Source organism: Mycobacterium sp. NGS11, assembly GCF_059813315.1.
Window position 1 is genome coordinate 57398 of sequence record NZ_JCALEJ010000016.1, and the last position, 46296, is coordinate 103693.

Genomic DNA, 46296 nt, shown 5'->3' on the forward strand with positions numbered 1-46296 from the left:
TGAGGTAGACCTGCGCGCCGGTGATCGCCGACAACCGGTCGCTGAACTGCAACGGGGTCGGCGTAACCACCGCGGCGATCCGCTTGGCCGCGCCGTCGATGTCAGCCGCGGATAACGGCGAGACGCTCGGGGGACGGCTCAATTCGGCGGACACTGGTCAATGGTGCCACGACAGCCGACCAACTCTGGAATTCAGCCGACCGGGGTCAGCACGAACACCGGGATCTGGCGGTCGGTCTTGGTCTGGTATTCGGCGTAGTCCGGCCACGCCTCGACGGCACGCTCCCACCACGTGGCCTTCTCGTCGTCGAAGACCTCGCGGGCGTCGTAATCGCGGGTCACCGAGCCGTCCTGCAGCTCGACGCGTGGGTTCTTCTTGATGTTGTGGTACCAGACCGGGTTCTTCGGCGCCCCGCCCAGGGAGGCGACCACCGCGTACTCGCCATCGTGCTCGACGCGCATCAGCGGCGTCTTGCGCAGTTTGCCGGTCTTGGCGCCGACCGTAGTCAGCAAAATGATCGGCTTGCCCTTCATGTCGGCGGCCTCGGTCCCGCCCGACTCGGCGTACCTGTCAGCTTGCTCGCGAGACCAATCCCATGGCGACGGCTCGTACTCTCCTTCTAGCGGCATATCATCAACTCTAGGCGCGGATTTCCCGGCTGTGATCGCCCGCGATCACGGTAACGAGCCGGTGAGGTAGTGGGCGAGCACCGGGCGCAGCCACTCCGTCAGCGTCGTGTCGTCCATCGCGACCAGGGCCGGAACGCCAACAACGTTGCGCGCCATGGCGATTCCCAACACCTGCGACCCCACCATCGCGGTGCGCTCAGCGGCGCGGTCGGGAGTGACGGTGGTCAGGGCCGGCGCCACCTTCTCGACGAACACTTCCAGTAGGGCGTCGGCGGCGGCCCGGTTGGTTGCGGCAGCGCGCAGCAGCGGCAGGAAAGATCCGTCCGGATCCCATACCCGTACCAGGAACGGCACCAGGACGTCGGCGATGCGGTCCGGGGCGAGCCCGGTGAGGTCGGGGAAGTCGATGTCGAGCCGGGAGACCGCGGCGAACAAGTCGGCCTTGTTGCCGAAGTAGTGCATGACGAGCGCGGGATCGACGCCGGCCTCGGCCGCGATCGAACGGATAGTGGTCCGCTCGAAGCCGTGGGCGGAGAACAGGCTGCGCGCCGCACTGAGGATTGTCGCGCGGGTGGCTTTGCCGTCCCGGGTGGGCATGTCGAAAATTGTAGTTCAACAACTGTTGACATCGCTACTACATGCGCTTACGTTGATTTCAACAGTTGTTGAATCGGTTCATCGAGGAGGCCGGACATGACCGTGACCGTCATCCAGATCGGGCTCGATCCCGAGGTGATCGACTACTCGTCACGGGAGTTCGCCCAGTTCGCGGGCCTGTCCAAGGAGGTGCTGCGGGCCGCCAACGACGACAATGTCGCGGGGCTTCGCGCCGCGGGCTACCAGGTCGACAACTGCCTGATCGACTTCGGCGCCCCCGGCGCCGCGAAGGCCGGCGAGTGGCTGCGCGCCAAGCGCTACGACGCGGTGCTGATCGGCGCCGGAATTCGCCTGGTCGCCGGCAACACCCAGCTGTTCGAGTCGATCGTCAACATGGCGCACGCGACCCAGCCCGGCTGCCGATTCGTCTTCAACCGGGCAGCCCAAGCCACCCCCGGCGACATTCGTCGCTGGTACCCCGAACCGGAAGGAGCGATCCGATGAGCACAACCCCTGTTCGCGACGTCGACGTCCTGGTGGTGGGCGCGGGCCCCACGGGCCTGACCGCCGCCGGTGACCTGGCCCGCGCCGGGCGGGCGGTGACCGTGCTGGAGCGCTGGCCCGCCGAGAACACGACCAGCCGCGCGTTCGCCGTCATGCCCCGGACGCTGGAGCTCCTCGACGCGCGTGACGCCGCCGACCAACTGCTGGCGCAAGGCCAGCGCGGACCGGACGTCACGCTGTTCGCCAAGGCCCGCCTCGACCTGACCCGCCTCGACTCCGCCTACCCGTTCGTCTTGGTCACCCCGCAAACCAACGTCGACGCGGCACTGCGCCGCTACGCGGTGTCCGAAGGGGCCGAGATCCGGCGCGGCGTCGAGGTGGTGGCACTCGAGCAGGATGCCGACGGCGTCACCGTCACCGCCCGCCCCAAGGGCGACGACGACCCCGCGCACCGGCAGACGTGGCGGGCGCGCTACGTGATCGGCGCCGACGGCGCGCACAGCACCGTCCGAACGCTGCTGGGCGCCGGCTTTCCCGGCAAGACGGTGCTGACCTCGCTCATGCTGGCCGACGTCAAGCTGGCGCACCGCCCGTCGGCCGGCGGGTTGGTGGTGGGCACCACCGCTGACGTGCTGGGCTTCTTGGCCCCGTACAACCGTCACGACCAGGACGGATCGTGGTACCGGGCTCTGGTATGGGACCGCGACCACCAGCTGCCCGACAGCGCGCCCGTCGACGACGACGAGATCGTCGACGTCCTGGGCCGCGCCATGGGGACCGACTTCGCTGTGATCGAGATCGGCTGGAAGTCGCGATTCCATTGCGACGAAAGGCAAGTCGCGCAGTACCGGCACGGGCGGGTGTTCCTGGCCGGCGACGCCGCGCACGTGCACTCCCCCATGGGCGGCCAGGGCATGAACACCGGTATCCAGGACGCGGCGAACCTGGCCTGGAAGCTCGACGCCGTGCTCGGCGGCGCCGACGATGGGCTGCTGGACACCTACCAGGACGAACGCCACCCGATCGGCAAGCGGGTGCTGTTGCAGTCCGGCATGGTCGCCCGCGGCGCGACGCTGCATCGACGGCCCGCGATCTGGCTGCGTAATCTGCTGGTGCCCAACCTGTTTCGGATTGCGGCGGTGCAGGATTTCGTCGGGGGCAGCTTCGCGGGCACGGCCTTGCGTTACGGCCGGCGCGGCCTGGTCGGCACCCGCGCCGATGCTATCCCCCTCGTCGAGGGGCGGCTGACGCACCTGCAGCGCGGCGGCGGCTTCGTCCTCATCCGCGAATACGGCGCCGCCCCGGTTGAGACACCCGGGACGTTGCAGGCCGAGCGGGCCGACGGCGGGCCGGCCGTGCTGGTGCGCCCCGACGGCTACATCGCGTGGGCCGGCGCGTCGGCGCAGGCGGTCGCCGCGGTCATGAACATCACGAACCGCGGCGGTTACCCTGCCCGCGAAGTGATTCCGTCCTAGCCCCCGTTCGCGGGCCGATGCGTAGCGAAGGACCGCAAGCGACGGCGGGTTTGGTGGTCTTCCGCACCGGGCTCGCCGTCGCTGTGCCTGCCCCGCGTGTAATCGCCCTGCCACGGCGCCTTCTCGTTGTCCGCGTCTTCCTGCTCGCGGCCCAGCGCGCCACGTGAACCGAGGAAGTGCTCGTGCTTTGCGTACAGCTCCTCGTCGGATTCGATGGGCCTGAGCTCGGGTGCGAACTCCTCGAGCTCGGCCCGGCGTTGCGGCACGATCATGCAGATCGGCTCGTCGACCTCGAATCGCACCGGCATGAACTCGCGGGTGAACTTCCAGTTCATGCTGAAACTGGAACTGGACCAATCGGTTTCGACGATGCCCTCCAACGGCGAGATGGCATCCTTCGGATGGTTGGCCGGCCCACGGACCAGCAGGTTGTAGCCGGGCGGGGTACGAAACAACATCGGCAGGTGCCAGGTCAGGATGCCGTAGCCGAAGTGGCTGGAGGGCAGGAACTGACCGCTCTCGCGGGTGTCGGGCGCGATCATCAGGTTCGCGCGGTCGTTGCCGCCCATCCACGTCGCGGTGAACGCGCTGCGGTTGCGCACCTCCCAGCCGCTCTGGTTGGCGATCAGCATCGGCAGGCACCGGTGCGGCCAGCCCTGCCGAATCTCGGACATCCACGTCCGGCCTATCGGCGCGGGGCCGATCGGGGGCGCGATCTCGTGGGTGACATAGCCGATCAGCGGGCGGGACTGCCCACCGGATTTCTCGCTCATCACATCCTCGCTCCACCGGCCTATGCCGACCATCCCTCGCCAACGCACTATCGCGACCAAACGTTAACGGTCCGTGAACCCCGCCGCTCGTCGGCAAACAGCGTCTCAGCGCGATCCGGCCAGCTCCGCAATGGTGTTGACCCGCCGGACAGCCGCCGCGATCTCGTCGGCGAACTCGCGACGCCGCCGGGCGATATCCAGGTCCTCGACGCCGCCCACCAACTCGCGATGCCGTGCCAGGCGCAGCGCCGTCTTGAACAACTCCATCGACCTCGATTCGGCGCTGGCGATCCTGCGTTGCAGCTCCCACTGCTTGCCCACCTCGAGGCACTCGGCCAGAAAAGCGTTCTCGTCGAATGATTCGTCGTCGTAGGCGGCGAGGCGGTCGGCGACGATGTGGTAGGCGTCCAGGAACGGGCGCAGCACGAGGTGCGCCAGCAAGACGTCGGCCTTCTCCAGCAGCCCGCGCACGTCGGCCGCGCCGGCCGCCTTGCTGGTGTCATCGACCCGCCCGAGCAGGCGCACCTCGTCGGCGAGTTCCTTCTCGAACTGCGCGCGCGCCGAGAACAAGAACTCGAATTTGAGCAACTCGCGCAGGCTTAGCGCCTCGTCGCGCACAGCCGTCGGTTGCACCAATCCGTCCACCGAACCCTCGGCGTCCTCTATGGCTGCCAGCAGTGCAGTCTCGGCGATCGCCCGGTCGACCACGATATGAATGGCGGCGTTGCGGTAGAACGCGGCGACCAGGTGCTGCTCCGCCCCGATGCCCCAGACCGGTTCGGTGCCGGCGTCGTACACGCTGACGACGCCGGAGGCGACCAGCTGGTGCAAGGTCCAGCGGATGGTCGAGCGATTCGTCAGGTCGGCTGCGCCGGCCACCGCCCAGTTGCGCGCCGCGATGTAGCTGGCCAACGGCCGCACGGTGGCCAGCACCTCGCTGATGGACAGTGAGCGATCGGCGCCCAGCAGCGCCAGGCTCACCACCGCCGTCGGGGTGACCGGCGTGGCTCGGTTGATGCGGTGCTCGACGTCCAGGGCGATCCGTTCGATCTCAGTGCCCGTGCCGGCCTCCTCGGCGCGCAGCTCCTCGAGCCGCTTGCGCAACGGCAGCGGTTCACCGAAATCGAGGTAGGCGCGGCCGAGCCGCTCGCCTTGCTGTCGCGCCAAGCGGACCAGGAAGCGAAAGTCTTCGGGCCGCTTGGTCGCACCGTAGGCCTCGGTGGTCATGGCCTCCACCTCGTGCAGTTGGTCGTACACGATCGAGGTCGGCACCAAATACACCTCGGGGCCCTCGATTTCGTCGACGGCATCGCTGATGTAGCGCAGGATTCCGAACACCGGCGGCCGCAGCTTGCCCGTCCTGGTCCGGCCGCCTTCGATCGACCAGGTCAGGTTGGCGTGGTTTTGCACCAGCTGCGCCGCATAGGCCCGCAGCACGAAACGGTAGACGGGAAGGTCCTTGGTCTGCCGCCGGATGAAAATGGTTCCGGTGCGTTTGGCCCAGGCGCCCATCGGAAAGAAGTTCAGGTTGGCGCCACCGAAGGTGAGCGCGGGCGACAGCCGGTTGGCCTGGATCACCTCGGGCAGCAACAGCCCATCGAGATAGGAGCGATGCGAAAAGGCAAACGCCAGCGTGGCTTTGCGGTCCAGCTTGCGCAGGTGCGCGATCTGGTCCTCATCGGTCAGTACATCGTAGGCACGCATCAGCCAGCAACTGAAGCTGCGCCACGCCTTCACGGCCCGCTCGTCGAGCGAGGGCGCCATTTCGCGCAGGTAGCAGGCGGCCTCGGCGCGCACGCTATCCGGCTCACGCCCGAGCTGGCGGGCCAACTCGACCAGCCGGTCGTCATACCATGGGGCGCTCAACAATTCGACGACCTCGGCCGGATCCGTCGACAGCGGTGACGCCGATTCCTCGAACATACCGGTGCGCTGCAACAGCTTTCGCACCCCCAGCCGGCCTATTTCCCGGGCGGTCGCCGCCGGTCCCCCGCTCATACCGGCTGCACCTTGGCGGCTTCGGCGGGCTCGTGCACCTCCGGATGCGGTTCGGGTGCATAAAGCTGCTCGATCTCGTCGGCGTATTTCGCCATGATCGGCTTGCGTTTGAGCTTCATCGTCAGCGTGATCTCGTCACCGCCGGGCTCCCACACGGTGGGCAGGATGCGGAACCGCTTGATCTGTTCAACCCGGGAGAGTTTGTCGTTGCCCGCCGCCACCCCGGCCGCGATCTCCGCGACCACCTCCGGGTCAGCCGCCAGGGCCGCGGGCGAGGCGTCGGTCAACCCGCGCTGGGCCGCATACGGGCCGACGGAGTCGGCGTCGAAGACCATCAGCGCGGTGTTGTACGGCCGTCCCTCACCGATGGTGATCATCACCCCGACCATGGGGCAGGAAGCCAGGATGGCGTTCTCGATATTGGCCGGCGACATGTTCTTTCCGGCCGCATTGATGATCAGCTCCTTCTTGCGGTCGACGATGCGCAGGTAACCCTCGGCGTCGACCTCGATGATGTCGCCGGTGTGCAGCCAGCCGTCGGCGTCGATCGCCTCGGCGGTCTTCGCGGGTTCCTTGCGGTAGCCCTTCATCACCAGCGGACCGCGGATCAGATATTCGCCGTCCTCGGCGACTTTGCCCTCGAGGCCGGGAAGCAGCTTGCCGACCGTGCCCAGCCGCGTGTCGTCCGGATGTGCCACGCTGGCAGCGCAACTCAGCTCCGACATGCCCCAAACCTCGCTGATCGGGATCCCGATCCCGGCGAAGAACGCCAGCGTCTCCTTGGGGATCGGCGCCGCGCCGGACACCGCCCAGCGCAATTCGCCGAACCCGAGCCGCTCGCGCAGCTTCGACAACACCAGCTCGTCGGCTTGGGCCCATTCGGCGGCCAGCTCCTCCGAGATCTCACGGCCGGCCACCAGAGCGTCGGCGCGCTTGCCGGCCACCGACAGCGCCCAGCGCAACGCCTGGCGCTTTGTCTCGTCGGCTTCGTTGGCGACAACGAATTCGATTGCGGCCTTGAGCTTCTCCCACACTCGCGGCACGGCCCCCCAGACAGTGGGCCGCACGTCGGGCAGGGCCGCGGCAACGGCACCCGCGTCAGCCACGGGAGTCACCTGGGTGCCGAACACCTCGAGGGGATACAGGGCCATCATCCGGTCGGCAATGTGGGCCGACGGCAGGTACGACGTGGTTCGATCGCCGAACCGGCTGCCCAACACGGCGTCGAGTCCGTACGCCTCGAACAGCAGACTGGAGTGCGTCATCTCCACCCCCTTGGGATTGCCGGTCGTCCCGGAGGTGTAGATGAGGGTGATGACGTCCTCGGGCCGCACCGCCCGCCAGGTCGCCTCGAAGTCGAAATCCGTTTGCGCGGCGCCATACAGGTCGTCCACGGAGAGGGTGCCGGGCGGCGTACCGTCGATGCAGACGATGTGCTCGATTGGCGCACCGCTGGCGCGAATGCGGTCGACGTACTGCTCCTCGCAGATCGCGACCTTGGTGCCGGCGTTGTCGAACAGGTACGTCAGCTGCTCGGCCGGCAGCGTGTTGTACACCGAAAACGATGTGGCCCCGAGGTGTTGGGCGCCGATCTCGAACGGGTAGAACTCGATCCGGTTGGCCATCATCAGCGACACCGTGTCGCCCCGCCGGACCCCCAGGCCGGCCAGGCCGGCGGCGACCTTGCGCACCTGCGTCGCGAGCTCTCGCCACGTCAACACCTGGGCGTCGCCGGGCGTCCGGAGCGCGACGGCCTCCGGATCGACCGACGCGGTGCGCTGGAAAGCCTCGCAGAAGGTGACCGGATCCTGCGCTGTCGTCATTTCCGTCCTCCTCGGCGGCGCGACATCAGCCCTGCCTTCGTGAGCCTACGTCCAGTTCGCACGTTCACGACCCGGGACGCCAGAGTTGCACCGTGCTCGTCGCGCCGCCGGGCAGTTCCACCAGCTCGATCGGCGTCCCGTCGGGGTCATAGACGAAGAACATCCGCACGCCGCCGATGTCGACGGGCGGCTCGGCGCGGACGCCGGCATGCTCGCGCGTCACCGTCTCGTAGGCGGCGTCGAGATCGTCGACGCGAAACGACATGTTGGTGTAGCCCAGGTGCGGACCGCTCGGGCACTCGGGCACCACGCCCAACGACAACAGCTCCACCATCGCCGCCCCGATCAGCCCGCCGATCATGCGGCCCCGCTGGGCGGCACCGCCGGTGACCGAATCCAGTCCCGCGCCTTCGAGTTCGACGTCGAACACCACGTCCATGCCCAGCACCGCGGTGTAGAACGCCAGGGAGGCCTCGATGTCCGAGACGCCGATGCAGACGTGGGAGAAGTTCTGCACCGCGATGGGATGGGTCATGCGGACTCCTTGTCGACGTGGGGTGGATGAATGCCGCAGGTACAGGCGTCAATCGAGGGGCACGTGCAGCGCATCCCCCACTCGATGACGGCCCGGGCGCGCGCCAGCGACTCCATGTGCGCGTCGATCTCGGCTAGTTTGGCCTCGGCCAGGGCGCGGCTGACCGGCCGTCCGGGAGCGTCGTCGGCGAACAGCAGCTGGATCTCCTCCAGCGAGAACCCGGCGGACTTGCACAGCGCGATCACCTCGAGGCGGGCCAGGATCGAGTCGTCGTAGCGGCGCTGGCCGCCCAGCCGCGCCGGCTCGGGCACCAGGCCGATCTGCTCGTAGTAACGCAACGCTGTCGCGGCCACCCCGGCCCGGCGCGCCACCTCCCCGATCGTCAGGCTTGGCGCCATCGCAATCTCCCGAGAATTGGATGCTTGACTTAGAGCCAACTCTAAGTCATTGACTGGCGTCATGACCATCCCCCGATACGCGGAACTCAACCGTTCTCGCTATGCCCTGCTGCGATCATTCCGCCGCGACGGCACGCCCGTCGGCACCCCGATCTGGTTCGCGTTCGACGACGACGGCGGCGTGTTGTTCCGGACCAAGGTCGGCCCGAAGACCAGGCGGCTGGCCGCGCGCCGTGGCGTCGAACTCGTCCCGTGCGACTACCGGGGCCAGGTGCACCCCGGCGCGACGACGGTGGCCGGCCGCGCCACGGTGCTGTCCGGTGCCGAGGCCGCCCGCGCCAACCGCGTGCTGCACCGGCGCTACGGCTGGCAGTGGAACATTCTCCCGCTGATCAAGCTTCCCGGCGTGACCAACGTGCACCGAGACCTGTGCGCGCGAGAGAAGCTGCGGCGCGCCCGCGATCGCGGCGTGTGGCCGGACAGCGTCATCGTGCGGGTGGAGCTGCCATGACGCGCGCCACGACGTCGGACCCCGTCCGCTCCCCCGGCTTGCGCCAATGCTGCGGTGCGGCAGCGGGATTGGTGCTGGGCATGGTGCGCCCTAGGCGGCCCGACGAGCGGTTCCTGCGCAGCGTCGTCGACGCGGGTCTGCCGGATCCCGGCGGCACCGTGACGGTGACGGCGCTGCCCCAACTGCCGCGCCCGGTGCCGACCGCCGCCATCGTGGAGGGCGCCTTCACCCCGGCGCGCATCGAGAACTCGCTCACGTCGTTCGTCGTCACCCACCCGGCGGCGACGTTCATCGTAGACCCCGCGGTCTGCGGCGACGTCGAGCGACGAGCGATCGCCCAGCTGCCCGCCGTGCTGCGGGTGGCGGTCCGCCCGCCGGCCGGCACGATCCCCACCCGCACCGCACTGAACGGCCTGCCCGACGCTCGCCTGGATTTCGCGCTTCCCACCCACGCGCACTGGGACCATGTGTCGGGTCTGCTGGATCTACCGGGTCTCCCCGTGTACCTGCACCGCCGCGAGCACAGCTGGATCGGCTCGGGTGGCGTCGCGCCCGTCGGCGGCGTGCGCGATTCGCTGCGCGACCGGCCCGTCAACGAATACGACCTGGACGGTCCGCCGGTGCTGACCTTCACCGCCAGCCATGACCTCTTCGGCGACCACTCGGTGCTGCTGGTCGACCTTGCCGGGCACACCCCGGGCAGCGTCGGGGTGCTCGCCCACACCGCACGAGGATGGATCCTGATCGCGGGCGACGCCGGCTGGCACTACTTGCAGATCGACAAGATCCGGCAGAAGTCAAGCTATCCAGGCAATTTGGTGGACGAGGATCGTGACGAGACCTTCAAGACCCTGCAGCGCCTACACCTGGCGCGGCATGCGGTCACAATCATCCCGACCCACGATCACCAGGCCGCGTTGCGATTGGCCGGTTAGCCGTCGGCGCTCGAGTGTGAGGTTAGCTTCACATTCGAACGCGAGTGTGAAACTAACTTCACACTCGCGGAGGAGCGGCGGTGGGCGCGCCGGCGTCTACCCGCCCAGGCAGCCCGGGCCGAGCAACGCCTTGAGGTCCCCCATCAGCGCCGGCGACGGCGTAACCCGAAGGGAGGCATCCAGTTCCAGGGTGGTGATCCGGTCCCCGCTGATCAGCCGCAGATGCACCTGCGCCGTGCCGGGGTGACGAGCCAGCACCTGCTTGAGCGCGGTGACCTTGTCGATGGTGCACTGCCGTGTCGGCAGGCTGACCGCCAGCGGCCGGTTCGGCTGCGCATTGGAAAAGTCCGGCACCACAAGTTCGTTGGCGATCAGCGCGACGCGGTCGTCGCGCAGCGATACCTTGGCCTTGATCAGCACCACGGCGTCGTCGGCGATCTCGGACCCGTACACGGAGTACGCCTGCGGGAAGAACATCACCTCGATGCCACCGGTGAGGTCCTCCAATTGAGCGGACGCCCAAGGCATCCCGTTCTTGTTGACCCGCCGGTTGACCGACGCGAGGATGCCCCCGACCCGCACCTGGGCGTCGTTGGGGACATCACCGTCGAGGATGGCCGGGATCTGGGTGTCGACCTGCGCGGTCAACAGGTGCGCCACCTGGTTGAGCGGATGCCCGGACACGTACAGGCCCAGCATCTCTCGCTCCAGGGCGAGCTTGTGCTTGTCCTCCCACTCGTCGTCGGGCACTTTGATGTTGAACACGGAGTCGCAGCCGACCCCGTCTTCCCCGCCGCCGAACAGGTCGAACTGGCCCATCGCCTCGGCTTTCTTGGTGCCCAGCACCGAGTCGACCGCGTCGGTATGCACCAGGAACAGGCCCTTACGGGCGTGACCCAGCGAGTCGAATGCCCCCGCCTTGATCAGCGACTCGGTGACCTTCTTGTTGCAGGCCGCGACGTCGATCTTGTTCAGGTAGTCCGAAAAGTCGGTGAATTTGCCTTTGCCGTTGCGGGTGCCGATCAGCGAGCCGACCACGTTGGCGCCGACGTTGCGCACCGCGCCGAGCCCGAACCGGATGTCCCGCCCCACCGAGGCGAAGTTCACCAGCGACTCGTTGACGTCCGGCGGCAGCACGGTGATGCCGAGCTTTCTGCAGTCGGCCAGGTAGACGGCCGCCTTGTCCTTGTCGTCGCCCACCGACGTCAGCAGGCCGGCCATGTACTCGGCCGGATAGTTGGCCTTGAGGTAGGCGGTCCAGTAGGAGACCAGGCCGTAGCCGGCCGCGTGCGACTTGTTGAACGCGTAACCGGCGAACGGAAGAATGGTGTCCCACAACGCTTTCACCGCCTTTTCGGAGAAGCCGTTGGCGGTCATGCCCTCATAGAAGCCCTTGTACTCGGCCTCGAGCACCTCGAGCTTCTTCTTACCCATCGCCTTACGCAGCGCGTCGGCCTTGCCCATGGTGTAGGAGGCGACCTTCTGGGCGATGAACATGATCTGCTCTTGGTAGACGATCAGGCCGTGGGTCTCGGCCAGGATCTCGCGCAGCGGCTCCTCGAGCTCGGGGTGGATCGGCTTGACCGCCTGACGACCGTTCTTGCGGTCCGCGTAGTCGTTGTGGGCGTTCATGCCCATCGGGCCGGGGCGGTACAGCGCCAGCACCGCGACGATGTCGTTGAACTCGGTGGGCTGCATGCGGCGCAACAGATCTCGCATCGGCCCACCGTCGAGCTGGAACACGCCCAGGGTGTCGCCGCGGCCGAGCAGCTCATAGGTGGGCTTGTCGTCCAGCGGCACCGATTCCAGGTCGAGGTCGATTCCCCTGTTGCTCTTGATGTTCTCCAGGGCGTCGCCGATGATCGTCAGGTTTCGCAGGCCCAGGAAGTCCATCTTCAGCAGGCCGATGGCCTCACACGACGGGTAGTCCCAGCCGGTGATGATCGCGCCGTCCTGGGGCCGCTTCCACAGCGGAATGGCCTCGGTCAGCGGCTCGCTGCTCATGATCACCGCGCACGCGTGCACACCGGCGTTGCGGATCAGGCCCTCCAGGCCGCGCGCGGTCTGGTAGATGGTGCGCACGTCCGGGTCCGTTTCGATCAGGCCGCGGACCGCGGCGGCCTCCTTGAACCGCTCATGGCCCGGGTCGGTGATGCCCGACAGCGGAATGTCCTTGGCCATGATCGGCGGCGGTAGCGCCTTGGTGATCCGGTCGGCGATCGCGAAGCCGGGCTGGCCATAGTGGATGCGGGCCGAATCCTTCAGCGCCGCTTTGGTTTTGATGGTGCCGAAGGTGATGACCTGGGCGACGCGGTCGGAGCCCCACTTCTCGGCGGCGTAGCGCACCATCTCGCCGCGACGACGGTCGTCGAAGTCGATGTCGATGTCGGGCGCCGACGGGCGTTCCGGGTTGAGGAAGCGCTCGAACAGCAGACCGTGCGGGATCGGGTCGATGTTGGTGATGCCCAGCGCGTAGGCCACCAGCGAGCCCGCCGCCGAGCCACGCCCCGGCCCCACCCGGATGTCGACCGACCGCGCGTAGTTGATCAGGTCGGCGACGATCAGGAAGTAGGACGGGAAGCCCTTGTCGCAGATGACCTTGATCTCGTACTCGGCCCGGTCGATGTAGTCCTGGCCGACACCGGACGGAAAGCGGCGCGCCAACCCGGCCAGCACCTCGTGGTGCAGCCAGCTCGCCTGGTCGTGACCCTCGGGCACCGGGAAGATCGGCATCCGGTCGCGCGGCGCCCACACCTCGTCGTAGGACTGCACCCGCTCGGCGATCAGCAGGGTCGAGTCGCAGGCACCGGGGACCTCGCCGTCCCAGATCTGTCGCATCTCGGCGGCCGACTTCAGGTAGTAGCCGTCGCCGTCGAACTTGAACCGGTTGGGGTCCGAGAGCGTCTTGCCGGTCTGCACGCACAGCAGCGCCTCGTGGTTGTGGGCGGCGTCGCGGGTGACGTAGTGGCAGTCGTTGGTGGCCAGCGGCGGGATGCCCAGCTTGCGGCCGATCTCCAGCAGCCCGTCGCGGACCCGCGTCTCGATGGACAGCCCGTGGTCCATCAGCTCCAGGAAGTAGTTGTCGGCGCCGAAGATCTCGCGCCACTTGGCGGCCGACTCCAGCGCCTCGCGCTCATGGCCCAGCCGCAGCCGGGTCTGCACCTCACCCGACGGGCAGCCGGTGGTGGCGATGATGCCCTCGGCGTGTTCGGCGATGATCTCGGCGTCCATCCGCGACCACTTGCCGAGCTGACCCTCGAACGACGCCAGCGAGGACAGCTTGAACAGGTTGCGCAGGCCGGTGGCGTTCTCGGCCACCATCGTCATGTGCGTGTAGGAGCCGCTGCCCGACACGTCGTCCGACTTCTGGCCCGGGTCGCCCCACAGGATGCGCCGCGTGTCGAAGCGCGAGGCCGGCGCGATGTAGGCCTCGACGCCGATGATCGGCTTGATCCCGGCCTTGGTCGCCGCGTTGTAGAACTCGCTGGCGCCGAACATGTTTCCGTGGTCGGTCATCCCGACCGCGGGCATTTGCAGCCGGTCCACCTCGGCCAGCATCGGCGCGATCTTCGCGGCACCGTCCAACATCGAATACTCGGTGTGGTTGTGCAGGTGCACGAAGGACGAGTGGTTCATAGGGACGCCAGTCTATGACCGCGGACCGACACGAGTTCGGCGTGTCGCGGCGTGTGTCTGTGTTTATTGGTGGCGACCCGCCCGCGCCCAGCTTCGCCGCGCTTGCGATCGCCACGAACCGGTTTATCCGTACAACTCGACGAAGTTCTGCAGTGACTTCGCGACGTCGCCCTTGACGGCGCGCGCCGCCGCCGAGCCCACCGGACCGAACAGCGGCCGTCCGCCCAGTTCGAGGCGCAGACCCAGCGTCGAACCATCCGCCGTGGGCCGCACGCTGAGGGTGACGGCGTATTTGGCCCCGCCCTTGCCGGACCCTGACATCGCCATCTCGTGCGGCGGGTCCCACGTGGTGACCGTCCAAGTCACCCGGTTGCGCAGTCCCTTGGCCCGCGCCACGCCGACGATCTGGGTGCCCTCGGCGATCTCGTCGGGCAGTTCGCCACGCCATCCCTCGTGCATGATCAGCCAGTCGCCCAGGTCCGACAGGTCGGAGACGTGGTCCCACATGTCCTGCGGGGTCATCGGGACGTCGGCGGTCAGGTCCACAGCAGCCACGCGAATCCTCCTTGCTCACTCCCCGACCGCCACGCTGGCGTGACGCTAGGTGCTCGATGCCACGCTAGCGTGACGTCCGCAAGCGGGAGGTGCCCCCAGCTCGGCGAAAGATTACTTCTTGGGCCCGCCGCGGAATCGGTTGCCGATCCGGATGCCGGGCAAAAGCAGGCTGCGCGGCGCGAACCGGCCGCCAGTGCTGACCACCTTGGGCACCACGCCGGGCACCACCGTCCGCCGGCCGGACAGCATGCCGCCGATGGCCGCCTCGGCCACGTCGCGCGGCGACACCTGCGCAATGGGGATGCTGAACCGCTCGGCATTGGCGATCTCGGCCCACTCCGTCGGCACCGGCCCCGGGCACAGACAGGTGACCGACACGCCCGTCCCGTGCAACTCCTCGTGCACCGCTTCGGAGAACGTCTGCACGAAAGCCTTGGTGGCCGAGTACACCGCCATGAAGGGCACCGGCTGAAACCCCGCGATGGACGCGATGTTCATCACCGCGCCGGTACCGCGCTTGACCATGCCCGGCAACGTCGCGTGGGTCAGTTCCATCAACGCCAGCGCATTGAGGGTGACCTCTTCGCTCTCGCGCTCCAGCGGCAGCTCGTGAAACACCCCGCTGGTCCCGAAACCGGCGCTGTTGCACAGGCCGGCGATCGGCTCGCTGCGCAACCGGTCCGCCAATTTGCCACGGCCCTTGCTGTCGCCGAGGTCCAGCGGCAGCACCTCGATGGCGACCGAGTACTCCTGGCCGACCTCGTTGGCCAACTCGTCGAGGCGCTCGCGGCGCCGCGCGACCAGCAACAGCGGGAAGCCACGGCGGGCCAGCCCGCGAGCCAGTTCGGCGCCGATGCCGGACGACGCGCCGGTGATGACAACGGTGGTTTGAATGTCAGGTTTTGGAAGGCTCATGGTGTCACCAATGTATCCCTCGGGTCGCCCGCACGAAGTTCTCGCTGCGTCTGTCGAATTCCGTTGTGTCAGTTGATGCTTCACTGCCCTTCGCGGCGCTGGAGTCGCCGAACATGGCGAACGCCCGATTGCGCACCCGATCCATCACCGCCGGGTTGACGGCGTCGGCGACAGCGGCGAACTGCCCGAACGGCGAGCTGGCCCGGCGGGGCCGGTGCACGATCGCGTCCGCGATCACCCCGGCCGCCTGGTCCGGCGTCAGCGCCGGGAACTTGTCGTAGAGCGTGGTCGGGCTGATCATCGGGGTGCGCACCAAAGCCATGTGCACGGTGGTGAACTTGACGCCGTCGTTGACGGTCTCGGCCTGCAGCGAGTCGCACAGGCTGTCCAGCGCGGCCTTGCTGGCGATGTAGGCGCCGAAGCGCGGCGCGCGGGTCTGCACGCCCACCGAGGAGACGTTGACGATGTGCCCGTATCCGCGCTCGCGCATCCCGGGGATGAACTTGAGGATCAGCTGAACCGCGCCCAGGTAGTTCAGCTGCATGGTCCGCTGATAGTCGTGAATGCGGTCGTAGGACAGCTCGAGTGAGCGCCGGATCGACCGCCCGGCGTTGTTGACCAGGATGTCGACGCCGCCGACGTCGCTGAGCACCTGGTCGGCCATGGCCGCGATCGCGTCCATGTCGGACAGGTCGCAGGGATACACCTCGGCGGTGCCGCCGTCGCCGCGGATCTCGTCGGCGACCTTCTCCAGATTCTCCCGGGTGCGGGCGACCAGCGCCACGGTCCCCCCGGCCTCGGCGATCTTCTTCGCGGCAGCCTCACCGATGCCCGACGATCCCCCGGTGATCAGGACGGTCTTGCCCTTGACGGCCTCCTCGAGCGTGCGGCCCTGCACCGCGTCCAGCAGGTTCCGCAGATAGAACGGCCGGTACCGTCCGGCCGAGTTCGGGGTGTTGACGAGGTGAGACACCGTAGCCAGCGGCTTTTCCACCAGGTTTCCGATCGAGTTCTCCACCAAGTTCGTTAAGTCACCAAGATTCATCGGCTTTCGCTCCTGATGATGTGAGCCCCCCGACCGCAACTGGCCTGCCCGTAGACCACGACCGCCTTGCGGGGCTGTGCGAGTGATGTGACGTGCATCATTAAGCCAACCTAGGACATCGGCGGCTCACCCCGATGCGGATTGCGGTCATGTAACACCGCGACCACTCTCACGGCCCGACCAGTACTACCGCCAGCGTTGGGCAATCCGCTTGTTACACAGAGCAATCCGGCCGTGATCGCGCACTTACCGACGAGCAACGCCGAGATGTTCCAATCGTGCTCATGAAAATTCTGGCGCGCTTCCGCAAGCCGGCACCGGCACCCATGTATGACCGCATCGGTGGACACGAGGCGATCGAAGTCGTGGTCGAGGACTTCTACGTTCGGGTGCTCGCCGACGATCAGCTGTCCGGTTTTTTCACCGGCACGAACATGAACCGCCTCAAGGGCAAACAGGTCGAGTTCTTCGCCGCCGCCCTGGGCGGCCCGGAGCCCTACGCCGGCGCCCCGATGCGGCAGGTACACCAAGGCCGCGGGATCACGATGCACCACTTCAGTTTGGTGGCCGGACATTTGGCCGACGCGCTGGCGGCCGCGGGGGTGCCGTCGAAGACCGTGACCGAGATTCTCGGCGCGATCGCACCGCTTGCTCCAGAGATCGCGACGGCCGACGCCGGCAAGGTCAACGTCTGAGTGGTTGCGCCGAGATTGCGCCGAGATTGCCGCGGCGGCTGCGGTCATGGGGGGATCACGACCGTGGCGGCAATCTCGGCGCGTCCCCGGCATCGGCGCGTCCCCGGCAGCGGCGCGTGCCCGGCAGCGGCGCCTAGCATGCGTGACATGCGGCGCACATTTGACGACCTGATCGCCGAGGCGGACGCCGCCCCGGTCGAGGGCTGGGATTTTTCGTGGCTGGACGGCCGGGCCACCGAGGAACGCCCGTCGTGGGGTTACCAGCGCCTGCTCAGGGACCGGTTGGCGACGGTGTCGGCCGCGCTGGACATTCACACCGGCGGCGGGGAGGTGTTGTCCGGCGCGGCGCCGTTCCCGCCCACCATGGCGGCCGTCGAGACCTGGCCGCCGAACGCCGCGCTGGCCACCCAGCGCCTGCATCCGCTCGGCGTGGTGGTCGTCGCGACTTCCGACGAGCCGCCGCTGCCGTTCGGCGATGCCGCCTTCGACCTGGTGACCACGCGTCATCCGATCTCCGTCTGGTGGACCGAGATCCTGCGGGTGCTGCGGCCCGGCGGCACCTACTTCGCCCAGCAGATCGGCCCGGCCACCATGGGCGAGCTGGTCGAGCACTTCATCGGCCCGCAGCCACAGAAATGGGCCGAGTTCCATCCGGACGCCGTGCGCGCCCAGGCCGAGGCGGCCGGCCTGCAGATCGTGGATCTACGGATGGAGCGGATGCGCGCCGAGTTCTTCGACATCGGCGCCGTCGTGTATTTCCTGCGCAAGGTGATCTGGACGGTGCCCGACTTCACCGTGCAGCGCTATCGCGAGCGGCTGTCCGAATTGCACGAGCGGATCGAATCTGAAGGGCCGTTCGTCACTCACTCCGTGCGGCTGCTCGTCGAGGCGCGAAAGCCCGAGTGAGTCAGCCCTCGTCGCGCAGCACGTCGAGCGCGTGCTGCAGATCCGGCGGGTAGGGACTGACGATTTCGATCCGTCTGCCGTCGGCCGGATGGGCGAAGCCCAGCGAACGCGCATGCAACCATTGCCGTTCCAGCCCAAGCCTTTTCGCGAGCTTCGGGTCGGCGCCGTAGACGAGGTCACCGCAGCACGGGTGGTGCAGCGCGGAGAAATGCACCCGGATCTGGTGGGTGCGGCCGGTTTCCAGGTGCACGTCGAGCAGACTCGCGGCGACGAACGCCTCCACGGTGTCGTAGTGGGTGAGGCTGTGCCGGCCGTCCTTGGTGACGGCGAACTTCCACTCGCCGCCGCGATGACGCCCGATCGGCGCGTCGATCGTGCCGCTGGACGGGTCCGGATGTCCTTGCACCAGCGCGTGATAGCGCTTGTCGACGGTGCGCTGTTTGAACGCCCGCTTGAGCACGGTGTAAGCCCGTTCGGACAGCGCCACCACCATCACCCCCGACGTGCCGACGTCGAGGCGATGCACGATCCCCTGCCGCTCGGGCACCCCCGACGTGGTAATCCGATAACCGGCGGCGGCCAGCCCACCGAGCACCGTGGGCCCGGTCCAGCCCACCGACGCGTGCGCGGCCACCGCCGCAGGCTTGTCGACAGCGACGATGTCGTCATCGGAGTACAGGATCGTCATGCCCTCGATGTCGACGGGCGTGTTCTGCAGCGGCGCGGGCGCCTCGGGCAGGCGCACCTGCAGCCATGCGCCGCCGGTCAACCGGTCCGACTTGCCGGCCTGCACACCGTCGAGTTCAACACCGCCGTCTTCGGCAAGAGCGGCCGCCGCGCTGCGCGACAATCCCAGCAGCCGTGCCAGCCCGGCATCCACGCGCATACCCGCCAGTCCCTCGGGGACGGGCATGGAGCGGTCACTCACCCGTACGGTCTCCGCCGTCGCCCTTGCGCCGACCGACGGAGTCGAAGTCGAACCCGAAGATCGACAGCACCACCAGCAGGATGGCGCCGCCGACCACCGACGGATCGGCGACGTTGAACACCGGCCACCAGCCGACCGACAGGAAATCCACGACATGCCCGCGAAGCGGTCCCGGGGCGCGAAAGAAGCGATCGACCAAGTTGCCCATGGCGCCGCCGAGGATCATGCCCAGGCCCACCGCCCACCAGGGCGACACCAGCCGCCGCCCCATCCAGAAGATGCCGACAACCACACCGGTCGCGATCAGGGTCAGCACCCAGGTGTAGCCGGTCGCCATCGAGAAGGCCGCGCCCGAATTGCGCACCAAGGTCCAGGTCACTGTGTCGCCGATGATCGGCACCGGCTGGCCGGGCGGCAGCAGTTTGACGGCGAGGACCTTGGTGACGACGTCGAGGATCAGGACTATCGCCGCGATCGACAGCAGCAGCCGCAGCCGCCGTGGCGCAGGTTCGGGTGCCGCGTCGGTCCCCGGCACCGCGTCCCGCTCGACCGGGGCGGCCGCACCGGCCCCTTCGGCCGAGGTCACCGGCTCGGTCGACTTCGTTGGTTCTTCAGGCACTTCCCCATCATCCCCTACTGTCCCACGCAGGCTAGCCATGTTCGCGCAGCGGCGATGCGCAATGATGCCAGCATGGCCCGGCTCACCGTGATCGCCACCGGAGGCACGATATCGACCGGCACCGGCGCCGACGGGGTGCACCGACCCTCGTACAGCGGGGCGGATCTGACGGCGCCCTTCCGCGAACAGCACGACGTGGACGTCGTGGACCTGCTGGCGCTCGACAGCTCGGAGCTGACGCTGGCCGATTGGGACCGGATCCGCGACGCGGTGACGGCCGCGGTCGACGGCGGCGCCGATGGTGTGGTGGTGCTTCATGGCACCGACACCATGGAGGAAAGCGCGCTGTGGCTCGATCTGACCTATGGGGGCCAGGCGCCCGTCGTGCTGACCGGGGCGATGCGCAGCGCCGACGCCGCCGATGCCGACGGCCCCCGAAACGTGCGCGACGCGCTGGCGGTGGCGGCCAGCCCGGCCGCGCGCGGCCTGGGCGTGGTGCTGTGTTTCGCCGGCCGGGTGCTGCAACCGTTGGGCATGAGCAAGGTGGCCACCGAAGACCTGAGCGGCTTCATCGGTCAGCCGGTCGGCGCCGTGACCGGCCAGGTGACACTCACCGGCCCGAAGACCCGTCCGTACGTCGGCGATCTGCGGGCGGCCGCCGCGCCGCGCGTCGACATCGTTGCGGCATACCTGGGCAGCGACGGGGTGGCCCTCGACGCATGCGTGGCCGCCGGGGCGCGGGGCGTGGTGCTCGAGGCGCTGGGTTCGGGAAACGCCGGGCCGGCGGTGGTCGAGGCGGTGCGCCGGCACTGCGGCGACGGGGTCGTCGTCGCGGTGTCCACCCGCGTCCCGGGCGGGCGGGTCGGCGCCAGCTATGGCCCCGGGCACGAGATGGCGGCCGCCGGGGCCGTGCTGGTGCCGCGGCTGCGACCGCCTCAGGTGCGCGTCCTGCTGATCGCCGCGCTGGCCGCGGAGCTACCGCTCGCCGACGTCGTCGCGCGGTGGGGCTGACAGCGCCTCGGCCTGCAGCCCGCCGGTGTAATCGGGCCAATCCAGCGAGTCCACCGGGTTGGCGCGCACCAGGTCGCCGCCGTCGGCGGGAAACGTCCGGGCCGGACCGGGACCGGAGCTGCGGGTTTCGAATCGCGCGGTGACGACGCCGTGGCCCGCCCCCTGCACCCAGCCGTGCCCGAGCTCCCGGTGGGCCACGTCGTCGCCGATCCGCCACCCCGCGGCCTCCGCTGGGCCCGGGGCGAACATCGCCTCGGTCGCGGTCTCGGCCGACGGTGAATCCGCTTGCGGCTCCGGCAGTTCCAGGTCCGGAAACAGCGACTCCTGGCGCACGTCGCTCAGCCCCGAAAAGCCCACGCCGAGAAGGCGAATGGGGCCGATCTCGCGCGGATCGAGCAGCAGCCGGCGGGCCATGCCGACCAGCGCGGCAACCTCGGTGGTGGCGTAGGGCAGCGTCGCGGACCGGGTCAGCGTGCTCATGTCGGATTTCTTCAGCTTGACGGTCACGGTGCGCGCGCCACGGCCGTCGCGCAGCAGGCGGTGATGGGCGTGCTCGGCGATCGGCTCGATGGCCTCTCGCAACTGCTCCAGGCTGGTCAGGTCGACGGCGAAGGTCGATTCGGAACTGATCTGCTTGGCCTCGGCGCGCTCGGCGACCGGGCGGTCGTCGATGCCACGCGCCAGCCGGTGCAGCGCGGGCCCGATCGTGGCGCCCAGGATGTTGGCCGCCTCGGCCTCGGTCAGCGCGGCCAGCTCGCCGATGGTCTCGATCCCGAGACGATGCAGCCTCTCCTCGGCGACCGGCCCGATACCCCACAGCCGGCGCACCGGCAGCCCGCCGAGCAGCAGTCGTTCCTCCTCGCGGCGCACCACCCGGACCCCATCGGGCTTGGCCAGTCCGGACGCGATCTTGGCGATCTGCTTGCCCGAACCGGCGCCCACGGAGGCGATCAGGCCGGTGTGATCGCGGACCACCCGCCGCAGGTCCTCGCAGAACGCCTCCACGTCCTCGGCGGACGCGCCCGCGAGTTGGGCGGGTTCGCCGAAACCCTCGTCGAAGGACAGCTGCTCGACGACGGGCACCACCGTGCGAATGGTGTCGAAGACGCGCCGGCTGGCCAGTCCGTAGACCACGCCGCGCGGCGGCAGCACCACTGCATTCACACCGACCAGCCGGCGGGCCTGATGCATGGGCATGGCAGAACGCGCTCCGAACACTCGGGCCTCGTAGCTGGCGCCGGCCACGACGCCGCGCCCGCCCACCCCGCCGACGAGCACCGGGCGGCCGCGCAGCGTCGGGCGGGTGAGCTGCTCGACGGAGGCGAAGAACGCATCCATATCCAGGTGCAGCACCCACCGCGACTCCACTCCCTCGATGCTAGGGCCCACCCGCCGGGCCAGTTCGACTAACGTTTTCGCCATGGCCATGAACCTCGCGCACCGCCGGATCTGCAGCTCGAACCGCTGGGCCAAGGCGGTCGAGGAGGATCTGCTGCCGTGGGCGCTCGCCGATGTGGATTTGGGCGACAACACCCTCGAGATCGGGCCGGGTTACGGCGCGATCCTGCGGGTGCTCGTGGACAAGACGCCGCGGCTCACCGCGGTGGAGATCGACCCCCCGATGGCCGAGCGCCTGCAGCGGCTCTACGGCGACCGGGCGCGCATCATCAACGGCGACGCCACGGCCACCGGCTTGCCGTCCGACGAGTTCAGCTCGGTGGTGTCGTTCACCATGCTGCATCACGTCCCGACCGCCGAGCTGCAGGACCGGCTGTTCGCCGAGGCGTTCCGGGTTCTGCGCCCCGGCGGCGTGTTCGCCGGCAGCGACAGCGTGACCTCGCTGTGGTTCCGGATCCTGCATTTTCGTGACACCTGCAACACGGTGTCACCGGATACCCTGCCGGATCGGTTGCGCGCGGCGGGGTTTGGTCGCGTCGAGGTCGGAGTTCGCGGAGGGCGGCTGCGCTGGCGCGCAGTCAAATAATGGACACCGGGCCCGGCGACATGGCCGTTCCGTCCGAGGGTTCGCCGCCCTCGACGCGGTGGGCGCGGCTGCGTCATCAGTGGGACCAGCGGCTGCAGCCAGGGGAACAAACGACGGTGCTGGCCTGGGCGTCGTTCACCCTCACCTTCGCCGGCCTGCGCGGCCTCACCCACTGGATTCGCGCCGGCCATGGCCCCTCGGGTGGCGGTATGTCCCTGGGCGGCAATCACTTCCACCACTACAACATCGGCATCGGCATGCTGGCGACGGTGGCCGGCATCGGCCTGCGCGGCACGGAAGCGCAACGGCGTCATCCCGCGGCAGCGGTGGCGTACGGCGCCGCGAACGCCATGATCGTCGACGAGCTGGCGCTGCTGTTAGACCTCAAGGACGTCTACTGGGCATCGGATGGTCGCAAGAGCGTGGACGTCGCGGTCGGCGTCATCGCCACCGGCGCGACCGTGGTGGCCGGCATGCCGTTCTGGCCGCATGCCCAGCGGGCGCTGCGACCCTAGAATTTTCCGCGAAACTGTAAGTGGCGGCCGGTCATCTCGGAAAACGTGTTGCCAGTTGCAATCTCGCTGTCACACTGGACAGCCGGCGGCCGCCAAAGCACGTCGAACTCGGTCCACGACGACCTCCGGCCGATGTCGTAGTAGGTCGGCGCTGACCCGGACCAAGCGCCATCCCCGTCGCTCCAGTTCGGCGGTGCGATCGATATCGTCGGCGCGAATGCGCGGATCCAGCCAATGCTGCGCGCCGTCGTAATCCACCCCGACAAGCCACTCCTCCCAACCCATGTCGATCCTGGCCAACACCGCGCCCCAGACGTTGCGCACCTCGATTTGGGTCTGCGGCCTGGGCAGACCGCCGCGCATCAGGACGAGCCTGGTCCGCGTCTCCTGCGGCGATTCGGCACCCGCGTCGATCAAGGGCAGCACGCGCCGCAACTGCTTCATGCCGCGGGCGCCACGGCGGGAGTGCACCAGCGGATACACGTCTTTGGCGGTAACTCCGGTGGCCCGTGCAAGAGCATCGATCCGGATCACCGCGACCGTCAATCCTGGCCGCCGCCCAAGGTCAAACGCCGTACGGGCTGGCGAGGTGACCGGCACGCCGTTGACCGCTGTAATCTCCCCGTCGCTCAAGGTTTCGTTGCGGGTGATGATCAACGACGGCGGACGGGTGCGATCACATACCAATTCAGCAGGCGTGTGGGGGTCGATCCACTCAGTGCCGAGCAGCGCTGCTGCAGAGCAGCCTGCCACCACGGCTTCTTTTCCCGACCATAGCCACGCGGCGATCGCGCGATCCCGGGCAGTCAGCTCCCTGCCCGGCCGCTGATACACGTTCCGGTAGATGCGGGTGCAGGAGCGCCGAAGCTCACGTTCCGTGTACGCTCCCGCGCGAACGGCTTCAGTACCGACGAAAAGTTCTGCGCTCACGACAGCAGGGTGCCAGACGCCCCTGCCATCTCACGAAACTGCAACTGCCGACAGCTCCACTCGGGAAATGCGTCGTGGAATACAGTTTCGCGGTCAGGATTTCGAAATGCTCACCCGCACGCCATCACCGATCTCGGCACCGTCGGCCGGATCGCCGAATTCGAAACTGGTGGCCAGGATTTCACCCGCGATGAGGTCGCGGTGGGCGCGCGCCCAGTCGGCGCGCTCGTCCGGCACCGCCATCACCACCGAAATCCGGTCGGAGACATCCAAACCCGACGACTTGCGCAGCTCCTGCAGCTCGCGGATCCGGTCCTTGGCCCAGCCCTCGGCCTCGAGTTCGGGGGTTACCGTACCGTCCAGCACCACCAGGCCCGCCCCGTCGGGCAGGGCCGCGGTGAATTCCGGGTCCGCGGCGACCAGTCGGGAGCTGTATTCCTCGGGTTGCAGCACCGCGGGTCCGGCGGTCAGGGTGCCGTCCACATTGACGACGCCCTCCCCCGCCTTGACCGCCTTGATGGCCGCCTGCACGTCCTTGCCCAGCCGCGGCCCGGCCACCCGCGCGTTCACGGTGAGTTCGAAGCGGCCGTAGGTGTCGATCGCATCGGTCAGCTCCACGCTCTTGACGTTGAGTTCGTCGGCGATGAGGTCCACGAACGGCTCCAGTCGCTGCGGATTGTCCACCGCCACGGTCAGTTTCGGCAGTGGTAGCCGCACCCGCAGCTTCTTGGCCTTGCGCAGCGACGACGCGGCCGAGCAGACCTCGCGGACCTGATCCATCGCGGAGACCAGGTCTGGGTCGGCGGGCACGTCACCGGCTTGCGGCCAATCGGTCAGGTGCACCGACCGCCCCCCGGTCAGGCCGCGCCAGACAATCTCGGTCACCGAGGGAAGCAACGGCGCGGCCAGCCGCGCGGTCACCTCCAGCACGGTGTGCAAAGTGTCGATGGCATCGACATCCTCCGCCCAGAACCGCGAACGCGACCGTCGCACATACCAGTTCGTCAACGCCTCGGTGAACTGGCGCAGTTGCTCGCAGGCCCGCGAGATATCGCAGGTGTCCATCTCGTGGGTCAGGTCGTCGCGCAGCTCGGCGAGCTTGGCCAGGATGTAGCGGTCGAGCACCTGCGTTGAATTCGTCCGCCAGGTACCGACTTTGGGCGCGTATAGGGCCAGGAAGCTGTAGGCGTTCCAGAACGGCAACAACACCTGGCGCACGCCGTCGCGGATGCCCTGCTCGGTGACGATGAGGTTGCCGCCGCGCAGAATCGGCGAGGCCATCAGGAACCAGCGCATGGCGTCGGAGCCGTCGCGGTCGAACACCTCGCTGACATCGGGGTAGTTCCGCAGCGACTTGCTCATCTTCTGGCCGTCGGAGCCCAGCACGATGCCATGTGCCACACAGGTTTTGAAGGCGGGGCGGTCGAACAGCGCGGTCGCCAGGACGTGCAGCGTGTAGAACCAGCCCCGGGTCTGGCCGATGTACTCGACGATGAAGTCACCCGGGTAATGACCGTCGAACCACTCGTCGTTCTCGAACGGGTAGTGCACCTGCGCATACGGCATCGATCCCGAGTCGAACCACACGTCGAGCACGTCGGGGATGCGGCGCATGGTGCTTGCCCCGGTCGGGTCGTCGGGGTTGGGACGGGTCAGCTCGTCGATGAAAGGCCGGTGCAAGTTGGTGGGCCGCACCCCGAAGTCGCGTTCGAGTTCGTCGAGGCCGCCGTACACGTCGATGCGCGGATAGGCCGGGTCGTCGGACTTCCACACCGGAATCGGGGTGCCCCAGTAGCGGTTTCGCGAGATCGACCAGTCGCGGGCGCCCTGCAGCCACTTGCCGAACTGGCCTTCCTTGACGTGTTCGGGGTACCACGTGATCTGTTGGTTGAGTTCGACCATCCGGTCCCGGAATTGGGTGACCGCGACGAACCAGGACGACACCGCCCGATAGATCAGCGGGTTGCGGCAGCGCCAGCAGTGCGGGTAGGGGTGCTCGTAGGTTTCGTGGCGTAGCAGCACCGCGCCGTTGGCCGCGGCCGGACCGCTGCCGTTCTTCAGATCACGGATGATGTGCGGGTTGGCGTCAAACACATGCTGTCCCTGGTAATCCGGGACGGTGCCGTCGAATCGCCCCTTGGAGTCGACCGGCGTGACCGGGGTGATGCCGACCTTGTCGGTGGTCGCCATGTCGTCCTCGCCGTAGGCGGGCGCCATGTGCACGATGCCGGTGCCGTCCTCGGTCGTCACGAAGTCGCCGGGCAGCACCTGAAATGCGTTGGCCGCGTCCATGAAATACGGGAAAGGCGGCAGGTAGCGGGTGCCCAGCAGGTCGGCGCCGAGATAAGTGGCCAGGATCTCGGGTGCATCTCCTTTTTCGAAGCCCAGCTCCTTCGCGTAGGCGGCCAGCCGCGCTTCGGCCAGCACGAAACGCCGCTCCCCAGAGCGCACCTCGACATAGGTCACGTCGGGGTTGACGGCGACCGCGAGGTTGGAGGGCAGGGTCCACGGCGTGGTCGTCCACACCAGCAGGTGGGCCCCGTTCAGCGGTCCGCCGACCACCTTGAATCCGACCGTGAGGGCCGGGTCTTGGCGGCTCTGGTACACGTCGTCGTCCATCCGCAATTCGTGGTTGGACAGCGGGGTTTCGTCGCGCCAGCAGTACGGCAGCACCCGGTAGCCCTCGTAGGCCAGGCCCTTGTCCCACAGCTGTTTGAACGCCCAGATCACCGACTCCATGTAGGGCAGATCGAGCGTCTTGTAGTCGTTGTCGAAGTCGACCCAGCGCGCCTGGCGGGTGACGTAGGCCTGCCACTCGTCGGTGTAGCGCAGCACCGAGGCGCGGCAGGCGTCGTTGAACGCGGCGATGCCCATGTCGTCGATCTGCGATTTGTCGGTGATGCCCAGTTGGCGCTCGACTTCGAGTTCGGCCGGCAGGCCGTGGGTGTCCCAGCCGAAGCGGCGCTCCACCTTGTACCCGCGCATCGTGCGGTAGCGCGGGACGATGTCCTTGACGTAGCCGGTGAGCAGGTGCCCGTAATGCGGCAGGCCGTTCGCGAACGGCGGCCCGTCGTAGAACACGTATTCCGGTGCGCCATCGCGCCGCGCGATGCTGGCCCGGAAGGTGTCGTCGCGGGCCCAGTAGTCCAGCACCTCGAGCTCAAGCGCGGGAAAGTCGGGCGCTCCTGGCTTCGGGTAGGTGTTGACGTCGGCCTTGTCGGTCACGATGCGCGTTGTCTCCTGTGCCACGGTGCAAACCGGGGACGACGACGCGCTGGCTGCGCGAGCGCCGCGGTACCACCCCGCTTGCCGCGCTTTCGCGTGGCCACTCGATGACGGCTGTGACGGGCCTACCCGTTCGGTTCTACTGAGCCGCCGACGGCTGTTCTTCCGAAGGCTCCCCGGTGATGGCCGGATCGACGCCAGTTGATTTTACCGCGAGACTGCAACTGCCCACGCGAACGCCGAGCGAAGTCGTCGGCAGTTGCAGGCTCGCGGCAAGGAAAGTCAGGCCCGGACCTCGAGGACGCCAACCCGCCACAGCGCGGCATACACGTGACGCAGCGGCACGCTCAGCAGCCGAGCGGCGCCGTCCACCAGCAGGTCGCCACTAGCGGCAAACTGCGGGTTGTCCGCCCGGCGGCGCACCTCGGGAGCCGGAGCGGCCGCCGGGAAGGTGTCGGTGTCGCGCACCACGGTCAGCGTGCGGACGGGCGCTACGGTCGTTACTTCGTCGTAGAAAGCTGCGGTCATTTTCGCCTCCTAGAGGGGAGATCCAACGCGGACTGTTTGGACTGACGTGTCCCGCCCCGTGTCGGTTCCGATCTCGAGAACGCTTGGCCGATAACCACTTAGCGTTGCGACGGCTCAGCCGAGAAGGTCGCGCCGGAGACCGGATGGGGACGAAACACAGTTCGGACTTCGATCCGGACTGTCGCTAGAACGCATCTGTCCCTCACCTCCTCGCGGTCACGACGCACACGCGGTTCGCATGCAATCTATGCGCAGCAAACGAGCAGAACCCGACGACCGTCGGAGAACCGCACCCCTCTCGTCAGAGCTTCGGCACCACACGACGTGTCCTGGCCTGGAAAACAATCCGAGCCGGAAGCCACCTGGGCTCAACCCTTAAGCCGGGAGGAGCTGTCCTGACCCGGGGCGTCTTTCGACGTTCGGGGTCAGTGGCCTGTATTCGTGTAGACGCCTCACCTAACGAGGTGCTTACCGGACCGATCATGCACGACGGGTATGTCGCGGTCAAATCCCTGGATGGCGTGTCGGGGATTCTGTACGGATTCCTGCGGCGAGCGCACAGCATCCGGTCAGGTTTGCGACCCTGACCTGGACAAACGACCCGGGATCACTTCTCGACCAGGCCGTCGAGCCGGCCGATGGTGTCGATGAACTCGTCGACCATGTCGAGCACCACAGAGCGCGTCGGGCGGATCCGGTCGAGCGACCCCACCACCTGGCCGACGAAGTAGGTGGCCAGCTCACGCGCCTTGGCGCCCTGGTGCGCGGCGGCCTGGTTGATGCGCATCTGGGGCTCGGTGATCAGCGCGGTCTGTAGGGGCATGCCCAGCGGATCCGGGTTTTCCGGCCGCTCCCACTCGTCGGTCCAGGCCGTGCGCAGCATCCGTGCCGGCTTGCCAGTCATCGAGCGCGATCGCACCGTGTCCGAAGAACTGGCGGCCAGGAATTTCTCCTTGACCACGGGCACCGTCTCGGCTTCTTCGGTGGTCAGCCACACCGAGCCGCACCACACGCCCTCGGCGCCCAGGGCGAGCGCCGCCGCGATCTGGCGACCGCGGGCGATTCCACCGGCGGCGAGGACGGGCACCGGCGCCACGGCATCGACGACCTCGGGCACCAGGACCATCGTCGCCACCTCGCCGGTATGACCGCCCGCCTCGGTGCCTTGGGCGACGATCAGGTCGACACCCGCCGCGGCGTGCCGTTGCGCGTGCCGGGTGGTGCCGGCCAGCGCGGCCACCAGCACGTCGTGGTCATGTGCCCGGCGGACGACGTCCGCCGGGGGCGGCCCGAGTGCGCTGGCGATCAGCCGGATGTTGCTGGAGAACGCCACGTCGAGCAGCGGCTCGTACATCTTGGGCGAGATGCTCAGGCCGCCCCTTGAGCCGGGCGATTCCTCGGCGGACGCCGTGACGCCGTAGCGGGCCAGGAGGTCCTCGACGAACGCGCGATGCTCGTCGGGCAGCAGAGTGCGGGCCTGTGAGGTGTCGATGCCGCCTTGCTCGGCGCCAACGTATTTGGGCGGAAGCAGCAGGTCGACTCCGTAGGGCTTGCCCCCGGTCTGCTCCTCGATCCAGGCCAGCTCGCTCTCCAGGCGCCGGGGACTGTGCGCGGTGGCGCCGAGGACCCCGAAGCCGCCGGCATTGGTCACCGCCGCCACCACGTCACGGCAGTGGCTGAAGGCGCAGATCGGGAATTCGACTCCGAGCAGCTCGGCGACTCTGGTTCTCATTGCCCGACGCTAAGGAGATACGAATTGATATGTCAATCGATTACGGCCTGCGTTGGCCCTCGGCCGTCCGGGGGCCAGCTGGACACGCCCTCTTCAAGCGGGACCTGCAGACTGTGCAGGATCGACGAGACCATCCGCCACGCGCCGATGGCGGTGACGAGCTCGATGAGAACCGTTGTGTCGCCGTTTAATTCACGTTCGCAGGCCGCCCAGCTGTCGGCGCTCACCGCACCGTGGATCACCACGTCGTCGGTCGCGGCCAGCACAGCGCGCTCGGTGGGACCGAAGCCGGCGTGACCTTGCCAGTCGCGCACTCCGAGCAGATCGTCGGCGGCCACGCCCAGCCTCGACGCAACCCGCCAGTGCTGCGTCCATTCGTAGTCGCACGCGGTGAGCCAGCCGATTCGCATGATGACCAACTCGCGCAACCGGGGGTCGAGCGCGCCGTGCCACAGCATGGTGGCGAGCAGATCGTTGATGGCGCGCGCCAGCGGCGGATGGTTGAGAAGCACCTGAAAGATGCTGAGTTCGGCCATGTAGTTGGGCACTGCGGCTTCGTCGGCGGCGGCTTGGGCCTCACCGGGCGGCAGTCCCGGTACACGGGCTGTTGTCATTCTCTGAGCATCCCACGCGCCCGGCGCAAATTCCGCCGACGCCCCAGTGCCTAGGCGTCCAAGCGGGCGAACTGATTCTGCCGGTACTGCTCGACGCAGGCCGCTCGCCTGACCTTGCCGCTGGTGGTGATCGGAATCGAGCCGGGAGCCACCACAACCAGGTCCGCCACGCCCAACCCATGTGAGTTGGATATCGCCGAGGCGACTTTGCGTTTGACGGCGACAAGCTTCTCCGCCGCGACCTCTGCGGAGTCGCCGTTCTTCTTGAATTCGATTATCGCGACCAGCTTTTCGGTCTCCTTGTCGGGAACCGCGATCGCCACGCAGCGGCCCCGCGTGATCTCTTGGATCGTCGCCTCGATGTCGTCGGGAGAGTGGTTGCGCCCGTAGACGATCAAAAGATCTTTGATGCGCCCCATCACGAACAACTCGCCATCAGAAACGAAACCCAAATCGCCGGTCCGAAGCCAAGGTCCCTCGGGTGTGCCCGTCGACGGATCGACGAGTTTCGCGCGGAAGGTTTGTTGCGTCTCCTCGGTTTTGCCCCAATACCCCGACGCGACATTGTGGCCGTGCACCCAGATCTCGCCGGTCGTCCCGTCCGGACACTCGATGGTGGTCTCGGGATCGACGATCCGCACCATCGGCGAGGGCGGCAGCTCGTAGCCGACCAGCGGAGCCCCCCCGCTGGCACAAGGTTCCGCACGCCCGGCGGACAACGCATCGGAATCGAAGCGGACGATCCGTGGGGGTTGACCCGAGGCGCTGGTCGCCACGTACAAAACCGCCTCGGCCAGGCCATACGACGGGCGAAGCACCGTGTGGTCGAGATTGAACTTGGCGAACCGCTCGGTGAAACGCCGCAGGGTCGCCGCATGTATCCGTTCGCTACCACTGATGAACGCCACGACGTCGCCGAGATCGAGCCCGGCCATGTCCTCATCCGTGGTTTTGCGCACCGCCAGCTCGTAGGCAAAGTTCGGTCCCGCCGTGACGGCGCGCCTGTGGGTCGCCATCAGCTGCATCCATCGCGCGGGGCGCTCCAGGAAAGCCACCGGGCTCATGAGAACGGCGTGTACTCCGCCGATCACCGGCTTACAGATTCCCGCCATCAGGCCCATGTCGTGGTAGAAGGGCAGCCACGACACCACAGTCATGTCCATGCCGGAATCGGCGAAGTAGGCCTGTACCCACTGTTGGAAATTGGCCAGCACGTTTTCGTACGAGATCATGACGCCGGCGGGCCGGCGCGTCGATCCGGACGTGTATTGCAGGTATGCGATATCGGACCTGCCGCTGCCGCCGTCGGACGCTGCTCTTGAGTCCAGGTCCAGGGCGTCGATCTCGATGACCGACGCACTGGAACCACCGCCGTTGCGCGCCTCGACGTACTCGGCGACATTGCCGACAACCGCCGACGTCGTGAGGATGACCGAGGGCGAGGTGTCCTGCAGGACCGCGTCCACACGCTCGTCGTGGACGCCGCCGGTGGGCGCCGAAAGCGGCACGGCGATAAGCCCCGCCTGCAATGCGCCGAGAAATGCGACGATGTACTCCAGCCCCTGTGGTGCCAAAATCACCGCGCGGTCACCGCTGGATGCGCTGCGGCCGAGTTCGTGCGCGACGTTTGAAGTCCGGCGATACAGCTGAGACCAGGTCAGGGTTTCGGGGACTCCGGCCCAATCCTGCTCGTAATCCATGAACGTGAACGCTGGGTCATTGGGCTGCAAACTTGCACGTTCACGCAGCACATCCGGGATGGACGTCTCAAACACGTGCCTGAGATTACCGGGGCCGTCGCAGCGGATGTTCGGAAAAGGGCAAATTGGGTGGACAGTGGTTCACCCGGCGCCCGGCCGCGTTCGCAGGGTAAGCGAGGCGCGACGGCGGCTACAGGTCAGCGGCCATTTTGGCTTCCTGCGCCCGCGCCACGTCTTGCGCGCTGTAGCCGATGAACAGCGCCACCGCCGCGAGCAGGACGACCGCCCCGGCGAGCCACAGCAAACCATAGGTATAGCCACGGTCGAGCGCATGGAGCTGGGCGGCGTTCATGGATTTCGCCGGGCCGCTGATGCCGCCCAGGGACAGTGTGTGGGAGGTGATGGCGGCCTGGATGACGGAAAGCACCACCGGCCCGCCCAGACCCTGCAGCACCACCGCGATGGCCGAGGTGGGCCCGATGCGATCGGGGCCGACGCTGGCGATCACCGACAGCGAAAGCGGCACCACGATCAGGGCGACGCCGACACCGGCGACGACGATCGGGAGCGCCAGGTTAGGAAAATATGGGACTCCACGGTGGAGATTCGACGCGTACAGAGCGCCGCCGAACATCAGGATGCTGCCGCCGAGCACGAGCGCCCGCGGTGGGAGCGACACCACCAGCCGCGAGGCCGCGCCGAGCCCGACGGCGGCCGCTACGACGAACGGGATGAAGGCGAGGCCGGATTGGAGCGTGTTGTAGCCCATGATGTCTTGCACGTATACGGTGACGACGAGCATCAGGGCCATGATCAGCCCGCCGGTGAGAAACAACGCCGCGAATGTGGCCAGTCGATTGCGCTCGGCGAACAAGCTGAACGGCAGCACCGGGTTCTCCGCCCTGCGCTCGACAACGGCGAAAGCGGTGAAAGCCGCCAGGGCCACCGCGCCCGCGCCGATGGTGCCGGCCGACAGCACTCCCTTCCCCGACTGCATCGAGAAGCCGAGGACCACCGCCGTCACACCGAGTGTGGCCAGCACGGCCCCCGCGACATCGAGCTTCATCCGCTCCTTCTGCGTTTCCCGAAGCGCGATGTGGGCCAAGTAGAGCGCCAGCAGCCCGATCGGCGCGGTCACGAAAACCGCCAGCCGCCAAGACACTTCGGTGATGATCCCGCCCACCACCAGGCCGAGCACCGAGCCGACGCTGCCCATCGCGGTGAACACCGCCATGGCGCCATTGCGTAAACGGCCCTTAGGAAAGGTCGTCGCGACGAGGGCCAAGCACGTCGGTGCGAGTATCGCGATCGCGACGCCTTTCAACATGCGCGCCACCACGAGGCTGCCTTCGTCCCACGCGATCGCGGACATCACCGATGCGACGGTAGAGAGCACGGTGCCGATGACGAAGGCGCGCTTGCGGCCGATGGTGTCGCCGAGGCGACCGCCGACCAATATCAATCCGTTGCAGGCCAACAGGGTGGCGAACACAACCCAGTTTCGCCCGGCGCTCGACAGGTTCAGCTCATTCTGGATCTTGGGAAGCGCCACTATTCCGATCGTCAGCTCTATCGACGCCATCAACTCCGCGCTGCCGAGAGCGACGATCGCGGCGATGAACCGGCCCCGTGGCAGTTCTTCGCGCGCAGAAGCTGTCTGGGCGACGGCATGGCCATTGCGAGTGACGTCGGGGCCGCTGATCCTGCGAGTGATGTCGTCCAGCGAGATCGTGCCGGCTCTGGGCCGATGGGAACCCCCCGCCATAGCGGGCTACGGTACAGCAAACGTGCAACGCGCAGGCCACGTTCCGTAAATCGCTGGGCTGAACCCATTTTGGCGGGCTCGGCGGCGAGTCGTTTTCTGTCTCGAGGCGTTCACCCCCGCGCGGCAGGGCCGTCAGCAATCCGCATATTGGCGCTGAAGCTCGTCTATCTGCTGCTGGCTGAGTCCGGTAAGCGCGATGTCGGAGGGAGTCAGCCCGCCCCCACCACGGCGCACGTGTGCGCAGATACCGGCGAGGGCGTCGAACCACAATTGGCCGAGCCGGGCTACCTGCGCATGATTGAGGGCCGAGGGCGCCCACGTCCAGTTGGCGTGCAAGCTCGGGCCCGTCTCGGTGTCCATGGTGGCCGCATTGAGCTCTAGGGTGTGCATCAGCGGCATCGGGACCGCTGCGGCCGCCGCTGTCAACGACAAACTCTCTGGGCTGATCTGCCACAGATCACCCGAGGTTTGCGCGCTCGGCTCGCCGAACCGCCCCAGGTAGTTGAATCCGATTGCCGCATCAAACCCATCGAGGTCAACGTCGCTGTTCGAATACCGCAGCAGCCCATAGGTCACACCGTCCGGAAGGTCCCGCAGCTGTTCTTTGGCGCGTTTGATGAGCGCCCCCAGCGCGGCGTCACCCGATCGCACCTGTGCCCAGCTCAGCCGACCAACCGCCAACGACACCGGATATTGGGTGGTAAACCAGCCCACTGTGCGCGACAGGTCGATGTCGAGGCCCAACTCTTCCTGACGCCCGTGGCCCTCGACGTCGATGCCGATCGGCGACCCGCCGGTGCCTAGAAACTCCGCCAACGCCATCCCGAACGCGATCAGCAGAATCTCATTAACCCCGGCATGAAAGGCCGCGGGCGCCTCGCTGAGCAGCATCCGCGTGGTCTCGGGATCCAAATCGGCCGACAGGCGCCCCGCCGTGGCAAACGTGTCTACCGCCGGCTGCACCGCCGGCAACACCGAGGGCGTCGCGGCCACTTCCCGCCATCTCTCGGCCTCCTTGACAACCGCCGCGTCCCCCGCATACTCGGCCAGCAGCGACGACCACCGCGCAAACGACGTCCCACCCGCCGGCAACGCCATCGGCTGGCCGCTCTGGCGTTGTGCCCAGGCGATGTTGATGTCCTCGAGCAATATCCGCCAGGACACCCCGTCGACGGCCAAATGGTGAATGACCAACGCCAACTGCCCCGTGGACGCCACCCATACGGCGCTGAGCATCACGCCGGCACCCAGGTTCAACCGCGACCGCGCCTTGACCAGCGCTTCCTCGGACATCACGTCCACCGATTGCAGGCAGCCGCCGGCATCGACGGCCCCCGCCTCGGGCACCTGCAGCGACCAGCCCCCGGCCCCATCGTCATCCACGCGGAGCCGCAACATCGCATGCCGATCCAGCAACGCCTGCAGAACCGCCACCACATCCGTCTCGCAGACCCGTGCGGGCGCCTGAATCACCATCGTCTGGTTGAACTGCTCGACCCCGCCGCCCACGCCTTGCAGCCAGCGCATGATCGGGGTGGCCGCCACGGGGCCCAGACCGTCATCGGCCACAGCGCCCTCACCGTCGACCACTCGCGCGACCCCCGCCAACCGGGCCACCGTCTGCTCGACGAACACGTCGCGCGGCCGGCACATCACCCCGGCCAGTCGCGCCCGCGCCACCACTTGCATGGACAAAATGCTGTCCCCGCCAAGCTCGAAGAACGACTCGTCAACTCCTACGCGCTCAAGGCCGAGCACCTGCGCGTAAATGGCGGCCAAGGTCTCTTCGACCGCGGAGCCCGGCGCGCGATAACCATCGACGTCCTGATATTCCGGTGCGGGCAGCGCACGAGTGTCCAATTTCCCGTTGACCGTCAACGGCAGCACGTCCAGCACCACCACCGCGGCCGGCACCATATACGCCGGGAGCCGATCCACCAGGCTCGCCCGCGCGGCAACCGGATCCACGACCCCGGTCACATAACCCACCAGACGCTTGTCGCCCGGACGGTCCTCGCGGGCAATCGCTACAGCCTGCTCCACCCCGTCCAGCGCGGCCAGTGCCGCACCCACTTCGCCCGGCTCAATCCGATATCCGCGAATCTTGACCTGCTCATCGGCACGCCCGTGGTAACGCAACTGGCCATCGGCACCCCAAGACACCAAGTCCCCCGTGCGATACATCCGGGCGCCAACCCCGCCGAACGGGCACGCCACGAACCGCGACGCCGTCAACTCGGGCCGGCGCACGTACCCGCATCCGACGCCTCGGCCCGCCACATACAATTCGCCGATCACACCGACGGGCACCGGCCGCAACCATCCATCCAGAACAAACAATGCCGCGCTGGACACCGGATAACCAATGGGCGGACCCGCGGAATCCGAACCGAGAGGGCTGGACATGGTGACGTCAACAGTCGTTTCCGTCGGCCCGTACTCGTTGATCAGGGTGGCGACAGGACCGTACCGGTCCACCAGTTCCTTTGTGCACGCCTCACCCGCCACCACCAGCGTCATCCCGCCCAGTTGATCGGGCGGGAGGGCTGCCAGCGCCGTGGGCGTGAATACGGCGTGGGACACCTGCTGTTGACTCATCAATTCAACCAGCTCCATGCCGGGAAGCGCTTGGTCCTCGACTGGGATCACCGCGGCCGCTCCAGACAGCAGCGCGTACCACAGATTCCCGACGGACGTGTCGAACGACAACGGCGCAAACTGCAGGATCCTGCTGGCGGGCGTAATGCCCAGACGTTCGACGTGAGTAGCGACAAGGTCGGCGATGCCGGTATGGGCAATGGCTACGCCTTTGGGGATGCCGGTGGTGCCCGAGGTGTAGATGATATAGGCGATGTTGTCGGGCGCAGGCGCCGGCAGCCCCGTGCACGCACACGCCTGGATCTCGGCGGCACCGACATCGATGACCGGCAGATCACAGCCATCGAGGCGCTCCACCAAATCCTGGGTCGTGACCGCCACAATCGGCGCGGCATCGGCAAGCATGAACTCCAACCGCGCCGTCGGCAACGCCGGATCCATCGGCAAATACGCCGCCCCAGTCTTCAACACCGCCAAGATCGACACAATCGCCTCAGCCGAACGGGCAAACAACAACGCCACACACTGCCCAGGCCCCACACCCCGACCGGCCAGATGATGCCCCAACCGGTTGGCGGCCTCATCAAGCTCGCGATAGGTCCACCGGCGCTGCCCACACACCAGCGCCACCGCCTCGGGAGCGCGAGCCACCTGAGCGGCGAACAACTCCGGAACCGACGCCGAGGACCCCACCGCCGCGGCCAACACCGACCGATTACCCAGCTCATCGAGCCGCGCCTGCTCGGCCCCATCAAGCAGACCCATCGACGACAACCGCCGCACCGGATCGGCAGCCATCGCCACCAACACCCGTTCTAGCCGCGTGGCCAACTCCCCGAGATCGCAATTGGGCAGCAACTGCCCCGCACCCGGCGTGGACAAAAACAGCTGATCCTCGTCCCGGAAAAAGACCAGCCGGAACTGATCCCCCAACCCGTCATGAGTCAACGTCGCCGTCACCGCAGAGCCATTGAGGTCCGAAAGGTGCGTGGTGGGGATGAAGTTGACGGCCACCCGATTCGACGCCTGCCCGGGACCCCGGAAATGCCCCGCATTCTCCAACGCGTGCACCGGGAACCGCTGATGCTGCAACGCTTCTCGAATCCGCCTGTCGACGTGTTCACAAAAGCCGGCCACCGTCGACCCCGGTGACGCCTTCAACACCAGCGGCACCGCCCCAGAGATCATTCCCGGCACCAGCTTGGACTCCGGCCGCACCCGCCTGCTCACCGGGAAATCGAACACGATCTCCGAATTCTCGATATCGCACCCGCCGACCAGCAGCGCACACGCCGCAGTAATCACCGACGACCGACGCATGCCCAACTTCCCGGCCAACTCGTCAATTCCGGCAACCGCTGAAGGGTCTAATTGCACCGGTGCCGCGGACTCGTTCTCGTTGGGACCTGTTACTGCTTCCACCGACCGATATTGCGACTCGCTTCCCGATTGGAGAATCCGGGTCCAATACTCCTGGTCATCGAGATAATCGCTGGAAGATTCATATTCCAGCTCGCAGTCGATCAGATCAGACAGCGATCCAAAAAAGGTCGGCGGAATCGACGTTCCGGAGGTAATTGCGTTGTAGATGGTCGCGACCCGATGGCAAACAAGAGCGAGACTAATGCCGTCGACCACAATATGGTGGCAGCACGCGAACCAGTAGAATTCATTCGCACCAGTCTGAAACACCGCAAATTTGAATAGCGGCCCGCTGAGCGGCATCACTGTGCGTTGAATAGATGTCGCCAGTCGATAAGCTTCCCGCTCGGGATCCTGCGAGCGTGTGAGGTCATAACGGGCGAGCTCGACGTCGGGATCGTCGATCACCCTTTGGACGATCTGACCATCAACCTCGAAAAAAGCAGCTCGTAGTGGTTCGGCCTCACCAACCGCCTGCTGTACCGCGGTCTCGAACAAATCGACGTCGAGTGAGCCCGCGATTCGCATATACACGCCCAGCTGCCACCTCGCCGCGAAGCTGCCCGTCTCCTCCGCGAGCCATATATCCAGCTGGCCGCGCGTCAGTGGAAGTGGTCGGTCGTCCAGTCTCACATGCTCTCCCAAAGCGCACCCTTTACTCGTCAGCAACCCGGCAATACCGGTCCGCAAATATTTGCCTTTGCGTCAGCGGCTTTCGATTCCTTCGTCTACGTCGCCGGTTGCCAGTGCTCACGCAACAGGTGATTGTCGAACGAAGTTCTGCCGCAAACTGCTAGTTTGGTTATACTTGTGTTCAATACCTGCGGTCGGTATGACTGCTGTCAGCATAATGAAGGTCACCAAGCCGGACGCGGTTTTCAGCTAATGTGTGCGAGACCACAGTCATTCACCGCACGGCAGGTCAGGGGTGCGAAACGCAACCGCTACGCCGGCGGCTATCACTGGCCCGCCAAGCCATGCGGTCCAAGGGGCCAGGTACAGGGATAATTCGGTCGGAACTCGTGGGACCGGTGGATGCATCAGGCAACGCAGCTCGGCGCGCCGATCTATGACGACCTTCGTTATCACGGGAACCGGCAAACTCGCGCACGCGCGAGCGTCGCTCGCCGGACGGTTTCGAGAGCGGCTCCGGCTCGAACCGGTGGCGGCACCCGCTATGGCGCTGAGATGGGCGGCTCGGCGGAATTTATATGCGCAATCGTCAATTGCTGGGCTGGCGGCATGGCCCTAGTGCCGAGTTGGTAAGACGCTTTGCTGGCGTAAGTGGCTATTGTTGCCGGAAAAGTTGCCGACAACCGATCTCGGGCCGCATCGCCAATGACTAGGTGCACGACCTGGTCGATGACCAGCCGGCAGACGCACTCATCACACCGACACCCGCGGGCCTGCGCCCTCGCTGGAGCCCTACAACACTCAAGGCCGCCACAGCGCACTCAACGGCTAGAGCAGGCCGAGCCCCTGCAAGTCGGTGACGTACCTGATGATGATCGGCGCCGAGATGTGCGGAATGTCGTTGTCGGAGCCGATCTTGGCTTCTTGCACCGCAGCACGGAATCGGTCTGCCGGTGCAACGGACGTGCGCTCGGGTTCGAAGGGCCGCACCTCTGCGGCATTGCGCAGAACCGCACGCAACACATCCAGTATTGAGTGCTGGCGCTGTCGATCCGGCAGGGCAACCAAGGCGGCCTCGAACTGCTCGACCCAGTCCGCAAAGTCATCGATGCGCCGGATCGGGTATCCCGCCTCGATCAGCCAGTCGACGTACTGGTCGAATCCGATCCCGTCGTCGTGCGGATTCATCACATGGTAGGTCTGGAACCCGCTGACCGTTTGGGCGCCGAGCGTGGCGACCGCTTCGGCCACAAATCCCACGGGCAGCCCGTCGTAGTGAGCACGCTGGCGGTTCCCGTTACTGTCGAGCTCGTACACGGAATGGGGTGCGATGCCAGTAGCGACGACGCTCAGTACCATCCGGGTGAACAGGTCCGGCACGTTGATCTGACCCTGGTAAGAGGTGTCGACCATGATCCTTCCGCTGCGGAACACCGCGACCGGCAGCCCACACAAATCGTTTGCCTCGCGCAACAGCACCTCGCCCGCCCACTTGCTGTTGCCATAGCCGTTGCCGTAGCTGTCGTCGATCGCGCGGGTGGGGCTGATGACCCTGATGTCGCCGTCCTCAGTGAACGCCGACGCATCGATCTGATCTCCTACGTTGACAGTCGACACGTAGCTGTAGGGCTTCATCTTCGTGGTGAGCGCGATGCGGATCAGCTCGGCGGTGCCCTCCACGTTGGGGCCGAACAGCTCGCTGTACGGCAGCAGACCGTTGACAAGGGCCGCTGAATCAATGATCAAATCGACTGTGGCCGCGAGCCGCTGCCAGGTCTGCTGGTCCAAACCGAGGTCGGCTTCGCCCTTATCACCCGCGATGACCTCTAAATGATCGGCTGCCAACTCACGGAAATAGGCAAGTAGGTCGGGGTCGCCAGAGTCGAAGACGCTCTCAAGACGCCGCCACGCATCCTCATTGGACTTAGCTCGCACCAGGCAAATCAGCGTGCCGTCCACTTGCTCTAACTGCTTCAAACATTCAAGAGCCAGGTAGCGCCCCAGGAAGCCGGTCGCCCCGGTTAACAGGATTGTCCGCACCTCGGCGCTTGGGCCAGGGAGCGTGGGGGCTCCGTTCAGCGTCCCGACATCGAGGAATTTATCCAGCGTGAGGTCACGAGCGTGCACTTCCGCAACATCGCGGCCGTGCACGGACACAAAGCTGTCCGAGAAGGTTTTTCTGGCCAGCTGCTGGCTCAAGCTTCGAACAGACGGCGCGTTGAACAAGGTCGGTACCGCCAGGCGCACGTCTAAAGACTTGTTAATTGCGGCGACCACCCGCATCGCCAACAGCGAATCCCCGCCCAGATCGAAGAATGACTCTTCGACCCCTACGCGGTCGAGGCCTAGCACCTGGGCGTAGATGCCTGCCAGGGTCTCTTCCGTCGCGTTGGCTGGCGCCTGATAATCGCCGGCATCCTGGTATTCGGGTGCTGGCAGGGCACGTTTGTCCAGTTTGCCGTTGACCGTCAAGGGCAGAGCGCCCACCGACACCACGGCCGACGGCACCATATACGCCGGCAGCACATCGACCAGAGCGTTCCGCACCGCCACCGGGTCCGCTGCGCCGGTGATGTAACCAACCAGGCGTTTGTCGCCCGGGCGGTCCTCGCGAGTGATCACCACCGCCTGTTCCACCCCGTCCAGACCGGCAAGGGATGCCTGCACCTCGCCCAGCTCGATGCGGTGCCCACGGATCTTGACCTGCTCATCGACGCGCCCGAGGTACTGCAGCTGTCCGTCGGAGCCCCACCGCACCAGATCCCCAGTGCGATACATGCGCGTCCCGGATGTGCCGAAGGGGCAAGCGACGAAGCGCGACGCGGTCAAACCGCCTCGGCGCCAATACCCGGCGCCGACCTGCGGACCGGCCACATACAGTTCGCCGACCACTCCGGCGGGCACCGGCCGCAACCACCCGTCAAGGACGAACAATGCCGCCGTCGGCAGTGGCGATCCGATCGGCACCGCGCCCGACCCGGGTTTCAGCGAGGCATTGATCGTGACCCACATCGTCGTCTCGGTCGGGCCGTATTCATTGATCATCACCCGTCCGGGCGCCCACCGATCCATCACCTCTGGCGGGCAGGCCTCCCCACCCACCAGCAAAGCCACCGACTCCAGGCCCTCTGGTGACAATGCCCCGACCGCCGAGGGGGTTTGACTGAGGACATTGACGCGCTGGGCGAGCAGTAGGGCGCGGAAGTCGTCCGGTGAGCTGGCGACCGACTCGGGCACAACCACCAGCCGTCCACCTCGAAGGAGAGCGCCGAAGATCTCCCAGCCCGAGATGTCGAAGCTATAGGAGTGCCACTGCGACCACACACGTTCGGGTCCCGACGGCAAACCTGTGCCGTCGAGTGAGTTGGCCAACTGGATGACATTGCGATGGGTGATGGCCACGCCCTTGGGCACACCGGTGGTACCCGAAGTGAAGATGATGTAGGCAAGATCATCAGCCGCCGGCGCGGGCAAAGCGGAGGCGGGTCTGGCGTCCACCGGAGCGTTGACATCGATCACCGTCAGGTCGATCTCGTCCAGCCGGTCAGCCAACTCAGCGGTTGTGACCGCCGCGATCGGCGCGGCATCGGCAAGCATGAACTCCACCCGGGACCGCGGGTGCGCGGGGTCGATCGGCAGATACGCCGCGCCAGTCTTGAGCACAGCCAGTATTGACACGATCGCCTCGGCCGACCGGGAGAACAGCAATGCAACACACTGCCCTGGACCCGCACCCTGCGCAGCCAGCAGGTGCGCCAACTGGTTAGCTGCCTCGTCTAGCTCGCGGTAGGACCACGACCGTTGTCCGCAGACCAATGCCACGGCCTCCGGGGCGCGCGCCACCTGCTCGGCAAACAACGCGGGGATGGACACATCTGGCATAGCCGGCTGGGTCAACACCGCTCGGTTGCCAAGGTGATCCAGCCTGTCACGCTCGGCCGTATCGAGCATATTCATCGACGACAACCGGCGCCCTGGATCAGCTGCCATCTCCAGCATCACGCGCTCTAGCCGCTCCATCAACGCGTCGATGCTTTCCGCATCAAACAGCTCGGTGTCGAATTCGACGCGGAGGTTCAGTTCACTACCCGGAACCGCCTGCACCGCAAGGGGGTAGTGGTTGTATTCGCGCGCAGCGAATTCAGTGATGGCCAGCTCACCGACACCCGACAGTGCGGCCGTATCGACTGGGTAATTCTCGAACACGAGGAGGGTGTCGAATAACTGGTCATGGCCAGCCGCGCGATGGATCTCGCTCAACGCCAAGTGCTGGTGCTCAAGGGTCTGGTTGTGGACGTTTTGCAGCTGGCTCAGCAATTCGGCGGTGGTAGTGGCGGGCGTGATGTTCGCGCGAACCGGCACCGTATTGATCAGCAAGCCCACCATCGAGTCTGCGCCGGGCAGTTCGGCTGGCCGTCCCGACACCGGGAGGCCGAACGCGACGTCGTGCTGGCCAGTGAGCGAAGTCAGCACCTGCGCCCAGGCGCCTTGCAGCACGATGTTGACTGTGGTGTGGTGCGAGCGCGCCAATTCGACGAGCGCCCGTGTCGTTACTTCCGGCACCCGGAACGATGCGACGCTCCGTCGTCCGACCCCGGGCCGGCTTGGCCCGGCGACCAGCGTCGGCGTGTTGAAGCCATCGAGCACGTCGCGCCAGGTCGTGAAGGCGGCATCGCGATCGCGATCCACCAGCCAACTGACGAACCTGCGATATGGGACCGCCGCGGGCAGCCGCTGACCGTGGTAACTGGCGAAGATCTCCCCCAACAGAACTGGCATTGACCAGCCATCAAGCACGATGTGGTGATTGCTCAGCACAAATCGGTGCCGGTCTTCCGCGATCCGGATCAACGCCACCCGAACTGGCGACTGGTCCAGGTCACAGGCGGCCGCGCGCTCCGCGACGCACACCTGCCGCACCTGCTCATCTACCTCGTCTTCTGCTGCGCTGAGGTCAACATAACGCCAGGGCACCACGGGATCAGCCGGGATGATCTGGACCGGTTCGTCGAACTCTTCGCTGAATCGGGCCGCCAGGTTCGGATGCCGGTTGATAACCGTTTGCACCGCGTCGCGCAAGCGCTGCTGGTGGAGTGGACCGCTCACGGTGATATCCAGCTGCACTGCATACAACTCACTCAGATCGCCGGGGCTTTGCGCGAAGCTGGCGTGAAATAGCATGCCCTCCTGCAATGGCGTGAGTGGTAACACGTCGGCAATCGAGTATTGCGTCTCGAGCTCGTCGATCTGTCGCTGGCTGAGCCTGGCAGGCGCGATATCAGAAGGAGTCAACCCGCCTCCGCCGCTCTGCACATGGGCGCAGATACCGGTCAGGGCGTCGAACCACAACTGGCTAAGCCTTCTGACCTGCGCTTCGTCGAGCGCTGAGGGCGCCCACGTCCAATTGGCATGCAGATGCGGGCCGGAATCCGTATCCACGGTGCTGGCGTTGAGCTCCAGCGTGTGCGCCAACGACATGGGCACCGCCGCGGCAGCGACGGTCAACGACAAGCCGTCCTCGCTGACCCGCCACAGTTCGTCCGATAGCTGGGTCGCCGGGCCACCCAATCGGCCCAGATAGTTGAAACCGATCGGTGGATCGAACTCGCCGAGGTCAGCGTCGGCGTTCAGGTAGCGCAGCAGACCGTAGCTGAGCGGGTCGGGCAGGGCGCGGAGTTGTTCTTTGGCGTTCTTGATCACCGCTCCCAGCTCAGCCTCGCCGGCCACGATCTGCTCCCACGACAGCCCGCCCACGGCAAGTGACACCGGGTAGATCGCCGTGAACCATCCCACGGTCCGCGACAGGTCCACGTCGGGGGCCAGTTCGTCGTGACGCCCGTGTCCCTCGACGTCGATGCCGATCGGCGCGGCTCCGGTTCCCAGAAACTCCGCCACCGCCATCGCGAACGCGATCAACAAGATGTCTTGCACCCCGGCGTGGAACGCCGATGGCACCTGACCGAGCAGCATGCCGGTGGTGTCGGCGCCCAGCTCCACCGACAGCAACCCTGCGGTGGCGATCGTGTCCATCGCAGGCTGTACCGCCGGCAGCATGGCGGGAGCAGACTCCGCGACCTGCCGCCAGGCACCGGCCTGCTCTGCGACTTCCGGGCGGCGCGCGTGCTCGGCCAACAGCGACGCCCACCGGGCAAACGACGTCCCGCCGGGTGGCAACGCTACGGGCTGACCTGAGTGATGCTGCGCCCAAGCGATATTGAGGTCTTCGAGCAGGATCCGCCAGGACACCCCGTCGACGGCAAGGTGGTGGATGATCACCACCAACCGCCCCGTGGAGCCCTCCCACACCGCGCTCAGCATCACCCCAGCGGCCGGGTTCAACGAGGACCGCGCCTCGACCAGCGCCGCTTCAGACAGGACGCCCACCGACTGCAGGCACCCGCCGGCGGCAACCGAACCCGCCTCGGGCACGTGCAGCGACCAACCGTCTGCACCGTCGTCCTCGACGCGCACCCGCAGCATGGCATGCCGATCCAGCAATGCCTGCAGCATCACCACGACATCGGCCTCGCCGGCTCCCACCGGCGCCTGCACCACCATGGTCTGATTGAACTGATCAACCGCACCATCCAGCCTGTGCAGCCAGTGCATGATCGGCGTGGCCAATACCTGCCCGACGCCCTCATCGATCACGGTTTCCGAGCCGTCGGTCACGGTGGCTACCCTGGCCAGCCGGGCAACGGTCTGTTCCACGAAGATGTCACGCGGCCGGCAAACCACCCCGACGGCACGGGCCCGCGCGACAACCTGCATCGACAGAATGCTGTCGCCACCCAGTTCGAAGAAGGAGTCGTCGACCCCGACCCGCTCCAGCCGAAGGATCTGCGCGTAGATGTCGGCCAGCTTCTCCTCGACGGCGTTGGTCGGGGCACGGTAGCCACCGGCCTCCTGGTATCCCGGTGCGGGCAGTGCGCGGGTGTCCAGCTTGCCATTCGGAGTCAGCGGCAAGGCGTCGATCGGCACTATCGCGGTGGGGACCATGTACGCCGGGAGCCGCTCGGCCAGGGCCGTGCGCAGCGCGGCCGGCTCGGCGGTCCCGGTGACGTAACCGACCAGGCGCTTGTCGCCGGGGACGTCCTCGCGTGCGATCACCACCGCCTGCTGCACCTCGTCCAGTGCGGCCAGTACCGCTTGGACCTCACCGAGCTCGATGCGGTAGCCGCGGATCTTGACCTGCTCATCAGCACGTCCCAGATATCGCAGTTGGCCGTCCGCGCCCCACGACACGACGTCCCCGGTGCGATACATACGACTTCCGGGCGCTCCCGCTCCGCCGAACGGGCAGGCCACAAATCGTGACGCCGTTAGCCCCGCCCGACCCACATACCCGTAGGCCAGGCCGGCACCGGCGACGTACAGGTCGCCGACCACGCCGGCGGGTACCGGGCGCAACCAGCTGTCCAGCACAAAGAAGGCGAGGTGGGCCAGCGGCACGCCGATCGGGCTGGCGTTTCGCTCGACGTCGCTGCTGACGATCTCCCTGAACGAGGCGTGCACCGTCGTCTCGGTGATGCCATACATATTGATCAGCCGGGCCAATCCCGGATGGTTGTCCAGCCAGGTTGCCAGACGCTGGGGCTCGAGCGCTTCACCACCGAATACGACGGTGGAGAGCTTGAGTTGGTCCGCGAGCTCGGGGGCGAGCGCGTCGGCGGTCTGCAGTGCGTAAAACGCCGAGGGCGTCTGACTCAACACACTGACTTGTTCACGAACCAGCACGCTGAGCAGGTCTTCCGGTGAGCGGACCACCGACTCGGGCACGACCACCAGCCGGCCGCCGTACAGCAGCGCACCCCAGATCTCCCACACCGAGTAGTCGAACGCCAACGAATGACACTGCGACCACACCTGCCCCGAAAGTTCGAGGTCGGCGTCCAACGTCTCCAGCAGCCGTGTGACGTTGCGGTGACTGACGGCCACGCCCTTGGGGACACCGGTAGTGCCCGAGGTGTAAATGAGGTAAGCGATGTCGTCCTCTGCCGGCCCGGGCAGTCCGGTGGCCGGTTGGGTGCCGATGCTGGGATCGTTGACATCGATGACGGAGAGCTTGTAGCTCTCGAGACGCTCGGCGAGATCGGCGGTGGTGACGGCGACGACGGGAGCCGCATCGCCGAGCATGAAGTCCATCCGCGCCGCCGGCTGT

At 66.9% G+C, this 46296-nt stretch carries 32 protein-coding genes, 1 pseudogene and 1 riboswitch (1 of these 34 running past the window's edge); of the genes and pseudogenes, 9 read left to right on the plus strand and 24 right to left on the minus strand.

Annotated elements, in window-relative coordinates; translation table 11 throughout:
• The 3 genes in view from ilvA to AC5Y4T_RS17935 are tightly spaced (at most 45 nt apart) and all read right to left on the minus strand, a layout consistent with a single transcriptional unit that may run on beyond the window.
• Positions 1 to 154: the start of a threonine ammonia-lyase gene (gene ilvA, locus AC5Y4T_RS17925; RefSeq protein ID WP_499950769.1), read on the minus strand. The gene continues 1130 nt to the left of window position 1, outside the view; the window shows 154 of its 1284 coding nt (coding positions 1-154); it begins with the start codon at positions 152 to 154; the stop codon falls past the left edge of the window.
• A gap of 38 nt (positions 155 to 192) precedes the next feature.
• The gene (locus AC5Y4T_RS17930) at positions 193 to 630 is read right to left on the minus strand and encodes a nitroreductase family deazaflavin-dependent oxidoreductase (protein ID WP_499954617.1); all 438 of its coding nucleotides are present in this window, start codon (positions 628 to 630) and stop codon (positions 193 to 195) included.
• A 45-nt stretch (positions 631 to 675) separates the two neighbouring features.
• Positions 676 to 1227: a TetR/AcrR family transcriptional regulator gene (locus AC5Y4T_RS17935; RefSeq protein ID WP_499950767.1), complete on the minus strand. Its 552-nt coding sequence runs from the start codon at positions 1225 to 1227 to the stop codon at positions 676 to 678.
• Positions 1228 to 1323: 96 nt separating this feature from the next.
• On the opposite strand from AC5Y4T_RS17935, the gene AC5Y4T_RS17940 reads away from it, so the two are divergent.
• A complete protein-coding gene (locus AC5Y4T_RS17940) occupies positions 1324 to 1731 on the plus strand; it encodes a hypothetical protein (RefSeq protein WP_499954619.1) in 408 nt (135 codons plus the stop codon).
• Entirely contained in the window at positions 1728 to 3206 is a 1479-nt protein-coding gene (locus AC5Y4T_RS17945; protein ID WP_499954621.1) for an FAD-dependent oxidoreductase, read from the plus strand. The genes AC5Y4T_RS17940 and AC5Y4T_RS17945 overlap by 4 nt, the downstream gene beginning before the upstream one ends.
• On the opposite strand, the gene AC5Y4T_RS17950 is transcribed toward AC5Y4T_RS17945, so the two are convergent.
• The 5 genes from AC5Y4T_RS17950 to AC5Y4T_RS17970 all read right to left on the minus strand — a co-directional run bounded on the left by AC5Y4T_RS17950 (position 3203) and on the right by AC5Y4T_RS17970 (position 8733).
• A complete protein-coding gene (locus AC5Y4T_RS17950) occupies positions 3203 to 3979 on the minus strand; it encodes a DUF6065 family protein (RefSeq protein WP_499954623.1) in 777 nt (258 codons plus the stop codon). The two genes, AC5Y4T_RS17945 and AC5Y4T_RS17950, sit on opposite strands and share 4 nt — an antisense overlap.
• A 105-nt stretch (positions 3980 to 4084) precedes the next feature.
• Positions 4085 to 5977, minus strand: coding sequence for a lysophospholipid acyltransferase (locus AC5Y4T_RS17955; RefSeq protein WP_499921689.1), 1893 nt, complete (start codon positions 5975 to 5977; stop codon positions 4085 to 4087).
• Positions 5974 to 7800 (minus strand): fatty acid--CoA ligase FadD11, encoded by a 1827-nt coding sequence (gene fadD11 / locus AC5Y4T_RS17960; RefSeq protein ID WP_499954625.1) that lies wholly within the window; start codon positions 7798 to 7800, stop codon positions 5974 to 5976. The genes AC5Y4T_RS17955 and fadD11 overlap by 4 nt, the downstream gene beginning before the upstream one ends.
• Positions 7801 to 7864: 64 nt before the next feature.
• Positions 7865 to 8335 carry a VOC family protein gene (locus AC5Y4T_RS17965; protein WP_499954627.1) on the minus strand — a complete coding sequence of 157 codons (471 nt, stop codon included), beginning with the start codon at positions 8333 to 8335 and terminating at the stop codon, positions 7865 to 7867.
• Positions 8332 to 8733, minus strand: a complete 402-nt coding sequence (locus AC5Y4T_RS17970; protein ID WP_499954629.1) for a helix-turn-helix domain-containing protein — start codon at positions 8731 to 8733, stop codon at positions 8332 to 8334. The genes AC5Y4T_RS17965 and AC5Y4T_RS17970 overlap by 4 nt, the downstream gene beginning before the upstream one ends.
• A 61-nt stretch (positions 8734 to 8794) precedes the next feature.
• Here AC5Y4T_RS17970 and AC5Y4T_RS17975 point away from each other — a divergent pair, with 61 nt between their 5' ends.
• Positions 8795 to 9244, plus strand: coding sequence for a PPOX class F420-dependent oxidoreductase (locus tag AC5Y4T_RS17975; RefSeq protein ID WP_499954631.1), 450 nt, complete (start codon positions 8795 to 8797; stop codon positions 9242 to 9244).
• The gene (locus tag AC5Y4T_RS17980) at positions 9241 to 10179 is read left to right on the plus strand and encodes an MBL fold metallo-hydrolase (RefSeq protein WP_499954633.1); all 939 of its coding nucleotides are present in this window, start codon (positions 9241 to 9243) and stop codon (positions 10177 to 10179) included. Before AC5Y4T_RS17975 ends, AC5Y4T_RS17980 begins: the two co-directional genes overlap by 4 nt.
• Positions 10180 to 10275: 96 nt before the next feature.
• On the opposite strand, the gene dnaE is transcribed toward AC5Y4T_RS17980, so the two are convergent.
• The 4 genes from dnaE to AC5Y4T_RS18000 all read right to left on the minus strand — a co-directional run bounded on the left by dnaE (position 10276) and on the right by AC5Y4T_RS18000 (position 16330).
• A complete protein-coding gene (dnaE, locus tag AC5Y4T_RS17985) occupies positions 10276 to 13815 on the minus strand; it encodes a DNA polymerase III subunit alpha (RefSeq protein ID WP_499954635.1) in 3540 nt (1179 codons plus the stop codon).
• Between the two features lie 123 nt (positions 13816 to 13938).
• Entirely contained in the window at positions 13939 to 14370 is a 432-nt protein-coding gene (locus AC5Y4T_RS17990) for a type II toxin-antitoxin system Rv0910 family toxin (RefSeq protein ID WP_499954637.1), read from the minus strand.
• Between the two features lie 111 nt (positions 14371 to 14481).
• Positions 14482 to 15285 (minus strand): SDR family NAD(P)-dependent oxidoreductase, encoded by an 804-nt coding sequence (locus tag AC5Y4T_RS17995; protein ID WP_499954639.1) that lies wholly within the window; start codon positions 15283 to 15285, stop codon positions 14482 to 14484.
• 4 nt (positions 15286 to 15289) lie between these two features.
• Entirely contained in the window at positions 15290 to 16330 is a 1041-nt protein-coding gene (locus AC5Y4T_RS18000; protein ID WP_499950757.1) for an SDR family NAD(P)-dependent oxidoreductase, read from the minus strand.
• A gap of 284 nt (positions 16331 to 16614) precedes the next feature.
• On the opposite strand from AC5Y4T_RS18000, the gene AC5Y4T_RS18005 reads away from it, so the two are divergent.
• Together AC5Y4T_RS18005 and AC5Y4T_RS18010 are read left to right on the plus strand one after the other, a co-directional pair.
• Positions 16615 to 17025: a group I truncated hemoglobin gene (locus AC5Y4T_RS18005; protein ID WP_499954641.1), complete on the plus strand. Its 411-nt coding sequence runs from the start codon at positions 16615 to 16617 to the stop codon at positions 17023 to 17025.
• Positions 17026 to 17172: 147 nt separating this feature from the next.
• A complete protein-coding gene (locus AC5Y4T_RS18010) occupies positions 17173 to 17931 on the plus strand; it encodes a class I SAM-dependent methyltransferase (RefSeq protein ID WP_499954643.1) in 759 nt (252 codons plus the stop codon).
• Position 17932: 1 nt separating this feature from the next.
• On the opposite strand, the gene AC5Y4T_RS18015 is transcribed toward AC5Y4T_RS18010, so the two are convergent.
• Both AC5Y4T_RS18015 and lspA read right to left on the minus strand, forming a co-directional pair.
• On the minus strand, positions 17933 to 18859 hold the full coding sequence (locus AC5Y4T_RS18015) for an RluA family pseudouridine synthase (protein ID WP_499921713.1): 927 nt from the start codon (positions 18857 to 18859) through the stop codon (positions 17933 to 17935).
• A complete protein-coding gene (gene lspA, locus AC5Y4T_RS18020; protein ID WP_499954645.1) occupies positions 18852 to 19478 on the minus strand; it encodes a signal peptidase II in 627 nt (208 codons plus the stop codon). The genes AC5Y4T_RS18015 and lspA overlap by 8 nt, the downstream gene beginning before the upstream one ends.
• A 54-nt stretch (positions 19479 to 19532) precedes the next feature.
• Between lspA and AC5Y4T_RS18025 the strand changes: the two genes are divergently transcribed.
• Positions 19533 to 20489, plus strand: coding sequence for an asparaginase (locus AC5Y4T_RS18025; protein ID WP_499954647.1), 957 nt, complete (start codon positions 19533 to 19535; stop codon positions 20487 to 20489).
• Here the strand turns inward: AC5Y4T_RS18025 and AC5Y4T_RS18030 are convergent.
• Positions 20454 to 21857: a DNA polymerase IV gene (locus AC5Y4T_RS18030; RefSeq protein ID WP_499954665.1), complete on the minus strand. Its 1404-nt coding sequence runs from the start codon at positions 21855 to 21857 to the stop codon at positions 20454 to 20456. The two genes, AC5Y4T_RS18025 and AC5Y4T_RS18030, sit on opposite strands and share 36 nt — an antisense overlap.
• A 52-nt stretch (positions 21858 to 21909) precedes the next feature.
• Between AC5Y4T_RS18030 and AC5Y4T_RS18035 the strand changes: the two genes are divergently transcribed.
• Both AC5Y4T_RS18035 and AC5Y4T_RS18040 read left to right on the plus strand, forming a co-directional pair.
• Entirely contained in the window at positions 21910 to 22473 is a 564-nt protein-coding gene (locus AC5Y4T_RS18035; RefSeq protein WP_499954649.1) for a class I SAM-dependent methyltransferase, read from the plus strand.
• Positions 22473 to 22988, plus strand: coding sequence for a hypothetical protein (locus AC5Y4T_RS18040; RefSeq protein WP_499954651.1), 516 nt, complete (start codon positions 22473 to 22475; stop codon positions 22986 to 22988). The genes AC5Y4T_RS18035 and AC5Y4T_RS18040 overlap by 1 nt, the downstream gene beginning before the upstream one ends.
• Positions 22989 to 23057: 69 nt before the next feature.
• Here the strand turns inward: AC5Y4T_RS18040 and AC5Y4T_RS18045 are convergent, their stop codons facing one another.
• The 9 genes and pseudogenes from AC5Y4T_RS18045 to AC5Y4T_RS18085 all read right to left on the minus strand — a co-directional run.
• A complete protein-coding gene (locus tag AC5Y4T_RS18045) occupies positions 23058 to 23918 on the minus strand; it encodes a type IV toxin-antitoxin system AbiEi family antitoxin (protein ID WP_499954653.1) in 861 nt (286 codons plus the stop codon).
• A gap of 93 nt (positions 23919 to 24011) precedes the next feature.
• Positions 24012 to 27143, minus strand: coding sequence for an isoleucine--tRNA ligase (gene ileS / locus AC5Y4T_RS18050; RefSeq protein ID WP_499954655.1), 3132 nt, complete (start codon positions 27141 to 27143; stop codon positions 24012 to 24014).
• Positions 27144 to 27425: 282 nt separating this feature from the next.
• Entirely contained in the window at positions 27426 to 27671 is a 246-nt protein-coding gene (locus AC5Y4T_RS18055) for an Rv1535 family protein (RefSeq protein ID WP_499921726.1), read from the minus strand.
• A gap of 286 nt (positions 27672 to 27957) precedes the next feature.
• Positions 27958 to 28142, minus strand: a riboswitch (M-box (ykoK) riboswitch).
• A 136-nt stretch (positions 28143 to 28278) separates the two neighbouring features.
• Entirely contained in the window at positions 28279 to 29403 is a 1125-nt protein-coding gene (locus AC5Y4T_RS18060; RefSeq protein WP_499921727.1) for an NAD(P)H-dependent flavin oxidoreductase, read from the minus strand.
• 32 nt (positions 29404 to 29435) lie between these two features.
• Positions 29436 to 30017: a carboxymuconolactone decarboxylase family protein gene (locus AC5Y4T_RS18065; protein ID WP_499921728.1), complete on the minus strand. Its 582-nt coding sequence runs from the start codon at positions 30015 to 30017 to the stop codon at positions 29436 to 29438.
• A gap of 50 nt (positions 30018 to 30067) precedes the next feature.
• A complete protein-coding gene (locus tag AC5Y4T_RS18070; protein WP_499954657.1) occupies positions 30068 to 31792 on the minus strand; it encodes an AMP-binding protein in 1725 nt (574 codons plus the stop codon).
• 115 nt (positions 31793 to 31907) lie between these two features.
• Positions 31908 to 33299 carry an MFS transporter gene (locus AC5Y4T_RS18075; protein ID WP_499950804.1) on the minus strand — a complete coding sequence of 464 codons (1392 nt, stop codon included), beginning with the start codon at positions 33297 to 33299 and terminating at the stop codon, positions 31908 to 31910.
• A 327-nt stretch (positions 33300 to 33626) separates the two neighbouring features.
• Positions 33627 to 38135: pseudogene (locus tag AC5Y4T_RS18080) on the minus strand (amino acid adenylation domain-containing protein); the annotation flags it as partial.
• A gap of 828 nt (positions 38136 to 38963) precedes the next feature.
• Positions 38964 to 46296, minus strand: a 7333-nt coding sequence (locus AC5Y4T_RS18085; RefSeq protein WP_499954659.1) for an amino acid adenylation domain-containing protein, incomplete at its 5' end; no start/stop codon positions are given.

What these genes read in the sequence shown, in the direction of transcription:
- AC5Y4T_RS17930 (WP_499954617.1), bottom strand. Translation starts at nt 630, where the DNA reads ATGCCGCTAGAAGGAGAGTACGAGCCGTCGCCATGGGATTGGTCTCGC.
- AC5Y4T_RS17935 (WP_499950767.1), bottom strand. Translation starts at nt 1,227, where the DNA reads ATGCCCACCCGGGACGGCAAAGCCACCCGCGCGACAATCCTCAGTGCG.
- AC5Y4T_RS17940 (WP_499954619.1), top strand. Translation starts at nt 1,324, where the DNA reads ATGACCGTGACCGTCATCCAGATCGGGCTCGATCCCGAGGTGATCGAC.
- AC5Y4T_RS17945 (WP_499954621.1), top strand. Translation starts at nt 1,728, where the DNA reads ATGAGCACAACCCCTGTTCGCGACGTCGACGTCCTGGTGGTGGGCGCG.
- AC5Y4T_RS17950 (WP_499954623.1), bottom strand. Translation starts at nt 3,979, where the DNA reads ATGAGCGAGAAATCCGGTGGGCAGTCCCGCCCGCTGATCGGCTATGTC.
- AC5Y4T_RS17955 (WP_499921689.1), bottom strand. Translation starts at nt 5,977, where the DNA reads ATGAGCGGGGGACCGGCGGCGACCGCCCGGGAAATAGGCCGGCTGGGG.
- fadD11 (WP_499954625.1), bottom strand. Translation starts at nt 7,800, where the DNA reads ATGACGACAGCGCAGGATCCGGTCACCTTCTGCGAGGCTTTCCAGCGC.
- AC5Y4T_RS17965 (WP_499954627.1), bottom strand. Translation starts at nt 8,335, where the DNA reads ATGACCCATCCCATCGCGGTGCAGAACTTCTCCCACGTCTGCATCGGC.
- AC5Y4T_RS17970 (WP_499954629.1), bottom strand. Translation starts at nt 8,733, where the DNA reads ATGGCGCCAAGCCTGACGATCGGGGAGGTGGCGCGCCGGGCCGGGGTG.
- AC5Y4T_RS17975 (WP_499954631.1), top strand. Translation starts at nt 8,795, where the DNA reads ATGACCATCCCCCGATACGCGGAACTCAACCGTTCTCGCTATGCCCTG.
- AC5Y4T_RS17980 (WP_499954633.1), top strand. Translation starts at nt 9,241, where the DNA reads ATGACGCGCGCCACGACGTCGGACCCCGTCCGCTCCCCCGGCTTGCGC.
- dnaE (WP_499954635.1), bottom strand. Translation starts at nt 13,815, where the DNA reads ATGAACCACTCGTCCTTCGTGCACCTGCACAACCACACCGAGTATTCG.
- AC5Y4T_RS17995 (WP_499954639.1), bottom strand. Translation starts at nt 15,285, where the DNA reads ATGAGCCTTCCAAAACCTGACATTCAAACCACCGTTGTCATCACCGGC.
- AC5Y4T_RS18000 (WP_499950757.1), bottom strand. Translation starts at nt 16,330, where the DNA reads ATGAATCTTGGTGACTTAACGAACTTGGTGGAGAACTCGATCGGAAAC.
- AC5Y4T_RS18005 (WP_499954641.1), top strand. Translation starts at nt 16,615, where the DNA reads ATGAAAATTCTGGCGCGCTTCCGCAAGCCGGCACCGGCACCCATGTAT.
- AC5Y4T_RS18010 (WP_499954643.1), top strand. Translation starts at nt 17,173, where the DNA reads ATGCGGCGCACATTTGACGACCTGATCGCCGAGGCGGACGCCGCCCCG.
- AC5Y4T_RS18025 (WP_499954647.1), top strand. Translation starts at nt 19,533, where the DNA reads ATGCGCAATGATGCCAGCATGGCCCGGCTCACCGTGATCGCCACCGGA.
- AC5Y4T_RS18035 (WP_499954649.1), top strand. Translation starts at nt 21,910, where the DNA reads ATGGCCATGAACCTCGCGCACCGCCGGATCTGCAGCTCGAACCGCTGG.
- AC5Y4T_RS18040 (WP_499954651.1), top strand. Translation starts at nt 22,473, where the DNA reads ATGGACACCGGGCCCGGCGACATGGCCGTTCCGTCCGAGGGTTCGCCG.
- AC5Y4T_RS18055 (WP_499921726.1), bottom strand. Translation starts at nt 27,671, where the DNA reads ATGACCGCAGCTTTCTACGACGAAGTAACGACCGTAGCGCCCGTCCGC.
- AC5Y4T_RS18060 (WP_499921727.1), bottom strand. Translation starts at nt 29,403, where the DNA reads ATGAGAACCAGAGTCGCCGAGCTGCTCGGAGTCGAATTCCCGATCTGC.
- AC5Y4T_RS18065 (WP_499921728.1), bottom strand. Translation starts at nt 30,017, where the DNA reads ATGACAACAGCCCGTGTACCGGGACTGCCGCCCGGTGAGGCCCAAGCC.
- AC5Y4T_RS18075 (WP_499950804.1), bottom strand. Translation starts at nt 33,299, where the DNA reads ATGGCGTCGATAGAGCTGACGATCGGAATAGTGGCGCTTCCCAAGATC.